This is a genomic window from Candidatus Zixiibacteriota bacterium, from assembly GCA_021159005.1.
Lineage (GTDB): Bacteria > Zixibacteria > MSB-5A5 > UBA10806 > 4484-95 > JAGGSN01.
In genome coordinates, this window is record JAGGSN010000078.1 from 1 (window position 1) to 57,671 (window position 57,671).

A 57,671-nucleotide genomic window follows, 5' to 3' on the forward strand; every position below is an offset into this window, starting at 1 on the left:
CTGCCTGCCGGCGCCCGCCTGTCTGCGGACACGGGGCACGGTATTTTTACTATCCGCCATTGGCTTAACAAATAGCCCCGTCCGCCGCCGCGGGGGAATGACGCAAATGGGTAATCATCAAATTAAAATCAATTACTAAAATCTTATCTCGAAATATTTAACAAAATAAAAGATGAAGCGCCGATGTTTATCGGAGCCGCCCAACATCCCGCTGCTCTATGGGTTATGAAATAAGCAAGTTTCGATTGTTGGGTATTATTTTAAGAACTCTATAAAAAAGGCCGGACAGCAGTAAAATCAATAAAATGGATGTTTTTATGAACCAAGTGCAAATAATGTGGTAAAAGCCATTGCAGGATTGAATTTCTTGACGAGAACAATTAATTGGTATATACTTCCCACAAGGAGAAAAATATTGCGACGACTGTTATTACTATTGATAATATACTGCCTTTCATCACCAATCCTTCTGGCTGACACAAATGACTATGTGTTAGGCGAAATTATCCTTAAAAAAAATAAGTGTGTCTATATCGATAAGGGCCAAAGCGATGGCGTCGAGATTGGGCATAAATTCGATATCTTGTATGTCGGTCAGAAATATGGCAGCGGCATTATTTCCTGGGTTAGTAATGACATCTGTTGCGCGCGCATCGATTCTATGTCCTTTATTCGCTATAGTTATGTCGATCCCCTCGAAGTGAAAATTTATCTTGTAAAGCCCTCAATACACAAAGGCGGCGTTTTGCATGTGCCGTTTTATCAGAAGCTTAATTTGCAGCCATCACAGATAATCACTCCGGATGAACAGGCGGCGGCTTGTCTAATCTATGATGGATTGGTCAGACTCGACAGCAAAGGGAAAATTGTGCCTGGCCTGGCTCATTCATGGGAGATTCATGGCAATACATATACGTTTTATTTAAACCCGGATGTAAAATTTCATTCGGGCAAGCCGCTGGATGCCATGGATGTTGCTTATTCGCTTATGCGTTTAGCCAAGGCGGATAAAGTTACGCCCGCATCATCATTTATTCTTGAGGTTGATGGCTACAAGCAGGTTCATTTCGGCAATAAGAATGAATTGCTGGGAGTATTTATTCCCAACAGGCACACTATTGCAATTACTACAAACGATGCCTTTGTGCAGTTTTTGAAATATCTTTCCGGACCGGCAGGCTATATTATTCCGAATATCGATAATCCTCAAAACTTGCCTTTGCCAATCGGTACCGGTCCCTACATGATTGCCAGCCTCAATGATAAAACCATAAAACTTGCCGCTAATAAAAACTATTTTGAATCGCCGCCGGTATTGGACAGCATCATTTTTTGTAGATATAAGAACCGCGAAGAGGCGGCTCTTGATTTCGAACTTGGCAAACTTGATATAATCTTTTTCGATTCGCAAGAAAACAGAGACCTTCTTACCAGCGGCGATTATTCAGCGCGCCGCTATTATACCAATTCATCAGTGATTCTTGGCTTTAATTGCAAACACAGCTATCAAAAAAACTTCGAACTATCGAAAGCTCTGCAATATTTGTTTGATAGAGAAAGCATAATCCGTGTCCTGCTTGGCAATTCCGCTCAGAAGCCGAATGGAATTATTCCGCCAACCTTGAATTTGGAGTCATCTAATCAAACAGAATATTATTTTTCGCCATCGGATGCAAAATTAATGATTGAGGCAATAGACAACCTGCCGAACAAGCTGAATCTCGTGTATGATAGTCTCGATCCGGTGTTAAGCTCTGTGGCAGATTATATCGCCGCTCAACTGCGGCATACAGGTTTAAAAATTGCGGTTCGGAAAGCAGACAGCAGAGACCTCGAACGGTCGGTTGCGCTCAGTACGATGGATATGTTTTTATTCAGATATTACCTGCCAGTATCAGACCCTGACGCCTTTTTCTATCCGCTTTTTAGCGAGCGGTTAAATGGTCAGACCAATTATTTCAACTATGAGAATGCTCAACTTCAAAGATACCTTGATGGCGTCCGTCAAATCGATGATGCGTACACAAGAGATGAAATTTATTTGGAATCCGAACAATTAATAATAAATCAGCCGCCGCTTATTATTTTATACAATCCAATTATGACAGCGGCATTCCGGCGGGATTTAGCCGGTTTCGAGCCGGATTTCAGAGGCTTTGTTAATATCCGCAACGCTCATTTCCAATCGGGTAAATAACTATGAGAAAAAAAATATTCCTGCTTTTGTTAATCGCCTCAGCGCTGCCTTTTGCAGCAGTGATTGTAATGCTGCATTTTATAGCCGCCGACCAACAGATAAACCTTGCCAGACAACGCCTGACATCGGTAATAAGCGGCGTAGTCGGGTTCTATGATAGAACCGGTACGGATATTTTATCTCAGGTGCAGTCTTTAACAGCCAGCGATGACCTTAAACGCACGCTATTGTTAACCGACGAGATAGGCATAATCGACCAGTCAGCCCTGATAAAATCAACGGTTAATAATATGCGTCTGTTAAACCTCGACTATTTAATCGTTGTTGACCCTCAGGGGAAAGCATTAGCGCAGGGACATGAGCCGACGATATTCGGCATATCGCTTCAGGATGACCAGATTATTTCCGAGGCGTTATCCGGCCAGCAGGTTCATTCGCTGGGCATTCGAGAAATAAAGGGCGAGCCTTATATGATGATGCTGGCCGCCTCAGCCGCCTGGTTTAAAAACAGGGTTATCGGCGTAGTTATAGGCGGCATTATTATCGATGACAGCTATTTGCAGGATATAAAATCGCTTTCAGGAGCAGAATTAATTTTGTACAGAAATGGAATCATCAGCGAGAGCACAATCTCAGGCGATTTTGATAGAATGCCCATAGATACCTCCAGCAGTAAAATCTCCTCTTTGAACTTGGGCAGTGTTCCCTATAAATGCGGCGTTTTCCCGCTTACTGATTTTTCAGATGAAAAGATAGCTGACTTAATGATTGCTATCGATACCTACGACCTGCAAGCAGCATTTGATAATGTTTCTCTTATATTTATTCTCTTTGCTGTCGGCGGATTAATTTTAGCCCTTGTAATAGCCTGGGGTTTTGCTCACAGGATATCCAAACCTATAGCTGAACTGGCGGCGATGACGAATGAACTCGCGACCGGCAACTTCGATGTTGATATTCATTCAAAACGAAAAGATGAAATAGGCGATTTGATTAAAAACTTTAACTCGATGGCTTCCGATTTAAAAGACTATCATAAGAAGCTGATTGATTCCGAAAGAATGACGGCTTTCACACAGATGGCGCAGAAAGTGGCTCATGAGATTAAAAATCCCCTGACTCCTATTCAAGTATCAATTCAGGATTTAAAAAGAGCTTATGATAGAAACGATAATGACTTCCCTCAGATTATTGAAAAATCATGCCATACGATTTTAGAAGAGGTATCATCACTGGCGCGTATCGTTAAAGAGTTTTCTGAATTTGCGCGTTTTCCAGCCCCGCAGTTAAGCCGTGAAAATTTAAACGATATTATGTCATCGTTGGCTACTTTATATACTAATGAAATCGAAATTAACAGGTTGACACTTGATTTCAGCGCTGAAAAATTGATGATGGATATTGATAGAGATCAGATTAAACGGGCTGTTCATAATGTGCTGAAAAATGCGCTTGAGGCAACGGCAGAAACCGGACAAGTCGAGTTAAAAACTTACATTGAAAATAGTTTTGCAGTAGTTATGGTAACCGATAACGGTTCAGGATTTTCGGCGCAGGCGAAGAAAAATCTTTTTTCACCGTATTTTACAACTAAAACCGATGGCAGCGGCTTGGGTTTGGTTATAACAAAGAAAATACTAAGCGAACATAACGGCTCAATAGAGATTGATGATGAAGTTGGGGTAGGAACCGTAATCAAATTGAAATTGCCGTTAAAACATGATTATGAAAATACTCTTAGTTGATGATGAAAAAAATATACTCGAGTCTGTCGGCGGCGCGCTGCGGCGATCCGGCTATGATGTTGATACGGCCTCTGGTTTTGTCGAGGGGTTAAGCCGCTGCGATAACACTATTGATGTTGCTATTCTGGATGTCTGGTTAAGCGATGGCGATGGAGTCGATTTATTAACAGCCTTGAAGAAAAAATTCCCTGATTTAGCGGCAGTAATGATTTCCGGTCATTCTACCATTGCTACCGCTGTTTCCGCAGTAAAACAGGGCGCTTACGATTTTCTTGAAAAACCGCTGTCTTTAGACAGGCTTGAGGTAATACTTCAAAATATCGAGGACTATATCTCGCTGAAAAAACAGCGCGATGATCTTCTTAATCAACTCGATAGCGAATACAGGCTGATTGGCGAATCAAAGTCGATTAATGAGCTGCGCAAAACGATAATAAAATATGCCCCGGAGGATGCTCCCGTGTTCATTTCCGGCGAAAGCGGCACGGGCAAAGAATTAGTCGCTCGTCTTCTTCATCAGCACTCTCCCCGAAAGAAGGGTCCGTTTATAGCGGTAAATTGCGCCGCCTTGCCTACCGAACTGGCTGAGGCAGAGCTTTTTGGCTATGAGAAAGGTGCTTTCACCGGAGCGGCGCGTGCCTACCCGGGTCATTTCCGTCGCGCAAACAAGGGCGTTATATTCCTTGATGAGATAGTCGATGCCTCCCCCTCGCTTCAAGCTAAGTTGTTGCGGGTCTTGGAGGATAAAAAAGTAACGCCGCTTGGCGGTAAACAGGAATACATTATTGACGCCCGAGTTGTAGCCGCCTCTAATAAAGGCATCAACGAGGAAATAAAAGCTGGCAAATTCAGGGAGGATTTGTCATACAGATTAAATGTTTTGCCTATTCAAGTCCCCTCGCTTCGGGAAAGAAGCGATGATATTAAAATATTAGCAGACCATTTCTGCGGGCAATATGCCATGAAGTCGAATAAAAAACGGCGCCGCATTTCAAAATCGGGAATCACTTATCTTGAAAGCTTAAACTATCCCGGCAATATCAGGGAGTTGAAAAATTACATCGAGCGGATATTGATAATGACCGAAAGTAGCCCCATTGAGGCTGAACAAATCGAAAAGGTTCTGCAAGCCTCATCACGACAGGGGTTTACTTTTGGGTCGAGCTTAAAAGAATCCGTTATAGAGTTTGAAAAAGCTTATATTATCGAAACAATAAACGGCGCTGGCGGAAATATAGCCAGAGCGGCAAGAACCCTGGGGTTGGAACGAAGTCATCTCTATAAAAAAATGAAAGCTCTTGGCATCGATAAGGATTTTAGCAAATAATACAGCCATTTCGCTATAAATGCTATCATCATTTCCGAAGATTTTAACCCAGACTTTGTAGAGAAGCATAAATGTATTAATAAATTATCTCGAATTCCTCTGATTACCAAGCGCCGCTTGGTAACCTGAGAATAACACCAATTCATAGCATGCCTTACATGATAATTGCTATTTTAGTAAAATCCCAACCTGCCTGCCGGCGGGCATGACTGCAAAATCTGGATTTAGGTGTTATCAGGTACTCGCACCCGACAGCATGACAATGAAAGATTATATTGTCGAGACAACCGATTTAACTTGACATGATTGATAATATTTATAATTTTTACCGGTTGTGATGGTTGACAATACCCCGACAGCAGAAATAAAGGCAGTTTTGGGGTTGGGCAACCCCGGTCGACAGTATGCTGATAACAGGCATAATCTTGGCTATATGATTGTTGACCGGCTTGTTTTTTTGAAAAAAGAAGAATTCATTAAGGGCGATGGTCCATTTCTTTTCTGCCGGATACCGCTTAAGTCAGGCGATTTGATTTTATGCAAGTCGACGACTTATATGAACAACACCGGCAGGGCGGCAGATAAAATATGCCGTTATTTCGGTTTATCAGGACAAAACCTACTGGTTGTTTCCGATGACTGCAATCTTCCGTTAGGGAAGATACGTTATCGCGCCAGCGGTTCTGATGGCGGCCATAATGGCTTAGCATCGATTATTGATTGGCTGCAAACCCCAAAATTCCCTCGTTTAAGGGTGGGTATAGGAGCTAATCCATCAAATAAGCCGCTTGAGGAATATGTTCTTGAGGATTTCACCCGAAATGAATTTGAAATCGTTGATAAGGTGATTCCGGTTGTTGTCAATTTTATAATAAAATTGGCAGCTGAGAATCTATTGAGTAATTCGGCGACAATTACTGTTGCCGAGGAATAAAACACTAATATTTCCCGTCTCCTTACTCCTATTAAGGAGTCAGAGAGTCCAGAAGGAGTTTAAATGAAGATTTACGAGCTTACCTTTATCCTTACTACAACCTTAGATGAGAATGCGGCCGATGCCGAGATAAAGGGGTTGACCGATCAGATTAAAGCTTTAGATGGTAATATCTTTGAAATTCAGCATCTCGGTGTTAAAAAAATGACTTTCGAGATTAGTAAACAACGTCAGGGTAATTACATTACAATCTATTACGAAGGCGTTCCGACCATCCCAAAACAACTCGAAAAAAGCATGAAGCACAATGAGAATATTCTGAGAAATATGACTATAGTCTTGAAACCATCAGAGTATAAACCGCCTGTAAAGGAAGAAGAGAAGTTAGAAGAAGTCCCTGAAGTTGCCGGAGAAAGCGGGGAAAGCGGAGAAAGCGAAGAAAGCAAAGAAAGCAAAGAAAGTGTATAGGATAACCATATTCTAATATGTGATTTCGCTTAACAAATTAAACTTGATTAAATATGATTATTCAGAACGTTAAATATAATGGAGGATTAACATAGTGGAAAGAAGAAGAAAACGTAAAGTTTGTCGATTTTGCGAAAACAACGTTAAAAGAATAGACTATCGCGATGATAGGATATTAAATAAATACATAACCGATCGCGGTAAAATCGTTCCCGGTCGGGTAACCGGCGTTTGTCCCAAGCATCAGCGTTGGCTTTCTACGGCTATTAAGCGCGGTCGGACGATGGGTTTGCTGCCGTACACATCGAAAGAGATTCGTTAAATGTGGAAGAGCGCGCTCAAATAAATAATAGCTGGCAGCAAGCCGATAGGACGAAGTTATCGCTGCTAATTCTGTCAATTATATGCGCCGGATTATTCTCCGGCATTGTAATGCTTAATGTGATTTTCTTTATTATCGCTTTGGCGGCATTAATTACTCTCACTGTTCGGTTTGGTTATAATTATGCAGCGTTGGCCGGCCTTATTTCAGGCATGGTCTGCTTCATTTTTTATGGTGAAATGTTAACGCTAATATTAGCGCTGATGGTTTTAATTCCGGGGTATCTTATGGGATATAAATCAAGAATATTCAGTCCTGCCTATTCAGTGATATTTTGGGGGATGCTGCCGTTTTTATTCCCCTTAATAATTCTGGTTCTATATTATCCCGAGCTTATATCGCAAGGGCCATTGATGATTACCGAGATGAAAGGGATGATTGATGAAAATGCCGCCGTTTTAGGGCTTGGCGGCTCGCAGCTCAAACTGATGTATTCATCGATTGAGACAACAGTAACGTGGGCATTTCGGCTTGCGCCCGGAATTTTATTTACCATGTCCATGAGTATTGTGGTATTTGCCTATCTTGGGGCAATGGAAACAAGCAAATATTTTGGCGCAATTCTACCAAGATTTAAGCCGCTTTATTTATGGAAGCCGAGCGAACTCTTGTTAATCCCGTTGGGCATTTCCTTGCTGTTTGTATTATTGGGCGGTCCTTGGTTTGGAGTAATCGGCGAAAACGCGCTCGTGTTCATGATTCATCTGTATGCATTTTTAGGAATATGCTTAATTGATTTTTATTTCAAAAGAATGAGGGTTCCGACGGCAGTAAGGTTAATAGTATATTTGCTGGTTATGGTTGGGATAGTGGTAGTAATACCGGCGCTGGCTATTTTGAGCGTTATAGACAGCCGTTTCGATTTTAGAAAAATTTCGCAAGTGGAGAATAAATCTTAATTTTAAATAAGGAGCAAGATAATGAAAATAATACTCAAAGATGATATTAAAGATATTGGCGAATGCGGCGAGGTTATTGAGGTTAAAGGCGGTTATGCCCGTAATTACCTTATTCCCCAAAACTTGGCTATTATGGCTACAACCGGAAACCTGAAATCAATTGAAGAAATTAAAAAACAAAAAGGGTTTCGTGATAGTAAAAAGAAAAAAGGCGCCGAGAAAATTAAAGACAAACTGGAAAAAATATCAATTACTGCTGATGTTAATGTTGGCGAAGGCGATAAAGTATTCGGTTCGGTTACTGTATCGACAATTTCCAGTCTGCTTAAAGTGCAGGGTTTCGAAATTGACAAGCGGTTGATTATTCTTGATGAGCCGATTAAAGCTTTAGGTGTCTATACAATACAAGTAAAGCTTGAAAAAGATGTCATTGCTAATGTAAAATTATGGGTGGTTAAAAAAGAGAATTGATAAATATTTAAAGAGTAAACGATAATACCTTGAAAATACTTGTGATTAATCATTATTTTTAAGAATAACATTAAGTACTCTTAAAAGAAATGGTGTCTTATGGAATTAATTGAAGCGAAAATTGGCGGATTAGCGCTTGATATAACTACTAATTCGCCTGTAATAACACTCAGCCCAACAGATTCGGGAAAAATTCTGCCGATATGGATTGGCCACTATGAGGCATGGGCTATCGGGATGGAGTTGTCCGGAGTGGTTTCCAAAAGACCATTGACGCATGATCTGCTGTATGAGGTTATTAAAAGCATGTCAGGAGAAATCAATAAAATCGCTATAACCGAATTAAAAGACCAAACATTCTACGCCAAAATTTTCATAAAATCCAATGGCGCTACAATTGAGATAGATGCTCGCCCCTCCGACTCGATTGCCTTAGCTCTTAAATCCAAATCGCCAATTTATGTTAACAAAGAACTGTTTCACCTTAAAGATGAAAAAATCACGGGTATCCCCAACCAAGAGTCGCTGCGTGAAAGATTGCGGCGAATAAACCCCGAAGATTTTGGAAAATATAAGCTATGATAATTATCTATCGGGAGAAATGACCGCAATTGTTAGTTAATGTTATTTTATAATAGGTAAAGAATCATTGTTGAGGGTATCATAATTGAGAAAAATAATACTAATATTTCTGGTCATTGTCTCTGTTGCCTATTCACAGATACAGCCGGAATCTCCCTATGAGGGATTGAAACAGGCTCTTTATACTTACAGCCTGGGAAGATATAATGAATCATACAAGCAGTTTAAGGATTTAGCAGAATTTTATATTCTCGATGGTCATCATACGATATTTACCTTTATGGCGGCAAAATCACTTTACAAAAACAGAGAATATGAAAAAGCCCGCCGTGAATTTCAGAGATTTATAAATGAATATCCATCCTCATCATATATTGGAGCCGCCTACCTATATCTTGGGCATATCGCCTATCGAGAAAATAATTTGCTTTCAAGCGCTATAAAATATCTTAAGGCTAATGATATAAACCATAAATCGAAAGCCGGCATTATCGCCGCCAACAATCTTAAGCCGATGCTTGAAAAGGAGCTTAGCATAAGCGATATCGAATCGCTGGTCGATAATTATCCGCAGGCAGAACTGGCTGATGAGATAGTCTTTTATCTCGGTAAAAGGCATTGCGATGAGGCAAGATATAAACGAGCTGTTAGGGTTTTCAAAAAGTATATAGATAATTATCCCAAAGGCAGCTATATTGATAAGGTCAATAAGCTTTATACCGAAGCCGTTGACAAAGCAAACGCCAAAATTACAGTAGGAGTATTAGCACCGTTAACAGGTTCTTATGCCGATTACGGTTTAAACCTTGTGGAAGGCGTAAAACTTGTATTTGATAATGCGCTTAGTATAGGCAATAAAAAAATAGAATTAATGGTTATTGACACTTATGGTTCGCCGGTTTATGCAACTAAAGCCGTTAAAACATTAATACAGGAAGAACCGGTGGCAATAATTGGTCCTTTGCGGTCGGAATCAGCGGTTGGCGCCGCTATTGTAGCTGGTTATAGCGGCATTCCGCTTATTACTCCTACTGCCTCCGAAAAGGGAATAACCGAACTCGGCAATAATATCTATCAGATTTCACCATCCGCAGAAATTATTGCTGCTGCTTTAGCTGAATATGCAATGAAGGATTTAGGCATCAAAAACTTTGGCATTATTGCACCCGGCGATTTTACCGGTCGTCAGGTTTCAAAAGCATTCTCGCAGAAAGTGTATCAACTCGGCGGGGAAGTTTTATCAAATACTTTTTATGAAATCGGCCAAACCGATTATTCCAATCAGATTAAGCCGCTGCGTGAAATATTATTGATGAAAACCGAAGAACAGCTTGCTATGGAAGAAATTGACTCAACCGAGTATTACGATCTCGATAAGGAAGAATGGCTTGAACAGGATGACTGGCGGGTATATCTTGGCGGGTTGTTCCTACCGGGTTATGCCGAAGAACTCTCATTGCTGGTTCCTCAAATAAGGTATCATGTTATCTCAACAAAATATTTTGGCCTCGATGGATGGGATTCAAAAGCACTTATGAATAAAATCGATCGCTACATCGAGGGCGCTGTTTTCGCCACTGATTACCATCCGGGTTCGGAGGGAAGCGCTTGGGATAAGTTTTATATAATGTATTATCAGAAATATAATCGGGAACCAGGCCGAGTTTCCGCTCTTGCTTATGATGCGGCTAATTTAATCAAACTTGCCATTCAGGGCGGAGCATATACTCCTGAAGGCGTTAATGATTTCCTAAGCTCGCTGAAAAATTATAATGGCGCCAGTTGCATCATCAATTTTAAATCATCGAACAACGCCAATAACGCAGTCAGCATCTATCAAATTATGGATGAGGATATTGTTCAGATTAAATGAATAGTAAAAAAGAAAATAAGTTAACTGAGATTATTAAAGAATTAGACTCGGCAGTAATTGGATTATCCGGCGGAGTTGACTCAACGCTGATAACTAAATTTTGCATCGATTGCCTTGGTCCCGAAAATGTTTGGGCGGCAACCGGCGATTCGAAATCGATACCGGCAGAAGAATTGGAATACTGCAGGAAAATAGCAGACGAGTTAAACCTGCCGGAAGGTCATTTTAAATTAATTGCAACGGATGAACTCGATAACCCGGACTATGCCGCTAATCCTGAAAACAGATGTTATTTCTGCAAGCAAGAACTATTCGGCAAGCTGGCTGAATATGCCAAAGAAGTCGGCGCGAAACATATAGTCGATGGTTCAAACGCCTCCGATTTGAATGATTATCGTCCTGGAAGGCGCGCTGGAAAAGAGCTTCAAGTGCGGTCGCCATTTGCCGAAGCCGGCATAAATAAAGATGATATTCGTACACTGGCAAAGAAACTTGGCTTGCCAAACTGGGATAAACCATCCATGCCATGCTTGTCATCAAGGATACCTTATAATTCGCCGGTAACGCCTGAAAAATTAGAGCAGATTGCCGCTGCCGAAAAGTATTTACGAGAACTCGGCTTCAAACAATTTCGGGTGCGCCATCACGGCCAAATCGCCCGGCTGGAGATTGATGATTTTAACTTGATATTAAAAAACGGCTTGAGGAATAAAATTAACAGCGAATTGAAAAAACTTGGCTTCGATTATATTGCGATTGACCTTGGGGGATTTCGTTCCGGTAATTTAAATATTAATATAAGATGAAAGGATTAAAATGGCTGATTCAGACAAACAAATTGCAATTACAGGTACTGTAAACAAAGAAAAAAGAGAACTGGCTCTAAATAAGAATATTCAGATTCCTGATGAGGCTATTCCTCCGGGATTAGCGGTTACGGCTACTGTTGAGGGTCATCATTTGCACCTATCTTTTAATGAGGACATAGCCTTAGTGGTAGTTTCCGGCGAGAAAAAACGGACAATTACTTTTAAGGAATTGACCCTGTCGAACAAATTTGCTTTAGAGGCATTGGTTATGCTTTTGGTGGAAAAGAAAGTTATCGATGCCAAAGAACTTGAAAAAACAATGGACAACGTGCGCAAATCTCATTTTCATGGCGCGCCGGAAGCTAAAAATGAATAAATAGCCTGCTGAGAGAAAATGGAAACGCTTACTTGGATATCGCATCCCGCTAAGAGAAGAAAAAAAGCAACGGTATTAACGCTTATATTTATGCATGCCGTGTTTGTGATGGTTTATGTTATAACCAGTTCTATAGCAATGGTCGTATTGGCTGGCTTGATATTTATAGGAACTTTATCAACCTATTTCTTCCCTACCAGATATGAGATATCCAAAGACAAAGTGAAAGTGAAATATCTATTAACAAAAATTGAGAAAGACTTGAAGGTTTTTCGTTCATTTTATTCTGATAAAAACGGAGTGCTGTTATCACCCTTTCTTTCACCATCGCGATTAGAGAATTTCCGTGGTTTATACGTGCGGTATCATAATAATAAAGAAGAAGTTGACTCATTTGTAAAAAAGATTTTTGAGGAAAGAGAAAATGAGTCATAAGCAATTTTTTGATGCGCCGGGTGGAAAAAAACCGGACGATAACACTAAACCCACTCCCGATGAGCAGGAATTATTAAACAATTTTGCTGAATGGATTGTCAAGAAAGGCTTGACCGTACCGGCAATCATGTTCTTTGAAATGTCTAAACCGCTAAACTGGATCGGTTCGCAGGCGATGTTAGTCGCTGAACCGGCCGCTTGGGCGTTAGCTCCCTTTTTGCAGGCTTTTTTCGGGTTGAGACATGAAGATTATTTAAAGTTTCAAAAATTGATGGAAAAACGCCACAGTATGGAAAGTTTTATCTTAACGATAGAAAATTATGATGCGGAAGCTAAAATAAAAGAAAAAGAGATAAAAAAGAAATACAAAGCTGAAAAGAAAGAATTAAAAGCTAAGAAGAAAGCAAAACGTAAGAAATTTTTCCGCAAGGTTCTCAATAAAAAAGATGCGGATGATTTTAATAATCTCTCAAACAATTAATTAATTGCAAAACGTAATTATTTTCAGTATACCATAATAATACTATGATAAATGTTTTTTTAAACCTGCTGATAATAGCAGTTTGCGGTGTTGGTTTATGGTGGAGTGCCAATCTTGTTGTTGATGGCTCCACAAATATTGCTCGCAAGCTGGGCATTTCCAATCTGGCTATAGGATTGACAGTTATCGCTTTTGGCACCTCGGCACCGGAATTCGCGGTTACTGCAATAGCGGCAATCAAAGGTCAGGGGGATATATCAGTTAGCAATGTTGTCGGCTCAAATTTCTTAAATCTCGGCCTTGTGCTGGGGTCAGTTGCTTTATTTCGCGCTATCCCAACGACACAGGTAAAAGCTCGCCGCGAGGGAGCAATATTAATAGGCGGGACATTGCTTTTTATAATGCTGATGGCCGATTTTAAAATGGCTCGCTGGGAGGGATTTTTATTTTTGGCCTTGTTGATTGCCTACATACTTTATATGTTTTTCAGTAGTTCGGCAAACCAGGAAAAGATACCGGAAGGTGAATTTAAATACTTGGATGTGATCAAACTTATCGGCGGTTTGGTCATTATTCTTGTCAGCAGCAATTATCTCGTTGAAGCCGCTGTTGTGCTTGCTCGTCAGATTGGCATATCCGAATGGATGATTGGCGAGACGATTGTCGCCTTGGGAACATCTCTTCCGGAACTGGCTACATCTTTGGCGGCTGTTATTCGCGGCAATTACGGCTTATCCATAGGCAATTTAATAGGCAGCAATCTATTCAATCTCTTTGGCGTACTTGGTCTGGCGGCGATTCTTCGTCCGATGACTATAGACCAAGATGCTTTCAGCCATCTAATCTGGCTGCTGGCTTTTATGGTCTTAGTAGTTATATTTATTAGAACGAACAGAAAAATCAGTCGTCTTAAGGGCGCAGTGTTGATATTGATTAATGCGGCGGTTTGGGTCAAAGGGTTTTTAGAACACTAATACTGCTGTAATTATCAACGAATTAAAATCACTACTGTCCGGAATTATGTGAACATATAGCGTTAAGAACACACCCCTGACCCCCTCTCAAGAGGGGAATAAAAAATGTTGGCGTACGAGGACGTACTCCAACCACTTTAATCTCTCTCAAGAGGGGAATAATATCTGCGTCAACACGATATATGATTATGCAATTTAAAAGTCCCCCGTAATTGGCGAGGGATTTAGGGTTCCATGTCAACCCTCATTTGCGGGATGTTATCAAAGCCCCCCCTCTTGAGAGAGAATTTAGGGGTGTGTTGACAGTTGTAAAAATAATAAAACAATTATCTTATATGTTTTTTTTCTGTGAGGTTATTTTTTACCAAAATGTGTAATGACATTGATTAATCACAATGCCTTAAATGATAATCACTGCTATTATAAAATTCCAACCTGCCTGCCGGCGGGCATGGCTGCAAAATCTAAGTTTATATAACACCTTATATTTTATGCAGAATTCCTGCCATTATTTAATAGCAAAAATACAAAACAATTCAATTGTTTTCAAAATGAAACCCTTAACCTTAATCAATATATTTTTTAGCCGAATAAATATATATTACAATTTAATCATCTTAAAAAAGAAATCCCACCACAGGAGGATTAATGCTATCATCAAACGTAGGAAGATTAACAACAACAAAGATATATGTAGGCACGCTTTTTATATCGATTCTTTCGTTTTTCACAACCTTTAAAGGCTTATGCATAATACTATCATGGGAATTAGCCTTGCTTGGTTCCTTGGGCATTCAAACAGCGATGTTGGGAATTGCTTGGAATCTGATAAAAATCAAGGAAGACCGCAAAAATTATGTCATAGCTTTCTCGGTGGCGGCGATTTTTTCCATTTTCTTTTCCTATGCAAACTTCGATACAAATCTGAAAGCCAACACCAGACCCCGTGAAGCCCGAAGCGCCTATTATGAAGCGGTCAGACCAGTATTATCAGAATATGCCTCAATTACTAAAAACGCCGCTATCAAAGCCCGCTATCAATGTAATCGCCTTAACAGCTTAATCAATATGGAAGAAGAAAAAGGTTGGTCAACAATCATTGATGAGGGCAGTCAGGATAAGTTTCTGCAGTCAATCATTGATGGCGCCAGGTTGACAGTTGAATCATGGAAACAATCAACCGGCACAGATTATCGTCAAGGGAAAGGCCGGGGTATAATAATCAATTATCTCGAAAGCAGGCAAAGTCAATCAGAAACCAATCTTAAATACATCGAGAGCTATATCTATTTACTTGATTCTCTTACATTAAGCCTGACAACACATATGACAGTAACCGATCAATATAATATCGTTAATAAGGCTTATGTAAATCTCCCCATAAGCGTTGTTAGCATTATAAATTATGACGAAGGGCTTCATGGAATTTCAACGCCGCCTTCAATCAGCGTTTATACCGAAAAGCCCGCTAATACTCAACAGGCTTTAATGCTGGTAATTAACGACTTGTTTCACATGGATAGACTGGCATTCTTATCGCTTATGCTGGCAATAGCCATCGACTTTATTGTTATTCTTATAGCCTTTGCAGGCAGTCACATAATGGCTAAATCTGATTTTATGCTTGAGAAAATCAAAGGAGATACCGCTAAACGTCTAAAAAGTATTAAACTTGAGGATACTGAAAAATTCAACAAGGTACTTGAGAGCAATCTCGAAATTTATAAAAAAGCCGCCCAGTATGGCAAAGATATATCAACGATTACCGATTATTACCAGAATTCGAGAAATAGCGGCAATTCCGGTTCAAGAAATAAATCTGTCTCTATTAAATATGCCGGTCCGGGCAGTAAGCCATTTATAGCAAAAGAAAAATCGAGATTGGAAAAATGGTTAAAATCATCCAAACAACATATAGAATAAATTCACAATGGATTGATTTGCTGATTAGCGTATTATCTGATTTTCAAATTATAATAAGGATATTTTACTTAAGATTTCCTCTGAGTTTTTGGGTAATTAATTATGAAATTTACTCTGACTAAATGTGTATTAAAACTGTGAAAAACCAGCATGAAATTTAAGCATTTTTTACTTCAAAGTATTAATTCATTCAAGTTCTTGTCGATAAAATATTTAGTATAGGTTATAATTATGAGCATAACAAAAATACAATTATTCAAACAAGTGCCGCTGTTTTCCGGAATTCCAAAGGAATTATTCAACCATCTGATAAAAGTAGTAAGCGAACGCACTCTTCCTGCCGGGGAAATATTGTTTTCTGAAGGCGATACAGGTAAAACATTTTATATCATTAAATCAGGTAAAATTGATATCCTAAAAAACGACTCCGCTTCAAATAATGAGATTAAGCTGGCAACTCGCGGTGAAGGTGATTTTTTTGGAGAGATGGCGCTTCTGGAAAGTTCCCCAAGGTTTGCTACAGCCAAAGCAATCAAAAAAACTGTTGTTTTGGAACTATCGCGAAAAAATTTCAGAAAAATAATTGCCGAATATCCATCAATTGCCTTAGAAATAATGAGCGAATTATCCTCACGGTTGCGTCAGGCCGACCTTCAATCGATTCGCGACCTTCAAAGGAAAAAAGAACAGCTTGAAAAGTCTAATAAAAAATTACTACAAACTACTCAGGAACTGAAAAAATCAAACGAAAGCATACAATCAGCCAACAAATTTCTGGAAACGATTATTTCCGCCTCGCAATTTTTTATAGTTGTTACCGACAATCAAGGTAAAATATTTATATTTAACGATGCCGCTAAAAAAGTTTTCAACATCATTTTTAGTGATATTGCCTGGTCAAATATCGATTCTGTTCTTAAGCCGGTTGGGAATAGCAATCTGCTTTCGGAAATCGAGAAAAATCTCGCCGAGGGAAAAACCTGGTCGGGCGATGTTTTAAATTTGACTCAAGATAATAAAAAACAATTTATTGAACTTGTTGGAGCCAGAGTATTCGATGAAAAAGGGGACACTTTCGCATCTCTTTATATGGGGCGGGATATTACCGAGGAAAAGAATGTTGAACGCCAGATGATATTCCTCGACCGGATGGCTAGCAGAGGCGAAATGGCTGGGGAAATAGCCCATGAGTTAAACAATTTCCTTGCGGTTGTAATGGGAAATCTTGAGCTGCTTCAAATGGAAATTCAAATGAGCAAAACCGATAAAGCTTTGAAAAAAATCAATTCCATGCAAGGCGGGCTCGATAAAATAAGAAAATTCGCGGATAGTTTGATGATGTATTCAAGTCCGGATTTGAAAAAAGAGGAATTCGATATTCATTCGTTTTTTGAAAATGAGCTATTCTTCATTAAAGCCCACAGTCGTTTTGATAATATCAAAATTGTCTTTGATTTTGCTAAAAGCATGCCTTTAATAACCGCTGATAAAAGCCAGATTCAACAGGTATTAATAAATCTGCTAAACAACGCCGCTGATGCCGCTGAAAATTTGCCTGATAGAAAAAGCAAGATTGTAGTTAAAACACTTTACCAGCCGAATGATAATTCAATAATTATTTCAGTTACCGATAACGGAGTAGGTTTTGTCGATGATAGCCTTGATAAAGTATTCAGGCAGCATTTTACAACTAAAGAAAGAGGACATGGATTTGGTCTTCTGGCGGTAAAGAGGGTCGTTAAGAACCATGCCGGCAAGGTCTGGGCTGAAAATAACCCCGAAGGCGGGGCTATATTTTATATTCAATTACCGATAAACTCCGAAGAAGTAAAATCAGCTATTCCATCTAATGTAAGCTAAGTTATGGATATACTGTTTTTCCTAATATTAGGACATTTCTGCGGCGATTACGCTTTTCAGTCTGACCGCATGGCTGAACGCAAAAAATCGTCTTTAATAATACTATCATATCATGTAATAGTATATACTATTTGTATCGGGGCATTTTTCGTGTTCTATTCGCTGTTATATTATCCGGGGTTGTTTTATCAAACTGCCACCTTATTATTTTTAGGAATATTATATATTGAGCACTGGGTACAGGATTTCATTAAGAACCGTAATGAAACCTGCTCGAAACAAAACTATTATATCGATCAGATGATACACATTGCTGTTTTATATTTTTATCGAATTTTTATATATTCTGGTTAATCAAGGTGAGCAATACCGAATTAAAATATCTAATCCCTTATTTGCCGGATATATTAATCAATACTGCTGATTGTGATATAAACAATACCGAAAATAGAATTATAAACGGAACATTGCTGTTTGCCGACCTCTCGGGTTTTACCGCTATGTCCGAGAAATTGGCCATTATGGGCAGACTGGGCGCCGAAAAATTGGCTGGCATAATGAATAACTGTTTTAATCCGCTTCTGGGATTGGTTTTTGCTACTGATGGTGATGTTGTCAAATTTGGAGGGGACGCTTTTCTTGCCCTTTTCACCGGTAAAGATAATGGTTTAAAAGCTTTCAATTGCGCCAATAATCTGATTAACTGGGTAAATGAGAACAGCAGAATTTCCACATCAGCAGGTGATTTCACGCTTGGCATTCATGCCGGTATAAGCAAGGGCGATATTTTCAATTTTACTATAGGCAGTAAACGGCGCGATCATCTCTTTTGCGGACAAATAGTCGAGAACGTTTATGCCGCCGCTGATGCCGCTGAACTTGGTCAACTGGCAATGACAAAAGAAGCCGCCCGGTTTTTTAATAACCTTGATTTCAATGAAACCGATGACGGGTTCTATATCTGCCAAAATTTAAGTAAAACCTGTAATTATAAACCGGCAATAAGATCTATCGCAGAAAAAACTGCCGCTAAACTATGTTTGGAAAAGTTTATCATAACAGGCCTTCAAGACCAGCTTCATTTCAATAACGGTATAATCGAGGGTGAACATCGGGTTCTAACAAACCTTTTTATCGGTGTAAATTCATTAAGGAAAAACCTTGAGGCCAATATCGATGAATCCATTTCGGTTATAGATGAATATTTTACCATACTTAACGATATTATTATAAAATATGGCGGCGCCTTTGCTCGGCTTGACTCCAGCGGAACTTCTGAAAAGATGCTGATATTTTTCGGCGCGCCGGTGTGTTCCGGCCGTGATGCTCAAAACTGCTTGAAAGCTGTTTTGGAGATAGAGTCAGCGATGCAGGACATAAATAAAAAATTCGCTTACCCAATTAAGCATCGCTACGGCATCAATACCGGCCTTTGTTTTGTCGGCGATGTTGGCGGACAATGGCGGCGAGAATATACGGCTATGGGAGATGCTATCAATCTGGCAGCGCGTTTGATGTCTAAAGCTGATTACGGGGAAGCTTTAGTAGGTGAAGAAACAATAAAAATATGCGGCAATGATTTTATTACCTGTGATGGCGGTCATGTTAAGGTAAAAGGCAAACAAAAACCGGTTAAAGTATATTTCCTTGAAAAAGAATTTATTAAGGAAAGCTCAACTGAGCTTATTATCGGCCGGGAAAAGGAACTAGAACAGGTTCGCTTATTTATCGAAAAAATTGCAAATGATAAAAGGGCATTCTTGTTAGTTTCGGGAGAACCGGGTGCCGGAAAATCGCTTTTATGCGGCAGGATTAAAAATATCTCTATCGAAAAAGGACTGCTAAACATTGAGAGCGCCTGCTTCAAGCATACGGAAAAAACGCCTTACGTCCCTTTAAAGGCATTGCTAAGCGGTCTTTTGAAGTTATCGTCAAAATCATCGCAAAAACAAAAACGAGCAGCTCTTCAACAACAGATTAGAAATATAGGCGAAAGCGAATGGGAACCATTAATAGCGCCTTTGTTGGATTATTTTCCAGCAGTGCCGCCAGAGATAAAGAATTTACCGGATGATATTAAGAAGCAAAAAATCAACGATATCCTGAGTCGTCTAATTTGTGAAATCAATAGTAAAAACCGGTCTCTGCTAATTATCGATGATATCCAGTGGATAGATGAGACATCGTTTAATATAATAAAAGCGTTAAAAGGATTAAATAATTCACCGGGGATTGTATTTATCAGCCGCCCCGGTAAAATTTATGATGAACTGACTAAATCGTCGGATGTGACGAACATTAATCTTGGCGGTTTGACATCCGAAAATTCCCGCAAGCTGTTTTTAACTATTCTGGAAGGTATATTGCCCTCTGAGGATATCATCCAACAAGTTATAGAAAAATCCGGCGGTAATCCTTTTTATTTGGAGGAGATGGCTCGAGCCTTTATAGAATTAGGTTCTGAAAGATTTAACGCCGCTGATAATATACCATCAGGTATAGAATCGGTTATCACCGCCAGAATCGATAATCTTGGGGAAATGGTAAAAAAAACCGTTCGCACTGCCAGCGTAATAGGCAGAGTATTCCCATATAATGCTTTAAAAAATATATTCCCTGATAGAAAAAGGGTTGGCAAATTGCGGGAATATATCGAAAATCTGGCGCATCTTGATTTAACTCCGCTTGAAAGACAACAACCGGTGTTGGAATATATTTTCAAACATATTTTAACTCAAGAAGTTGCCTATAACGGCTTGCCATTTTCATCTCGAAAAAGCCTTCATATTAAAACTGCCGAGTTTTATATTAGTAAAAAGCGGTTTTTGAAACGCAAGCCTGATGTTCCCGCTCATCATTACCTTTTAGCCGGCGAGGAGCTTAAGGCTTTACCTTATCTATTTATGGCAGGGCAAAAAGCGGTTTCCGAGTTTGCCAGCAGCGAAGCTTTCGGATTTTTTAATAGAGTTATTGAAATATCTGAAAAACATAACAACAAAGAATATCTCGCTAAAGCGTTACAGAACAGCGGCGAACTGGCAAAACACACAGGCAATTACAAACTGGCAGAGGAGAATTATTCGCGACTGAAAATGTGTATGGCGGGGAATATCACTATGACAGCGTTGGCGTTGCGTGAAATTTCACTGATTCACCGTCTGACAGCTGACTATGACAAAGCCGAAATAATTATCGATGAACTGGGAAAACTTCTGCCCGATGATATTCCCATTAAAATATTTAATCTCAATGGCAAGGCGGAAATCGCCCGCCGCCGGGGTAAACTTCAAGATTGTCGGGAATTATTACTAAAGGCTCTGAAGTTATGCAGGGAAAACGACCCTCCCCCGAATTTGGAGGCAGTTGTTTACAATAATCTGGGTATTTGCCACTGGAGTATGGGTAAAATAAAAGAAGCTGCCGTTTACTATAAATCAGCCTTAGCCCTATATCGTCGATTGAAAGATTTAAACGGACAGTCAAAGATTGTAAATAATCTAGGTATTATAAGCGATGAAATGGGCAAACTTCATCAGGCAGCCAATTCATATGAAAAAGCGGAGAAAATTTTCATACGTATCGGAGCTTCCCGCTCAGAGGCATTCGCCTGCGCTAATCTTGGTACAAATTTTTCAACCAGAGGCTATTTATTAAAGGCTGCTGATAAACTAAACCGGGCACACACAATATTCAAAAAAATCGGCGATCAACATAGTTTAGCATATACAATCGGCGACCTTGGGATAGTATATTTGCGTGAAGGGGATATCGGGAAAGCTAAAAATTATTTAGCAGATGCGCTTGAAATGGCGCTTCAATTGAAAGACGAAGAGTTTATCTTAGAATCAAAAGTCAGATTAGCGCGGTTAAGACTTAACGAAGCCAAATTAACTATTTCTGAAGTTGAGAAGTTAATTGATAAAGCCAAAGAAGTCGGTTCGGCGGAATTGGAAATCAAATCCCATATACTTAAAGGACTATTACAATTAAGCACAGGCAATTACGATATTATTAATGGTACTATTGAAATGCTAAATAATATGGAAGAAATAAGGAATTACCCCGAACTCGAATTGGAATTATCGAAATTGAAAATCCTATTTCATTATATATTTAATGACAAAACAATCGCTATTAAGTTATTAAACACGGCATTCAAGAAAGCAATATCGGGCGATTTAGCCATAATGGTGTCTGACTTGATAGTAGTTGGCAATGGCTGCGGTTTGATGTTGGAAATTCCATCGAATATATCAGGTAAGATTAGCCAATATTTTGAGAGACTGAAAAATAACATGGAATCTGCCAAACATGAACAACTTATGGTTTTCATCAAAAGAAAGACTGAATATTTAAAAAGTATGTTAGCCAATTGTCAAGATAAGCAAAATCAGTCAAAAGTATTGGATTTTACCAATAAATAGGGAATTTTCCCAATAATTCTTAGGCGTTTTATCCGCAATTAAATCATTGTCGTCTTTTCTATTATATTTAATAACAATAGGTTATAACATTCTGCAGAAAATCCCGTTTTTGGGATAATTATATGCTTATTGAATATTTCAAAATAGCTAAAGAAATAATTAACAAAAAGGAAGTAATAAACAAGGAGAAAAACATGAACAAGATGGTGAGAAGCTGTACTTTATTAAGTATTATAGCAGTATTAGTTGTTGGTTTAGTATTCTCCGGTTGTTCAAATGACACCCCTCTCGGTCCTGATTCTAATGTCGAACAGACGTCATTAAATAGAATGATTCTGCCGTTGGGAGGAAGCACTACAACGCAAAGTAAGGGCGGTGGTGTTGGTGATCTAACTGTAGTTACGGCAGTTGAAGTTGATAAAGTAATAAAAGCTTCAAGTGGCGGAAAAATAGATATTGTTGATAATTCTTATGAACATCTTTTTACTATTCAAGAGAATGCCATTCCGACCGATACGCTGATTACTATTGCAAAAACTCATGAAATGGTTAATGAAAATGAATCGGCTGTTTTTGAATTTGGTCCTGATGGTTTGGTATTTAGCAGTTCTTCTGTTCTCGAATTTGAAATGGCAGAATTAGACTCTTCTGCCGCTACTGCAAAACTGTACTATTATGACCCTTCTGATGAAACTTGGGATTTGCAGGATACTAAGTCGGTTGTTGATGGCAAGGTTGCTTTCGATATCGATCATTTTAGCAGATATGCAATAAGCGATTAATAAAAAAGGGTGGAATATATTAAGTAAAGCCTGCCATTGGCGGGCTTTTTTATTTGCGCCAAAATGCAGAGTTATTGATTGCCAAGCGGTACTTGGCAACCAATATGTAGAATTTTCGTGTGGCAGGAGCTCTTTCCTGCCATTTTACAATCATGGCTTTTCAAAAGCGTTATCGGGTATATCCGGATTGATATTAAATTTCGTTATCTCTATCCGGCCGATTTTCTGGCCATTAAGTTTTCTGTGTGTTACAAACGGGATTTTTATACCTTCAGTCTCTATGAAATTATCATAAGTTTCCTCAATAGTGCCATCGCCCAATGGCGACGAGCCCCAATAGGATTTCGAGACTATAATATTATTCTCGGCATTAAATCCTATCCTGCAAACTCTTTCATCGTTTTTATCAAGCAATACAACAAATTCAACGCGAGTATCACCGACAACATCCTTGCCGTCATATACGGCTTTGTAAGTGGGGTTATCCGACATCCGGCAAATACATATCGTATTTCTCGCTATATCTTGAATATCCTTTTTAATGTCCTCATCGGTTTTCGGCACAAGCTGGCCAGCTTGGTCGGCTTTCCAGCCTTTATTGCCGTTTCTGATATCAAACATCTCCCGACCCATCATATTAACAACCGTTCGATTTTTATCCGGGTAAACATCAAGGCTTTCGATTCCAATCGGGAATTCGCCCTGCGGGGTCATAATTGTAAAAGTTGCCTTTGTTGAAACAGAATTTATTTTCTTGAAATTTTTCAACCCACCATGAGCGGCAACTGCCATATCTATTAATTTTTTTCCTTTTGCCAGGTTTTCCGGGGTTATTGAAAGCTCGCCGGCGGTCTCGCCCGATGGGATTGTAATATCGATTTCATTAATCGAACCCATATTTAGCTCCGTTAAAGGCAAATCGAAATCTTTGGCATCTCCCAAAACCAATATCTTAATCGCATCCGGCCTAAGATTTTTCCGGGCGGCTTCAATTACATCATTATCGGTTACTTTTTCTACGCCCTCTTTTTGCTTGAATATTAAATCTTCCGGCAAGCTATAAAAATCGTAATTCATCAGCCTGCCAATAACCTCAGATTTGGAATCAAAATTAAATACAAATGAATTCAGATAGCCATCCTTGCCCAATTTCATCTCATTTTCGGTTGGCGGGTCTGTCTGCATACTTTTAATTTGCTCTAACATTAATTTTATCGCTTTAACAGTCGTTTGAGGTTTGGTGGAAGCATAAGCATAGAAAATGCCGGGATATTCTATATTGGCTGAATATCTGCCAAAAGCCACATAGGCTAAACCCTCTTTTGAACGAACATTGTCTGTCAAGCGGCTACCGAAACCTCCGCCAAGCACACTGTTCATTACTATCCGAGCCGGGTAGTCTTCATCTGCAACAAGTCCGCCGATATGTCCCATTAATATGTAAGTTTGAGGCAAATCCTGTTTGTAGATATAATTAACGGTGTTTTCAAATCTATAATCTACCTTAGGAGGAAGGGGAACTTCAATATTGCCTTTCTGCCAGTCGCCAAAATACTTTTTCACCTTTTTTATTACATCTTTTTTCTTAAAGTCGCCCCAAATCGCTATCTGGATATTTTCAGGGTGATAATATGTTTTATGGAAATTAAGTAAGTCATCACGAGTAATAGAGTTAATGCTTGCATATTCAGCATGACGGGCATAAGGTGATTCGGAGCCATAGATAAGCTTTATATATTCTCTAATGGCAATTGGAAACGGCTCATCGTTGCGGCGGGAGATTGCAGTTCTTGCTTGGACTTTAGCCAGTTCAATTTTGTCCTCATCGAATACCGGACGGCGCAGGATTTCTGCCAGAACCTGCAAGCCAAGGTCGGTGTATTCGCTTAATACTCTCACTGAGGCATTCCCGGACAATCGACCGATGGATGTTTCCACGCTGGCGCCGATTCCCTCAAGCATCTCGTCGATATCATCGCCAGTCCATTTTTTCGTGCCGCCGGTACGCATCACAGTACCGCATAATGAAGCCAGACCAACCTTATCGGCAGGTTCGAGATAAGAACCGCAGTTTACTCTAACAGAAGCCTCAAATGTCGGCAGACTTTTATCCTCAACTAAGTAAAGCCTGATGCCATTATCGAGGGTGGTTTTATCTACTTTGGGAATCTCAAGCTTATTCAATGGAGGAAATTCAAGATTGTCAACTTCCTGGGCGCTTAGATTTATCGAGCTAAATATCAAAACCAGCGCTATAAATACCGTTAATATCATTTTATTTTTAAGCATCATTTAAACCTCGCCTTAGTTTTCTATAGTATTCATAACACCAACCGTGCAATTATCACGGTTAAGGTACTGTTTAGCTACCCGTTGAATATCCTCAGCAGTGATAGCGTTTATTTTATCTAATTCATTGAAAAGTTCGCGCCAATCACCAGAGTATGTCTGATAAGCGGCTAATTGCGCAGCCAATCCCCCATTGCTATCGAGGTTAAAGATTAATTCGGCTTTAGCCCTGGCTTTTATTTTTTCAACTTCTGCCAAAGGTATTAATTCAGTTTTAAGCTTTTCGATTTCGGTCAATATCTGTTTCTCGCACTCTTCATTCGAGTGGTTTTGCGATGGTATAGCATAGACGAGAAATAAACAGGGATATTTGCTGGCAGGATAACCGGGATACACGCCAACCTGAACCGCAATTTTTTTCTCTTTAACTAAGTTTTTATGTAACATTGATGTTCTGCCCTGACCAAAGTAATCAGCCAATGCTTCAATAGCCAGCCAGTCAGGATGAGTTGACTCGGGGATATGCCAGCCAGCCACTAATAATGGCTGAGAGGGGTCTTCCATATAGACCCGCCGTTCGCTTTTCTGTTCGGGTTCCACAGTAGTTACCGGTTCCGGAGGAGATTGATAGGGAATCGAGCCCCAGTATTTTTCAGCCAGCTTTATTATATCCTTAGTTTTAACATCTCCGACAACGGCAATGACCATATTTGAGGGAACATAATGCTCCTTATAAAAAGCCATAGCGGCTTCGCGGGTGTAATTATTGATGTCGCTGGTATGTCCTATAATTGCAATGCCATAGGGATGGGCTTTAAATGCGGCGGCTTTCATTTCATCAATCAATCGTCCGAATGGACTGGATTCAAGCGTCATTCTGCGCTCTTCCATAATAACATCACGCTCTTTAAACATCTCCCGCAACACCGGTTCTTTGAACCGCTGTGATTCCATAGCCATCCACAGTTCAACTTTATTGGATGGATAGCTTGATGTATACATAGTGAAATCCATTGAAGTGCCGGCATTCAGACCAACACCTCCTTCGCGTTCTACAATTTGGCTGAATTCATTGGGAACTACCAGTTCATAGGAGGTTTCACGAGCGGTATCATACGCCTTGTTTAATATTGCCAGTCTTGTCGAGTCGGCATAACGGCCTTTTAGCCGTTCTTTGCGCAATTCCATAAATATTGAGTCTTCTGCTGCAATCAGTTTTAGTTCTTCCTCGATATTTTTACTGCCGATATATTTAGTTCCCTTAAAAGCCATATGTTCAAACATATGAGCCAGACCAGTATATCCCTTGGGATCATCCGAGCCGCCAACATTTGCCCAGGTTACAAACGAAACTACCGGCGCGTCATGACGTTCCATGATAATAATCTTCAGACCATTATCCAGATTGTATTCTGTAATTTTCTTTTTGACTTTGGAAAAATCGAAACTTGATGCAGTAGTCGTCATCGTCAGGATAACACAGATTGTAATCCATATAATCCGGTTAACTGTCTTGTTCATTCAGACCTCCTTAAGGTTTACTTATAAGAACAGCTGATAAATTAACATAAAAACCTATAAAAGTTAAGTGTTTTATAAAAATATGCAGGGATTTGATTATTAAGCCGTGCGATGCACATAAAATCTGATGTTGAGACTACAATCTTGCCAATTCAATTTGCGGACCAGCAGTTGCTTTTGATAAAAGCAATAATCCTAAAACAATCATTGAGAAAACCATAATTGCTTTATGGCGTTGATTAATAGACAGCATACTTATTTTCTCCTTCTCGCGATGGTTTAAAGCATACGTTTATTATACTTAATAAACTACGGAAATTTTCGTAGAAAGTTTTAATAAAAAATGGGGAATGCTAATAAAATCCTATTAGCTCCATAATCAATAAACTGTTATGGATATTAGGACTGTTTCATTCAATAATTTTTGATTGGTTTTAAAATCTACTCAAAATGCGCATAACCCTCATCAAATGAGGCATTAGAAAATGTGGATTCCTGTATCAAATGCTCTATAACTTCCACATTAGCCGGTGAAATACTCACAAGCTGAAAGCCGGAATCATAGAGATCGGGATTAGACGCTTTTTTGCACCATTTGCTTTTTGCGCCGAAAGAAATGGATTTCTTCCCTTCTATGCCAACAGGCAATACCATCCTTAGCTGAAATGTTCTATCCGTTTCAATAGGTTCATCGCTGATTAGCTTCATGCCATCGGTAGTAATATCTACTAAGCGTCCTTTAAGTTCATGAGTATCCTCATCGAATATTCGCGAGTAGTAAAATGTATGTCTTCTCGTGAACTGTCTTTTTTCTGTCATAATTGCCGCTCCTTCAACAATGTCTTTGATAAACTTGCTTAACGGTTAGCTTGTTAATTTTTGTAATGAACATTCATTTCTTTTCTTGCAATATCTGATTAAATTATCGGCTTTATGTCAATATAGCTTAACCCTTATCGAAATATTTGTTAAACGATGATATCCGCTTTAAGCTGCTGTATTATAAGCTTAGGTTTTTTTCACTACTGTCCGGGCTTTTGTCCGCCTTAAGCGGATGCAATAGTGATCATCATCGAATAAGAATCGACTTCTGAAATCTAATTCCTCCTGTCGGCGGACAGGCATGAGATATTATGCAAAGCAAAAAAATAGAACTTGTTTGCCTATAAAGATATTCTAACGACCTATTATTTTAGTGAAAGGCTTTCTGAGTTTCCGTTTTCACGAGAATGACATTACTGAGTTCCCGTTTTCACGAGAATGACAATACTGGATTCCCAGCTGTGGCGCTATGATATTTTTTTGCGGTTCTTCAATTTCATCCAACCACAAATTGACTTTCAGTTCTTAATCTGTTTTATTAGCGGAAAATTAAACTCGGTTTCTTAAAATAAAGGAGGCGATAATGCCTGATGATGTTTATAAACTATGGCCGGAATTGAAGTGGATTAAAGATGACGGCCTTCGCGTCAAAACCGCCGAAACATGGGAACTGGCACTGCAGGAAAGCAAGCTGAATGCTGATGACTTAAACGAAATACCTTTCACTTTACTGGTTAAAGATTGCCCGGTAACATTCATGGAACATAAGCGGGCAGTCGTTCACATTGCTTACACAGCGGCAAAATCAATGCAGAATTTCTTTGGCGATAACCTGCCAATCGATATCGATATTGTCATCTCCGGCGCTATTTTAGCTGATGTTGGCAAGCTTTTGGAATATGACAAAGTTGATGGTAAAGCCGTGGTAAGCGCTTATGGCAAATACGTGCGGCATCCCTTTTCAGGCGTTGGCCTGGCTATGAAATGCGGCGTACCGGATAAAGTCTGTCATATCATCGCCACGCATGCCGGCGAGGGCGATTTATTTAAGCGCACAACCGAGGCTTATATTGTGCATCATGCCGACTTTATGAGTTTCTTGCCCTTTAAGAATCTGTAGATACAATCATGCTTATTGATGCCCATGCACATCTCGACAGATACGAGAGTCAGCTCGAATCGGCTCTCAATGAAATAAACCGGCATAAGATATTTACTATCAGCAACTCAATGGATTTGCATTCATACAGCCGCAATCTTGAGATAGCGAGAAAATGTCGCTTTGTCCTACCCGCTTTTGGAATTCATCCCTGGCATGCCGACAGTTACTGTGAACGGCTTGACGAGCTTGAGAAGCCAACGAGTGAAAGCATAATAATTGGAGAAATCGGCCTGGATTATCATTTTATTGACGATGAAACCCGCTATCCGGCGCAATGGAAAGTGTTTGAATTTTTCCTCAAAAAAGCTAAGGAACGAAACAAGCTTATCAATGTTCGTACCAAGGAAGCTGAACAGGACGTATTAAACCTTTTAGATATATATGGAATAGAAAAGGCGATTATTCACTGGTATTCCGGGCCTTTAGATATTCTTGGGGACATGGTGGATAAGGGATATTATTTTACTATCGGCGTTGATGTTCTTTTTTCAGACCATATCAAGGAAATAGCCCGCATACTGCCATCAGAGCAATTGCTGACAGAGACAGATAATCCCGGTGGTTATAACTGGCTGGCAGGTAAGCCGGGTATGCCGGGGATACTCAATAACGTGATAAAGGAAGCTGCTGATATACGGGGAGCATCCGTTGATAATATAATTAATGTTGTGGAAAGAAATTTCAAACGCTTAATAGCTGATAACAATAAACTAAAAGAGGTTTTTGAAAAAGCCTGTAAATAGCCATAGGCGGTCAGAAACTTTATCTGACCGCACTATTTTTTTAATTCGGATTATTTACGAATCTTAACATGTGATTCTTCTGCCGGAGCTGTGGGAAGTAACTTCCGACAGCACAAAAATCCGTCTCAGGCGATGCCCTTATGCGCTGATGTTTTTTTATGTTGTGTCAGTTCGTAGTCCGCCTAAGGCGGATGAACTGACACATTTTGCTTGATAAGAAATCAGCAGGTTACTCTATTTTACTACGATCTGACTAAACAGTTGGATTTAACGTTAAAAGCATACCCCTGACCCCTCTCGAGAGGGGAATAATAAAAAGGCTGGTGCACGAGGACATGCACCAGCCACATATAACTCGCGCTCACGAGTTTATGGTATCAGCCCCAGCCAATCGCTGTACAGGAAATCGAGCCTGCCGATTAATAGCGACATACGCGACATTACCGTATATCCGAACGAGGCGCCGAAAGTAACCATAAGGAAATAGATGCCTATTTTGGCGGCGCCGCCGGTTATGCCTTTATGCTCTTTCGAGAAATAAAAATATGTCAATCCCGTAACTACGCCGATTAATATCAACAAGCTGTTGAAATTTGCCCAGCTAATAAAGCCGGGTTGGCCGATAACGATAAAGTTTTTCAGAGTATTCTCAATCTGCACCATTGCATTTGAGGCTAAGTATCGGGTAAGCTTTAGTCCGGCAGTGGTGCCGATAATGAATGCCAGCGGCCAGCGGGAAATCCAGCCGATACGAGGCACAAGCCTCAATACCATCATAATAGAGAGAATGCCCGCTACAACATACCATATTCTTTGGTCATATTGACCATGCGCAAAGATATTTTGAAGCGCGCCATCCTCGCCGCCAAAACCTAACAATTTTGTTACGCCGAGGTTATCAAAAAGCTTCGGTACAAGGTTTTGCCAGAAAAGCGAGATAAACCAGAAACCAGCTGAAACACCCAGAAAAATCGCCTCGGTGAGCTTATAGAAAGGGTTATCCTTATACAGAAATGATAAAATACCAAGCGTCAACAACGCGCCAATCCAGACTCCAATAACGGTCATAGTACCCCTCCTTTCTTTTCTTTACGGGTTGCGAAATAGGCAATATTAGCTACAATAATAAACAGCACAATTACGGTGTGCGCGAATGTCTGTCCAACCATGTATTTAACAGCCCGTCCTTTAAGATTTGTCAATATCTCGAACTCCGCGCCGCCTTTCATACCGCCTGCCAATCCCTGAAGCTGTCGGCCAAGATAGGGATACATCTGAGGCGCCTGAACCGCTGTATTGCCAGCGCCGACAGTAACACCAAAACGATCGGCCGCATACAGAACCCATTCCAGGGTTCCGGGATATCCTGCCGATAAGTTGAATACATAATCGATATTGGAGAAATTTTTCACACCGCGCATGATAGGAAATGTTCCTACAGCTTGACCGCGATAATCAAGCGGGAACATATCCGGTATTGAGGAGCCCATTCTCTGGATGACCATCTCATTCCCTGCCTGGAAACCAAGATTGATATAGTTCTCGCCATAAACAAATTTTTCTCCCTCCTTATCCTCCGCGATAACTCTAGCTCTTTCAGCCTGCACTGGTCCTTGCGGCCAGAGGCCAATCACTATAACTTTAAAATCGCGCTGCAAGGCATAGGTCAAGAACGTTTCCGCCATCGGCTGAAGTTCTGGCTCGGAGCTGGGGTCAAAATCGAGCGATATTAGCACTTTTGAGCCATCAGGCAATTTCTGCATAGATTCGACAAGCGACTCGACCGCCTCTGATATTGAAATATTCATTTCCATTGAAATAAACATGGGAATCGATAAAGCCACGAATATAAACAGAAAGATTATTCGACGATCGATATTCATTAATTTCACAAAGAAGTTTCTCATGCTTTCAGAAGCCATCTTAATCACCTCCCAGATATGAGCGTTCAATGCCAAGAATAAGACGCAATGATGTTGAGGCTATGCCCAGCGCAATGCCTATCATAATCGCTCTCTGACCAGCCATATTCAAGATATTCATAATCCATTCGGAAATTGATGACATATGCAGGAAATTAGGCAGCCAGCCGGTTAAATAATCGCCAAGAGGCACCTGGCCAAGCATTACAAAAAATGCCGCTAATAGCAGTATTGTCGCCTCTTTATTGCGCGCCCTAAATGCTCGGTAAGAAGCCGAACCCACATAGAAAGCCAAAAGGGCAAACATCATCGCTGTTAGGGGCGTATAAATGGAATCATAAATAAATCTGAAATCCGAACCTTCCTCCAAAAAACCCCGTCCGCTATATAATCCAACAATTATCGTAACAATAAAAGTGATTATGATTACAATGGCAAACTGCCAATCTTTCTGGTGTTTATATACTTTATCACCGGATACCTTTATGAGATTTAGAACTCCAAGCAGAATAGCAGCAGCCTCGATTACCGAAAACCAGTCGGCAAAAACCTCATTTAATGTGCCGAAAGGTTTATGGGGAATGAAATACTGAATAACCAGCACTGCGCCGACGATTCCTGCAATCATCAAGGGAACTTCACGTTTCATCGGCTAACCTCCTGTTACATTAAAAAGTGATGCAAAATTGCATATACCCAGAACCTGAATCACAAAACCGATAATCAGGGATAGTATAATCAACATTTTTCCAAAGTCTTGTCCCTTAAGAGAACCCAATTGCTTTGGCTCATGAGACAAGTAAGCGCTGGCGGCAAACAGCTCCTCCCCGATAAGAGTGTAATCGCAGGAAGCTACGAAGAATGGCAATTGGGAGGGCATAGCTGTTCCGGCAATCTGAATTGCGCCTATCGAATTTCCGGTTTCGGCTAAGATTAATGATTCGGCATAGAAAGCGCCCTGATAGAATATCGTGGCTGGTTTTTGGCGGACAATCAAACCATCGATACCGGCGGCATAGCCGAACTGGTCGTCGGTCAGGTAATACACCATATCATCCGAGTAGGTCTCGGGACGGCCGGCATTTATATAAGCCTCCTTAACTACCTCGCGCGCAGTAACCATAACCAGCGACCGCGAAACCGGCACATCTATACTTGCCTCATATTCAGCGGTCAGTTTCGCTACACGGCTAAGGATAGTCAAGCCGGCGATAGTCTGCACTTCGTTCATATCCTGAGTGCCGGGAATGAAGAATATCTTTCTCCCCATTTCGGTGGCTCTGCCAACAGCCTCATCGACAGCCTCCAAGCCGGCGATTTTTCTGATATACAGCTTCTTGCCGGCTTTAGCATGAGATATATAGTATAAGATTGCGCCTATTACTATAACCGTGAGGATGAACATATTAATCAAGTTGGTATTAAACCACTGCTGGCTGGAGACAACGCTGTCGGTTGCTGCCGTGCGAGCTAAAGCGCCCCCAGCTTTCGATTCTATTGTATAATAATAATCCGCGCCGTCAATAACCTTGTAATCGATATATGTCATCCATTCCAGTTCATTACCAACCTTAACGGGGACTTCATCGATTTTTTCGAATGGTCCATCCGGCGATGTGCCCCTTAGGATGTTATACCCTATGAATTCCGAAGTGCCGGCAAGGTCATCGACAGAGCGTTTCCACTTAACAGTAATCGATGAGCCGGCATCGTTGGGCGTATCTTTGGCAATCACCTCCTGAGGTGGAGCAACTGTCGGCGGCGGTATTGTATCGGGCTCCGGTATAGCCTCATCCTGAGCGAACGATACCGCCATTAACATTAGCGCTAAGAACACGCCGATAAGAAAAATTTGTTTCATCAACACCTCTCTTTGGTTTGATATTGAAGCATTAGTTAAGAATGATTATTAATACGCTTTCGTTGCTGTTTACATTTGTCCATAGGTGAACTTGTCTGTAATCTGCCTTAGGCGGACTGGCGCGCAAGGACGCACACCAGTCGCTAATCCAAACATATAACATAACTATAATTTTATCTCAATTGCATGATATGAGTCAAGCGAAATAGATACGAGAGCTGGTTTACAAAAGCTACAATTTTTATTATATGGCATCTTGACAATTAGAGCATTTTTAGTTATTATATGTAATACAAGAAGGCAACATGACTGATTACAAAAAAGAAATGATAGCTTTTATAGTTGTTTTTATTGTAATGGGTTTTCAGCCTATATTGGCGACTATTATCGAGGTGCCGGAAGACTATTCGACTATACAAGCAGGTATAGATGCCAGTTTGGATGGTGATACTGTGCTGGTAGAACCTTACACCTATTTTGAGAATATCAAATTCAATGGGCATAATCTTATGCTGGGGTCGTTGTTTTTAACTACGGGGGATACAAGCTATATTTCGCAGACGATTATTGATGGGAATTCGTCGGGTTCGGTTATAACATGCGATAGTAGTGAAAATATTACTGTTACTATTACTGGTTTCAAAATACAAAATGGCGTGGGCAACATTTCTGGCGGTGGAATATTTTGTTATTGTTCTGATCCTACAATTACCCATAATATTATAAGTGAAAATGGCGCTGTGTATGGAGGCGGGATTTGTTGTGTTTGTTCTAACCCTAAGATTTTCAACAATATAATAAGCGGAAATTCCTCTTTCTATGGTGGCGGAATATTTTGTTATGATTCCGACCCTTTGATTTAAATAATACTATAAATGGAAATTCTGGAGAAGGCGGCGGAATTCGCTGCGAATTCGCTTCTCCAACTCTTAAAAATAATACAATAAGTAATAATGGCATAAGCGCTATTTTATTGTTAGGTTCATCTTCGACAATATACAACAACATTATAATTAACAATTTTGCTACTAATGGTGGTGGAATCCATTGCATTGGTTCATCTTTATCAATTATCAATAGCACAATAAGCAGAAATAGTGCTTCTTGGGGAGGCGGTATTTTTAGCGATGCCAGTTCTCATATAATTGTTGCTAATACGATACTTTGGGAAGATACTGAGTATTGCGGACCGGAAGAGATTTACTCTAATTGCAGTACAACAGTAGCTATTTATAGCAACATCCAAGGCGGTTGGCCGGGTGAAGGCAACATGGATGCCGACCCGCTATTTGATGATCCCGACAATGGTAACTTTCGTCTTCTTGTCGGTTCACCATGTATAGACGCTGGTAACCCTAATTCTCCGTTTGACCCCGACAGCACCAGAGCGGATATAGGCGCATTCTATTTTGACCAATCAACAAGCATTGAAGAAACCTATCCGCTGCCTTTGCAATTCTCTTTATCCCAAAACTATCCCAATCCTTTTAACCCAACAACCACAATCTCATTCATGTTAACGCATCCGCAGCACGCAACACTCAAAATCTATGACCTGCTTGGCAGGGAAATTCATACGCTTATTGATGAGCATAGACAAGCAGGGCAATATACCGCTGTTTTTGATGCCTCCGATTTAGTTAGTGGTTTCTATTTCTACTGTCTGCAGGTGGACGATTATACCGAATCTAAGAGTATGATACTGTTGAAATAAAAAAAGGGCGGCTAAAGACCGCCCTTAAAATCACAATTTCAATTTCTATTTACTAACTCCAATCGGAATAACTTGCCCTGTAGCTGGCGGTGTTTCGCAATTAGGCCAACCAGCTGGGGGATCATCGGGAATAGGAGGAAAGGCAGGTACATAATTAACACAATACTTAATATCGGCAGTGCCTTTGAAGTAGCCAACCAACCGCGTAACATCACTTCCCATCACTATGCAGTCGCCGTTCGCATCCGCCGAACACCAGAAACCATCAATTAAACAAGGTTGACTTGCTGGCAAACCTTTAAAATAGTTTACCAGATAGGTAACATCCGCGCCAATGACTTGCGGCGGCCAAAGACCATTGGCCATGTTGATATCGCCTGGCAGGTATAAATAGCCAACAAAATACAATGCTCCCATATCGGCAGGTGTCCCGTCCGGGTCTAACGGCGATGAAGGATCGCCTGTATCCATACAAGGTGAACCGGAAGTGAGGCGGTAATCATTAAGAGATGGATCAATAAATAACGGATCCACAAGAATGTTTCCCGCTTCCGGAACAATATTGTTGTAAGGACCGCTTGCATTGCCGTAAAAACAATTATATAAAAGATGAAGATTACTGCCGCTGAGTACATTAAACCCATAATGTGAGTTGCCATAGAATATATTATTTCTAATATATGTATCAGTCGAGTAACCCTCGCAGAAAATACCGCCGGCAACCGAAGCTGCCGTGTTGCCGCAAATCGTATTGTTCTCGATTATCCCGCCTCTTGCATCTATCCGCATAGCGCCGCCAGCTAAGCCAGCATCGTTGTCGTAAACAACATTGCGCTTGAATATAAATGAGCAATTAAAAGCATGGAAACCTGCGCCGTTGTTGGAAACGGAATTATCGTAAATATAATTCGAATATATCAAAGCCTGATGGCTCTCATCACAATCTATCGCGCTCAAAGCGCCGCCATGAACTCCGTAGTTATTGCGCAGAATATTATTTCTTATTGTTGGAGCGGCATTATCTCTAAAAAGAATTCCTCCGCCGCACAAATTTGGTGAAGTACTGTAGTTGATGTTGCTTTCAACAATGCAGTTCTCAATCACCGGCGATGAGCCAATGCATGTTATTCCAGCTCTGTCGGATGAATTTCTCACAGTAAAACCGCATAAGATTGAGTTTTCATCTTCGCTATTGATAAAACTCACAATACTTAGACTGTTAACCGCTTTTTCGATAATCGTTGAGCCGGCTCCATTTTCACTGGCAACTAAAATAGCCTTGCCGAGAAAATCGATATGTTCCGGATATATCCCATCGGCTACTAATACCGTGTCGCCATTAATAGATATATCGATAGCTGCCTGTATCGTAGGAAAATCCCCTGGGACATGAATTGTTTCATAGTTTGGAATTAACATATTCAGTTCAATTATTTCATCTGTAAATACCCAAATATCAGCAATAGATGTGTCGTCGTAATCTATATGAGAAAAAGATATTTCATAAACTGCCGGAGTCGGTAAATCGGCTAAAATATATTCGCCATACTCATTAGTAATATCAGTATAAACTTCACCAACCACACTAACCTCAACTCCCTCTATAAGAATGCCATATTTATTTGTTGCTACACCAACAATATCGCCAAAACCCACGAGCGAGTTAAAATACAATGCTCCCATATCGGCAGGTGTCCCGTCCGGGTCTAACGGCGATGAAGGATCGCCTGTATCCATACAAGGTGAACCGGAAGTGAGGCGGTAATCATTAAGAGATGGATCAATAAATAACGGATCCACAAGAATGTTTCCCGCTTCCGGAACAATATTGTTGTAAGGACCGCTTGCATTGCCGTAAAAACAATTATATAAAAGATGAAGATTACTGCCGCTGAGTACATTAAACCCATAATGTGAGTTGCCATAGAATATATTATTTCTAATATATGTATCAGTCGAGTAACCCTCGCAGAAAATACCGCCGGCAACCGAAGCTGCCGTGTTGCCGCAAATCGTATTGTTCTCGATTATCCCGCCTCTTGCATCTATCCGCATAGCGCCGCCAGCTAAGCCAGCATCGTTGTCGTAAACAACATTGCGCTTGAATATAAATGAGCAATTAAAAGCATGGAAACCTGCGCCGTTGTTGGAAACGGAATTATCGTAAATATAATTCGAATATATCAAAGCCTGATGGCTCTCATCACAATCTATCGCGCTCAAAGCGCCGCCATGAACTCCGTAGTTATTGCGCAGAATATTATTTCTTATTGTTGGAGCGGCATTATCTCTAAAAAGAATTCCTCCGCCGCACAAATTTGGTGAAGTACTGTAGTTGATGTTGCTTTCAACAATGCAGTTCTCAATCACCGGCGATGAGCCAATGCATGTTATTCCAGCTCTGTCGGATGAATTTCTCACAGTAAAACCGCATAAGATTGAGTTTTCATCTTCGCTATTGATAAAACTCACAATACTTAGACTGTTAACCGCTTTTTCGATAATCGTTGAGCCGGCTCCATTTTCACTGGCAACTAAAATAGCCTTGCCGAGAAAATCGATATGTTCCGGATATATCCCATCGGCTACTAATACCGTGTCGCCGTTAATAGATATATCGATAGCTGCCTGTATTGATGCTGAATCAGCAGGAACGTGAATTGTAGCAGCTAATGAAGAAGCCGTTAACAACACAAAAATGGTCCATGTTAATGAAATTAATCCTTTCATAACAACCTCCTGCGTAAAGTAAAAATTTTAGATTTACGTTAAATAGAGCTGCGTACTTAATTTACTAAAGAAATATACATGGCCTACCAGAGAACGCAAGTGATTTTCAGGAGTTTTTAACTTATTTTGGGACAAGGTGAGGTTTTTTCCGTTTTGGATTGTTAATGGGGATTTAGATGATGCTATTGAAATAAAAATAAGGGCTGCCGAAACAGCCCTTTAATGCTTATACTAATTCACAGATTGGAAGGTTATTTCAATAAAACCATCCTCTTGGTCTCGGCATGTTTTCCCGCCTGTATCTTATAGAAATACACTCCGGATGATTTGTCATTGGCATGCCAGACAACCCGATATTGACCTGCCGGCTGTTGTTGATTAACCAATGTCTCGACCTTCTGGCCAAGCACATCATAAATATCTATAACAGCCACAGCCTCCTCAGGCAGGCTATAGCTTATTGTCGTTTCCATATTAAAGGGATTGGGATAATTCTGCATTAAGGCAAAACTTTCAGGTTTAACAACAGCATCATCAACAGAACTGCTGCCATTAAAATGAACCAGGCAAAAAGATTCAGCTACTGTATAGCCAGCATCGCCAGCCGTATCGCCGGCATTTGCCGGTCCCTGGAATCGGTCTAAACCGGGACCATAGGCCTCCACTGTATTACCCGGCAAGGAGGGATCATTTACCGATTTTGTAGCTAATTTCAATACCTGAGTCGGCTCATCAAGATTCAGCCAAGGGTTTGGCTGACCGCCAAGGTCTGCGAAACCGAGAAATGTTAAGCTGTTCCATCCCGGCTGAAATTCATCATTGAATGTATAAAAATTAGCCTCATCCCACTCAGTAAGAGGATAATATATCTCACAGGAATCTTTAAACATCGTATCGATATAAGATTTATTAAATCCTGTCGGCAGGCAAATATTGGCAACATAGGCATTGTCGGTTGTTTTAATATAAACATAAAGGTCGATTACGCTGTCGATATTCCCTTCTATTGGGGAATCATTAAGGTTGCCGTACCAAACATACATAGAATCATCCAGGCTTTGTGCCATAATTTGCGCAGGATTTACACAAATGAACACTGTCGATACCAGCCCGAAAGCCATAATAATTAATGTATTTTTTAATTTATTCATTTCATTTTATCCTTTGCTTCCCTTAAGGTTAAGGTATTTTATTTATTGTATTTATCATATTATACAATAAATTTTCAGAATGTCAATATATCTATACTAAGCAAAATTTGTGCCTTGCAATATAACAATATTTTAATACTAATATCTCCTTTTGTTGGTTACTGTATAATGCATCGTCTTGATATATTATAATTTTATTTCTGCCAATATCATAGGCGATTCTGATTGAAAAAGATCATTCCACTATACTATCAAATATTATATATGCCGGAGAATATTAAAAGTTCCTTAAAATTCTTGTCAGGGTTGTCATTGTGAGCACAGCCTGTTTTCGTCTATTTACATGCCGGCACACGAGTACATACACCAGCTACTTAAATTTCTTATCAGGATTAATCCTCAGCATTTTTCATAACCTTCTCCATCTTTATGCCAAGCATATAATATCTATCAGCCTCTTCAAAATATTCCAAAGATCGGCAAAATCGTTCTCTTGTTATAACAGCCCTATAAAAATAAGAAAACGCTGTTTTGGTTCTTCTGTCGATATACACAAAAGATGTTTCCCAGCTTGAGATATCAATTTTATCGATATCAAATTCTATGTAATCGATATTTTCCTCAAGTTTGTAAAACACGCCAACAGGAATTCTGATAAGATTTGGAACCACATCAGGGTCATTCAGGATATTTGTATAGATTGGCCTGTTAATTCTATTGGAATTTACAATTGATGAAATCATTTCCCGAAAGGCTTGAGTTAATGTCCGAGAATCATATTTTTTTCTCTCCTCAAATGGTTTAACCAGTTCGATAAAACGGTTGATCTGTTTTTCCGATTGCCCGACGATATTCGGATGATACCGTTTCAGAAAATCCAGATACCAGGAACGCCGCAGCAGCTCTTTATCAATAATAACCGCATCCGGCCGGATGTTTTGAGTATAGCGATAATAAAGCCAGGGCGAATAGAAATCCCAGTTTTCGATTATGGCTATGCCGTTTTCTGCCATTGATGCCAGCATATTTTCGACACCTGCCGCGGCAAAAGTTTTCCGGCTTTTATCCTGCTTGAAATAGTTATCTATAAGATTTGATAACGGCAGGACAATCAAGGCGAATATTATGAAGGCTTTGATAATTTTTTGATGGCTTTTTACCGTACTGATAATAGCTATTTTATTGATTAGATAAAACAATCCGGCACCGGTAAAAATCGCCATAACCGCAAAACCCAGCAAATAATACGATTCAATATCGATAATATCATAATTTGAACTGTAAAAAATATCAGCCAATACAATTATTATCAGGAATACAGATATTTTTAGCTGTTTTTTTATCAGATATATCATTCCTGTCACAGTTAGAAACAATCCGACAATTCCGAATTGAACATAAAGGAGCTTGAAAAAATAGCCGATTCCCTCAGCCATCTGTGCCGGCGACTTGAACATCCAGACCCGATACTGCCAACCACTGATATGGTTTATCAGCCCCTCAAAGCTGGCTGGATTGCTCCAGTTCAGAAAAGGCTCGAATGTGCTTCGTATCGGCAAGTAGATATAGGCGGAAAGCGCCATTAAAAGGAAAAATATTGCGAATAAGCAGCGCGATGTAAACAGCCCCTTGATGCCATCAGTGGTATAAATCATATAGATTATAGCCGGCAATAAAAATACCGTGCCCATATGCGAGCCGAAAGACAAACCCCAGATATAGAATCCGGCAATGAGATACCTGTTTTTCCGCTTATTTAGATAACCTATAAAAAATAGTATCGCTAATAAATCAGCCAGAAGCGTTGCGCAGTAAACCTCGTTAGCTGTTCCCTGAGACCACCAAACAGGAGTAAACGCCATAAAAAGCGAGATTGAAGCGGCTGTCGGCTTTTTTAATAATGAATTTGGCAAAACCTTCATTATTAACATATACAAAAGGCAAACTGAAATAGAAGTAATTATTAACGACAACAAATTGCAGCGAAGTATCACCTCACCCGGCAATAATATTACCGCTAATCTTCCCAGAAGAGTATAAAGCGGGTAGCCTGTCGGATGAGGAATGCCCAACAGCGCGCAGTTTACAGCCAGTTCGCCGGAATCAATAAACTCCACTGTAGGGCAAATGGTTTTCAGGTATATTAAACCGGAAAAAACTAATACACCGGCAAGCCAGATATTATTTATTGCGAATTTTTTGGCGTTTCGAATCAAGGTAATAATAGCTAATGCCTTGCCAGCCTGCCTGCCGCAGGCACGGCGTTTATTTAGAACGGCAGGTCGTCATCATCAGTAGAAACATCAGCCGGCGGTTCCGGCGGCGTACCCGATGGCGGCTGTGATGGCCCTGATTGGTCATCCCGCCCGCCTAAAAACTGAAAATTCCGAACAACAACCTCAGATATATATTTCTTGACGCCGTCTTTATCTTCATAACTGCGATTATCTATCCTGCCATCAATATATACTGGCCTGCCTTTTCTTAAGTATTCATTAGCTATTTCAGCCTGCCTACCCCAGCAAACTATATTATGCCAAGTTGTCTGTTCCTGAGATTGACCATCCTTATCCCGCCATTTACGAGTAGTAGCTAAAGAGAACTTTGCTACTGCCTGACCGGATGGCGTGTATCTGAGTTCGGGGTCTTTTCCCAGATTTCCAATTAATATCGCTTTGTTTACTGATGCCATTTTACCTCCATGAGCTAAGTTTTAGTTAAAATAAAAATTTAGCCGTATATTGTCAATTTAATTATGATTTTAATGCTCGGATTTTGCAGCCATGCCCGCCGGCAGGCAGGTTGGGATTTTAGCAACAACCCTAAGCTTTATAAACATCAGCGCGTAGGGGCGTATTGCATACGTCCTCTTGTTACCAAGCAGCTCTTGGTAAAAAGAGGAGGATATTATTTCACTCTTGAAAGGGGTCGGGGGTGTGTTTGTAGCGCTAAATGTTCAATATAATTTAGCTCTGACTATTTTAGATAAGTTTTCCATGAAAATATTTCAGCAGGATTATAACAATTTCTCGATTGCGGTAATAAAGCTGTTGATTTTGGTTTTTAATTTTTGACGGCTGGCATTATTTTCAATCACATAATCAGATAGACTAATCTTTTGCCTCTGTGGAATCTGCGAAGCTATCCGTTTTTTTGCCTTATCTATACTTAGACCAAAACTGCAAATTCGGTTCAGCCGGATATTTCTTAAAGCGTTAATTGTTAATATAATATCAAACCAGTCGGCGATTCTCCATTCGAAAATCAGGGCGGCATCGATTACAATCATCTTATGGCGTTTATTGCCGCTGTATCTTAACAGTTCGGCTTTAAGCTGTTTTAGCAATACCGGATGGATTAGCCTGTTAAATGCCAGCATCATTTCAGTATCGCTAAATACAATTGCGCCGATTTTACGTCGGTCAAATTCGCTCTTATTGTCTAATACATCCCTGCCAAGCAGTTTTATAACCTTATTCCTGACAGATTTATTATGGCGAAGGATATCATGTCCTATCGCATCCGCGCTGATAATTTTTGCGCCTTTTTCTGACAACATCTTTGCCGCCTCAGATTTGCCTACACCAGGTCCGCCAGTTAAGCCGATTAACACGGGTCTCTTTAAACGAATTATTCCAGCCGTCATTAATGCGCCTCCAGCCAGTTTTCGCCCTCGCCAATATCGACAACGAGCGGAACTTTTAATTTCAGGGCGTTTTCCATCTGTTCTTTTACCATTCCCCGAAGGTAATCTTTTTCTTCCAAATATTGTTCATATACAAGCTCATCATGCACCTGAAGAATCATTCGCGATTTTTTATTCTTCAGCTTATCATTAATCTTGATCATAGCCGCTTTGATTAAATCAGCCGCTGTTCCCTGAATAGGCGTATTGATAGCGGTTCTTTCGGCAAATTGACGCGCCTGCCGCGACCGCGCGTTTATATCCGGCAGATAGCGGCGGCGGTTAAGCAGGGTTTCCACATAACCGTGTTCTTTTGCGAAAGTTATCATATCATCCATATATTTCTTGACGCCGGGGTAGCGATTAAAATAAGCGTCTATATAATCTTTTGATTCCTTAACAGAAAGCCCGGCTTGCTGAGATAACCCATAGGCAGAAACGCCGTAAATAATCGAGAAATTGGCGGTTTTAGCGGCGCGCCGATGGTCGGCTGTTACATCCTTTATATCAATACCGAACACCTCGGCGGCAGTCCTTTTATGAATATCTTCGCCTCGATTAAATGCCTCGATTAGAGCCTCATCGCCGGCATAATGAGCCATAAGCCTCAACTCGACCTGAGAATAATCCGCCGATAAAATATTGTATCCAGCCCGAGCTGTAAAGGCTTTGCGTATTTCTCTGCCCTCTTCTGTTCTTATAGGGATATTTTGCAGGTTTGGGTCGGATGAGGATAACCGTCCGGTTGCGGCTACTGTCTGATTAAAACTCGTATGGACTCTGCCGGTTTTCGGATTAATTAGCCTTGGGATAGCATCGATATAAGTGGATTTTAATTTCATAAACTGACGGTATTCCAAAATCAAACGCGGCAGAGAGTGAATCAAAGAGAGGTCATTAAGAACGTCAACATCGGTGGATTTTTCGCCCTTAGGTGTTTTTCTCGATGAGGGCAGCATCAGCTTATCAAACAAAATTACCCGCAATTGGGCTGGCGAATTGATATTGAATTCCTGCCCCGCCTCTTGATATATTTCATTCTCAATTGCCGCCATCTTAGGAACATAGGAGTCTGAAAGCTTCTTCAAGAAATAAATGTCAACAGCAACTCCTGCTTTTTCCATATCGCCGAGAACCGAAAGCAAAGGCATCTCAAGTTCGAAAAAGAGCGTCTCAAGCTTAAGTTCCTTTATCTTGGGATATAGATGGTTTTTCAACCTCAATGTAAAATCAGCATCCTCGGCGGCATAAAAGGAGGCTTTATCAACCGGCACAACTGAGAATGGCAATTGCTTTGAACCGGTTCCCATAAGCTCGGTAATCGGCTGCATCTTATAATTGAAATGCTCAGCTATTAATGAATCAAGCTTATGCGACCTTTTTCCGGGATTAATCAGATAAGAAGCAATCATCGTGTCGAAATATATCTTCTGCAAGTTGAGACTGCAATTATCAAATACCTGACGGTCGTATTTCATATTATGGCCAATCAACTTCACCTGTGAATCAAAAAATTTTCTGAACCGGTCAAGGGCCTCATCAAAAGGCAGGTTTGCGTTTTTATCATCATGCCTTAAGGGCATATAAAAAGCCTCGCCTTCTTTGATTGCAAGAGATATGCCGACTAATTCCGAATTTAAAGCGTTTATTGAGGTTGTTTCGGTATCGATAGCGGCTTCGCCATTTTTCTCTGCGGCAGAAAGTATCTCATCGAGACGGTCAATCGATTTAACGGTTTCATAATCTGCTTTTACATCGATAAGCAAATCCTTCTGAACAGCATTATCAAGCGGCATTGCATATTTATTATATAATGCGGATAGTTCAAACCGCTTGAAAAGCTCAGCCAGTTTCTGCTTGTTGGATTTTTCTAATAACAGAACGCTATCATCAAGCTCTATATCAATATCACAATCGATAGTTACAAGCTTGTATGACAGGCGAGCTAAATCGGCATGCTCTTTAAGCAAGTTTGATATTCTTTTGCCGCTAACTTTATCGGCTGATTGCAACACATTTTCGAGATTGTCGAATTGTTCAAGCAGTTTCAGGGCTGTTTTCTGTCCTATTCCCGGCACGCCTGGCACATTGTCGGAGCTGTCGCCCATCAGTGCCAGCATATCAATGATTCTTTCTGGCGGCACTCCCATTTTCGTTTTTACCTGATTGCGGTCAAACCATTCGAACGTTTTTGGGTGAAGCAATTTTATTTTATCATCCACGAGTTGGTAAAAATCCTTATCGCCGGTAAACATGCCGACCTCAAAGCCTCTTTGAGCGGCTTTTTTCGAGAGAGCACCAATTATATCATCCGCCTCATAGCCCTCCATTTCAATCACGGGAATATTGAATCCCTCCAAAGCTTCCTTTATCCAGGGGAATGAATCAGCTAAGCCGTCAGGCATTTTAGCTCGCGTGGACTTGTACTCTTTGTACATTTTATGACGGAAAGTCGGCGCCGGCGTATCGAATACGCAGGCTATATGGGTAGGCGAAACTTGGTCGATTAGCTTAATAAGCGAGTTAATAAAGCCAAACAAAGCGCTGGTATTTTCACCATGCGAATTTATCAGCGGATTCCTGATAAAAGCGAAATAGCTTCGATAGGCAATCGCCGAGCCATCTATTAATATTAATAATTTCGACATTATAAATAAAGCTGATGCTTTTTAATATATTTCTCAATTTCAACAGGAACAAGGTACGAAATTGATTTCCCCTCTTTAACCAGCCGGCGAATCATGGTAGACGAAACATCAATCTGAGGCATATCGAAAAGAGCAATCCTGCTGCTGTAAATACCCTCAGGATGACTATCAGGCCTTTTCGCCGCAACTACTTCAACGGTAGAAAATATCTCCTCGGGGTCTTTCCATGTTTCCATATCAGAGATATTATCGCCGCCGATTATCAGATACAGTTTCGCTTCAGGATATAAGGATTTTAGCTCAGTTAAAGTGTCGCATGTATATGACAATCCAGGACGTTTAATCTCAATATCTGATATTTCGAATCGATTATCTTTCTCGATAGCTAATTGCATCATCCGGAAACGTGATTCGACAGAAATGATATCTCTATTTTGTTTATGCGGCTGTTTGGCAGCGGGGATAAATAGTATTTTTTCAAGCTGATAATGTTCTAATGCCGATTGAGCCAGTATCAAATGACCGATATGCGGCGGGTTGAAAGTGCCGCCCAATACCCCAAGTTTAGTCATTTTAGTTTTCGCTGCTTTTATTTTTTTCTGTTATCTGCTCAATTTTCTTTTTAGCTTTCGAGGCAAATTCATGATCCGAAAAACCGATGAGGAAATTATCAAATGTTGTCAGCGCTTCCTCATAGCGCCCTAATTTCATCTGGGCTTCTCCGGTATAATAAAACGCCTGTATCGCCCAGTCGGTGGCGGAATAATTGTCTCGTACATACTTAAAATAGGTTAAAGCCGATTCATAGTTGCCCATCTTTAAATAAAGTATGCCGGCTTTAAATTTCTTTTTTGCCAGTTTGTTCTCAAGCTCTTTGATTTTGGCTGCTGCCAGCTCTCGATAAGGACTGCCGGGATAATTGACTATTAAATACCTGAACTCATCTAATGCCAGATACGTTTCCTGCTGATCAAGTTGATATTTCGGCGACATTTTATAATGACACATTCCCACCTGAAACTGAGCATCATCTGTAAATTCCGATTGCGGATATGCCGAAAGCAAACGTTTAAACTCGCCGGCGGCTATTCCATACTCTTTCTGATTGAAATAACACATCCCCAAATAATATTGGGCAGTGTCAATTGCAGAATTCCCCGGATAAGTATATATTAAGTTTTCAAAAGCTACTTGAGCTTTAAATGATTTGTTTTTATCGTACAACTGTTTTGCATATTTAAATTGTTCTGAAGCGGATGTTATCGGCTGTGGTTTATTTCCACAACCTGCTGCTATCAATAAAAGTAATACAAAACCTGTAATGTATCTCACAACTTAATCCTCCTACCTATTAATAAAGAACAAGTAAATCAATCCGCCGATTGCCGCAGTAACTGCCAGTGGTTCTAAATATCTTTCCGCGCCTCCAATTGAAGCAGTCGGCGACAGCTCTTTATACCTAACGCTGGCGATATAGTTCTTATACTGAGGCAATACTTCATCAGAACCGGAAAACTCTTTGAAATCAACATAGCTGTAATCAGGTCCCGATATATCAATTATAATTTGGCCTGAAAGCTCGCGGCGAATATAAGGTTTGTTGAAAAAGCCTCTTGATTTGCCCTTAATATATTTGAAATCAAAGGCGCTTAAGGTTGTTATAAGCCTGTAATATTGCCCCTCTACTTTATTTGTGTCGCTTATAATAAACCATCCGGAGCTAACCAGCGCTGATTTTACAGCCCTAACAACAAGCATATTCAATCCGCTTGTCGGCACTATCTCAATCTGTGAGGGGACAAGCTTTAAGCTGTCGAATAGCTCAACGGCAGATTCGGCAATAGCTTTAGCTGCAAATTGCTCGTTAGTTGACGGCAGTTCCGCCATAGCACTCGACACAATAAACAAAACAAGCATTCCTGCAAGCAAATTGATTATGCCATATTTGCCAGTGTATGGGGTATATTGCCGCTTGCTGTTTATCAACTTTATATTCCCTTAATAATGTTTGCGCTATCAATATCCATAATTTCAGCTTCAACGAATTGCCCCGGCGTTATATCATGCCTTGCCGGGATGTTATAAAACCCATCGATTTCCGGCGCCTGACGGCAAGACCTTGCCTCATAAAATCCTGAGTTCTCAGCTGATTGTGATTCTATCAACAGTTTTTGCTTTTTTCCTATCTGTATTATAGCTCTATCCTCCGAAATCTCCTCGGCGATATTATAAAGCATCTCAAGTTTTTCCTCAGCCATTTGCGGGTCGAATTTTTCCTCAAGCGATATTGCCGCCGTATTTTCCTCGGGACTGTAGCAAAAAATACCGAGATAGTCAAACTTTATCTCCTCAATGAAATCAACCAGCTCCTTGAAATCATCATCGGTCTCGCCCGGAAATCCGACCATTAATGTTGTACGTAAAGATATATTTTTATCGACATTTCGCAATTGTTTTATTATATGTTTGATTTTTTCTGTTCCGCAATGACGATTCATCAAACTGAGAATCTTGTCGGAGATATGCTGAATCGGAAGGTCGATATAACGGCAAACCTTTTCAATCTCGAATAGCCTGCTTATAAGATTATCATCGAGATGAGCCGGATGAGCATACATAATTCTTATCCATTCGATGCCGTCAATATCTGAAACCATCCGGCACAAATCAGCCAAATCCAAACCACCTTTAAGGTCTTTACCATAGAGTGTCGTATCCTGAGCAACAAATATTATTTCCTTGATGCCCTTGTTTGCCAGCAATTCAACCTCATCAATGATTAACTTGTGAGGGATACTTCTATATGACCCTCTGATAAGCGGGATGGTACAGTAGCTGCAGCGATTATTACAGCCATCCGAGATTTTCACATAGGCATAGGGAGTATTCTCAACAACCCTGTTAAAAATCAGGTTATTACAGCATACATTCCTTTTGCCAGTAACGAATTTCAGCAGTTTATCAACCTGATTTAAACCAAATGCCGCATCGATACTCGGGCTAACGCGTTTAATATCATAAATAGAGGGGTAACAGCCGACTGCAATGAGCTTGACGCCATTTTTTTTATATGGCACCAATTCATTAATTTCGCCTAATGTTTCCTGACGGGCTTGCTCTATGAAAGCGCAAGTGTTGACAATCAGATAATCGGCTAAATCGGGATATGGATTTTCGGTAAATCCCAAGCTGTTTAAAGCGCCGCGAATATAGTTGCCATCAACCTGATTTTTAGGGCAGCCGAGATTTAAAAAATAATAGCTATTACCTGTCCTCATCCAACTCGATTTCTATTTTAGATTGAATATTTACCGGAATATCATTGCCTATCCCCTCCGGAAAACCAAAAGCGGACAGGCTTAAAAAAGCATCAATGTCGAAATCCCCCGAGTTCTTAATTATCCGTTTGTTGGCATTATCAGTATAGAATTCACCACCGCCATTAAGGCTAATAAGTTTATCGGTTGATAAACCATCAATGGTAAAACTGAAATGATAATAATTATCGTATTCGCCAATCCCTTTACTATTATACAGATACTCAAATTGAGATTGAATCTCTGTGAGTTTATTCTTTTGCATCTCGAATTTAAAACTTAGCGAATCATCCCAATTATATCCTTCATTTATGGCATCATCCGGGTAGGTTGGAAAAAACAGCTTGGTTGTCAGTGCGCCCTGCTGTGCCGCAGTAGTATCTTTCCCGAAAAAATCTACTATTTCACCTCTTGGGGTAATGATAAAAACATACTCGGAACCAGGTTTTGCCGCTCCCCAATTTGAACCATCATCGACAAACACGCTGTCGCCAGCAATCATGACTGCGGAAATTTTCCTGAAAACAGCTTTTATCTTGGCGTTTTTATCAGGCATAACAGATTCAGTTATAAGCTCGATTTTTATAATAATGTTATGGGTTATATTATCTATATTAAAAAGCTGAGCGAGACTCTTGTGTTCCGTGAATTCAATCCGGCTATCAATCTTTATTGTGTAATTAGAAGTATCATTTTCGGTAAAATTATAACGAAACTTTTCATCTGCATCGCTGATTTGAAAAAGAAACAAGACTGCCAATAAGATAATAATTATATATTTGATATTATTTGCTTTCATGGTTACACCTATTCGTTAAGATCGATAATTTCAATATTTTCAGGCGTGTTAGTTAGAAAATTATCCGCCGGAATCTGCCGTGTAAATGATTCATCTAAAATTTCATAAATAACAAGGTTTTCATTTAGATCAGGATATTCAACCCGCTTAACTTCACCGTTTTCATTAAAACTAATCGACAAGCTGTCAGGTTCAATAGATTGATCTACTCGTTTTAAATCAAGCCTGCCATTGTCAATAGCGACAACCTGATAAAAGGTCTGAGCGCTGTCAATAAAGTCAAACGGATTGAATACGCGTCCGCCGATATTTTTTTGAATCTGCTTATGCTTTGGCCGATATGTCCATAAGGTATCCTCGATAGCATATACTTCCTGATTGGCGGTTTTGATAAACAGGCTATGAGGTTTATTAAAATAGAATTTCACTAATGTTGTTTCCGGCTCATCAAAAATAGGCGAGATTGTAACTTGGCGAATTTCCCAATATATGGATTGCCTGTTATAGTAATGCTTTTGCAGTGCATCAGGAAATTCTGCAGTATATAGCATTACAGCAGGTAAAAATATCATAGCCGTTATGCTTAAAACCATAAGGGCAGCTCTTCTTTTCAGGTGGTACTTGCGGGTATGATTAATTGTGTTGTCTTTCATAGTTTTCCCAGTTGGTTCATCGTGTTTTAAACCCCCATTAGCTTATTTTGTTCTATTCAAACCCTATTCATTTTGGTTTTCAATCGCTGCTTGGCAACCAGAGGGCATATGCAATACGCCCCTACACGCTGTTTGCTGTCAAATCTCAAGTCTTTGTGCGGCGGCATCCTCCATAGTTCGGATGCCACCCGCGAAAACTGCTGCAATTGGAATGTTATTTTAAGAATCACTCTATTCAAACTCTATTAGGCAACATGATTATCATAATCATCGAAATTATCTTTCAGGAATTGCTCATCCACCAAAACCTCTCGTGCCTTAGAGCCATCATACGGACCGACAATACCCGCTTCTTCAAGCTGGTCAATTAACCGCGCTGCGCGCTGATAGCCAATTCCCAGCTTTCTCTGCAGAAGCGATACCGAACCCTGCTTATGCTTAATTACCGTTGCTATCGCTTCCTTGAATACTGCATCGGCAATAGGGTCATACTGGCTGATTTTACTGCTGTTCATCTCAAAGTTTTTAATTCGAGTGGGTTCATATTCCTGGTCGCTAATCGACTTGCAGATAGCTTTGGTTTCGGCGCCTGAGATAAAAGCTCCGTGCACGCGTTTAGGTTCGGGATAGGCAGGATTCATATAGAGCAAGTCGCCGTTGCCCAAAAGTTTTTCGGCGCCGTTTATATCGAGGATTGTCCGCGAGTCGACTTTCGTAGCTACTTGAAAGGCTATACGCGTGCTGAAATTGGCTTTAATCAAACCGGTAATAACATCAACCGATGGGCGCTGAGTAGCTAAAATCAGATGAATTCCCACGGCTCGCGCCATCTGCGCCAGACGAGTAATAAGCATCTCAATTCGCGCCGAACCGATCATCATTAAATCAGCCAGTTCATCGACTATTATTAGTACATAAGGAAGCGGTTCATCTGATGTTATATTGTAATCCTTAATATTGCGCACGCCGATTTTAGCCAGCTTGCGATAGCGTTCTTCCATTTCGACAACCGCCTCGGCTAACACTTTTTCGGCATATTTCATCTCTGTTACAACCGGCTTTTCAAGGTGTTGAAGGTCGTTATATATCGATAATTCAAGCATCTTTGGATCAATAAGGATAAATCGCAGTTTGTCGGGTGAAATCTGGTACAGAAGGCTGGTTATAATGCAGTTTAAGCATACAGACTTGCCCGACCCGGTTGCGCCGGCAATCAAAAGATGCGGCATTGTTGACAAGTCTACTACAAAGGCTTTACCGGCTGTAGTCTTACCCAAAGCCAAAGGCAGCACATAATCTGAATTCCGGAACTCATTAGAGGTTATAATATCCTTAAGGTAAACAGTCTGGCCAATCCTATTGGGGATTTCAACGCCAATCGCCGATTTGCCGGGGATTGGGGCAATAATGCGAATGCGCTTGGCTTTCATTGCCAATGCCAAATCATCAGCGAGATTTACAACCTGCGCTATTTTAACACCCGGCGCGGGTTTAAATTCAAATCTCGTTATTATAGGCCCAGGATAAATCTCGACCTCATCTTTTGCCAGCTCTACTTTGAAAGTGCTGAGAGTGTTTTTTAATATCTCTGCTGTCTGATGCAATTCCTGTTCACTGACCACAGGCTCTTCGTCCGGTGATTCGTGAAGTAAATCCACCTCCGGGAATCTATACCCATTCTTGGATGATAATACTTTTTCATTTGGCGTTCCGGTATGATTATCTTGAGCTGTTTCATTTACAGCGTTATGTCCTTCGAGATTGCTCTCAGCTTCAGATTCAATAGGCAAAGCAAGCTGTTTTCCGGCAACAGTTTTCTTCTTCGGTTTTTTGATTCTTATAATTCTTTTTATCAATCCCGGCGATTGCGCATCATGGGATACGGATACATCTACTTTTTTGTCTGAACGCTTAAATGATTTTATCAGCTTAGGCAATCTGGCAAGCTGTTCTTTTATTGAGATGACTGCTCTTACTAAAAGCTTATTATGCCTGCTCAAGCTTGACGGCAAAATCAAGATAATACAGCCAAGAATCAATGATATTATTATCGTATATGAAAAAACCGTACCGGTAAGATAAATTAAAGCCTTAGCCGAAAAGCAGCCAATTGCGCCGCCCAGACCGGGTTCGCTTGTTATAAAAGGCTGATTAGCAGAGCTTAAGGAAAATAACGCGCCAACAAGATACAAAAAAAACGATATAAAACCAATCTTGCGAAAAATCGGCATAAGGTCTCTGGAAAATATATATGCATAGCCAACAGCCCAAATTCCAAGCGGAAGACAAAATGCGATATAGCCAAATACCATCAGTAAGAAATAAGCAATGAATACGCCCAGAATACCGCCTTTATTTTGGATTGGCGAGGTTAACAGGTCGTTTAGTTCGCCATTAGAAAATGCTTTTATAAGCAGTGTCGTATCATTGGCTTGGTTGTGAGTAACTAAGCTTATAGCGATTAGCAAACCGCATAACAATAATAATAGACCCAGAATACGGTTCCGTTTCACTAAATCAATCTTTTTCTTTTTTGCCATAGAGTAATATACTAATATGCTTTTACTGATGTGTCAATTTTTATTTCCCAGTCTCCTCGATGGCAGAGCAGAAATAACCAATGCCAAAAATATTAAAAATCCGCCGATGGCTTTTGATGTTTCATAATATTCCCTGCCAAGAGTCCAGGCAAATATTACGGCGAATACCGGCTCGAATGCCAGTATCAGCGACACTGTAATTGGCGCGGTAAATCTTTGCGCCGCAAGCTGAATAACAAACGCCGACAGGGTCGGAAAAAGGGCAAGGAATAGAATCACCCAAATAACATTAATATCAGCTACAGTAAACGGCAGTTTAAAAATAAGTCCGGTCAGTAAACTGGCTAAGCCTACAAATAAAAACTGCTGAAAATTCAGAATATAAGGATCAAGACCGTTTTTAACATATCTATCAGCAAATAAGATATGAATAGCATAAGCCATCGCAGATAACAAAGTGATTATATCACCGGTATTAACATTTTTAAGACCGCCTGTTAATACCAATAAACCGGTTAGCGATACTATCGTGGCGATTATTCCTGTCAGGGCAGGCTTTTTCTTGAAAAACAGTATCGAAAATAGCGGTACAAAAGCGACAAAAAAACCGGTTATCAAGCCGGAGTTGGCGGCGGTGGTAATTTTTAGACCGAGTGTCTGGGCGATATACAACACCCAGATGAAAAAACCCAGAATCAAACCTTCCTTTAGATGTTTAAACAGCGTTTTTTTTTGATATATAAGAACTCCGGCTAAGATAATAGCGGCAATAATAAACCGATAAGCAACAAGAACAACCGGATTAATACTAATAAGGCTTTGCTTGACAAGGAAAAATGTTGAGCCCCATACAGCGGCTGTATAGAATAAGCCGATATTAGCCAATGGTGATTTGTATCTTGCCCTTTTTATCATGGTATTTATTAATATTGCTTTGACGCAAATTATTCAATGAAAATATTGCCGGGGTTTCCCCGACAGATGTCATTCCTTTTGCTGTCGGAAGTTACTTCCGACAGCAATGCCATTGCAATAGTTTTATTAAACCACATTATTTATAAAAAATGTTAACCCGCATTATTCATAAACTCTTTAGGGCAATGCAACAGTATGCCAATATGTCATTGCTCCGCCTATGGCGGACGCCAAACGGACAACATCCTGAGGGGCGCCTGCACACGCAAGTCTCAGCGTCAGGATGTTGTCCCTTCCATCCTGACGCATGAATTAGTCAGTTTGTAGATCAAAACCCTCCTTGTGGTTTTGACTATCGATGTATCGAATCCGGTAGGTCAATTCATCTCAAGCGGACTTGAGGCTTGACCGAATGCAACCGATGCTTCAGTTTGTTGACAAAACAGCTTCTTAATCTTTGAAAAACTCCAGTTCCGGTATTCGACCTTCCTCAACATCCATGCCAACTCCGTAATTATTGGCGCCATAGTGTTCATCATCCTTGGCAGGGGAAAACCAGATTGAATTATTAAGGCATTTTTTACTGATTACTTTCTTTTTGTTGTCTTCTATCCAATCGAAATACTTGTCCTCGCCGCCTATATCTAAAAGCAGACCGAATGATTTCGCATAGGCGTCAAAAGGCGAGAACTGGTTAGGGTGGTCATAGCTGTCCCTATAGGCGGCGGCGCCGAAACCCTGCTGGTCTTGCTGAAGCTGATAATAATCATCGCCGCCGATATCGAACAGCATGGCATTGGAACGAATCTGAGCGCAGCCCAAGGAAATTATTTTAGCGATATAGCGGTCATTGCCGCCGGTATCAAATAGCAGAGCGTTAGTATAATCCCAGCCAAAAGCTATTCCGGCACCGGCGGTTTCCCATAATTCGTGTGTATCGTTGCCGCTTTCATCAAGTATAGCTCCGATACAATAATGTGCTCCGGAGGCTTGAGTAAAATATACGGACTTGTACAGATCATCCCCCGCGCCCTCATATACCAATCCCATCCCAAACCAGTAGCCGCAGCCGAGAGTCCAGTTGCCGGAATAGTATTCATCATTGCCCTTTATATCAATCAATGCTCCCAGTCCGCCAGCCCAGCTATGACCATCGGAACCATCCCCGCGGCGCCCCATACCGGCACCCTGCGCGGCATTGACATTTATTTTATGCTTGGAGTGATAATCGCCGCGGTCAACTACATCCGCAGAAGGTTCGGCGGTATATTTGTCATCCCCTCTGTAGTCAGCAATAACACCGATGCCGCCGACACCGCCGAATCCCTGGCCATCACCATAGATATACCAATTGTCATCCCCTTCGATATCAAGCGCAAAACCAAGCCCAAAATAGCCGCAGCCCTGTCCGCTTGTTTCGAGTTTGTAGTCGTCATTGCCGTCAATATCGAGAAGCAAACCCAGTCCAAACATACCGCAGCCCTGAGACATTCTTTTTGATATATAATTATCCTTGCCGCCGCCATCGATTAATATCCCCGCGCCAAGGATAGCTGCGCCCTGTGAAAGCATATCAGGGTCGTTATTTACATAGGTGTCTTTGCCGGACATATCAACAGCTATGCTTATGGGAACATCCAGCGACGGAGTAGCGCCTATTATGCCGCTATGGTGATCATTGCCGCCCAAATCGATTAATATAGCGGCGTCCCGATAATCAGTTTCATCATCATCAGTGCCCAAAATTATTACTTTGCCATAAGGGCAATCATACTCGAAATTGATTTTCGAGAGCTTGTCATCTGTTATACTCAGATACTTTTTGAGATCTTGGTAGCATGTCTGAGCGGCTTGAACGGCTTTCATACAGCTATAATAAAGTGAATGCTCATCCAATCTTGAGGCGATATCATCTATTTGAGGATAATAAACCTGCCCGTCGCCGATAGTCTCAGCTAAATCCTTTATTGCAAAAAGTGATGCCATGTCTTCATAGTCGAGATTGCGAACCGCAATCTGCCGCCATTTGTAGGCATCATACAGGTTAAGCATCAACGCCGCGATTATCTTTTGAAGCTCAATAGGCAAAGGCTCAAGTTTTTCTGCCAATTCTTTGCTAATATCAGGTCCGCCATATTTATCGCCAAACGAAATGAAGTTGGCCTGTTTGCATTCCGAGTAATGTATCCGGGTAAATGCCTCCAGCATCGGCGCCATAGAGTCCGGTTTTGGGTCGAGGTTTACACTGTAGTTTCTGAATCCGGTAATTTTCCTATCGACTCCCAGCATATAGACAATCCGGTGAAGGCTGGTGCCCGCAGTGTCGAAATACTCCGGCTCCATATAGAACGCGATAGTATTGCCCATTGTTTTGGCATAATCATAAGTGCGCATAGGTTCGGCAAACAGGTCCTCGAAAAATGGCAGTATGTGCGGGATTAGTTTTGGATTAGGAAAACGGTTCCAATAGCCCTTAGGCTGATAGCCAAGGTCGGAACGGTTAAATCCCACTTCCTCAAGAGCCTGCCCCAGACGGTCTGCACTTGATGAATCTTGTATTTCCTGAGCAATACAAGTTGATGCAATTGAAATTAACAATGCCACTATAATCATTCTTTTTGTCATAAATTCCTCCTTAACAGTTTTATATTTTAATTATGAATACATTACTCGTGGTTGGTGGACGTCCCCGTCTACCAACAAACTGGCGCACGAGAACGTACGCCAGCCACAATAACAGTTTTATATTTTAATTTGATTTAAAAGTCAAAAGAGAATATATTTTAATTATGAATGAAATATTAAAAACTATGGCATCGCACAAATCTGTGCGAAAGTATAAACAGCAGGCTATACCGGACAACCTGCTTGATTCCATTCTTCAAGCCGCCCGTCAAGCGTCAACATCATCAAACCTGCAGGCTTATTCGATTATCATCGTAAAAGACTCCGCCAAAAAAGAAAAGCTGGCGGAACTCTGCGGCAATCAACCCTGGGTTAAAAGCTGTCCGGTGTTTTTGGTTATATGTCCCGACTTGTTAAGACTTCAGAAAGTTTGCGACAGGCAGGGCTGCGAGTTTCAGGACAGCTATATCGAGATGTTTATCACAGCCACTGTCGATGCCGCTTTAGCCGCCCAGAATATCCTTACCGGCGCCGAGTCATGCGGACTTGGCGGCGTGATGATAGGCGGAATACGCAATAACCCGGCAGAGGTATCCGAGCTTCTTGGTTTGCCTGAAAAAGTGTATCCTTTGATGGGGATTTGTCTCGGTTATCCTGACCATAGCCCGATGATTAAGCCGCGGTTTGGCCGGGATATTATTGTTCATGCCGAGCAATATGACGACAGCAATCTGCAAACGCAGCTCGATGAATACGATGAGGTTATTCGCCTGACTGGCCTATATGATGGACCGCGTCGAAAAGTATCATCACCGACCGGCAAAGAGATTCCCGATGATGAATACTCATGGTGCGAACATACCGCCCGAAGGCTGGCTTCGACAGCACCGGAGGCATTGCGGTCTCATATGCGGGAGTTTTTGCTAAGCAAAAAGTTTGGGCTGGAATAGTAAAGTAGTAATTTATTGCTATTGTTATGTTGGCGCGCGAGGATGTACGCCAGCCGCTTAATAACGCGTAGGAGCGTCCACCTCGACGGATGCCCCTACGAATTACGTATTTGAAAAATTACTATTATCAATCTTTTTATTAACAGCCTGTTTTTCTATTTCAGTAAAACCAACCGCTTTGTTTGGGTAAATTCATCGCTTTGCAAGCTGTAAAAATATACTCCCGATGGTTTATCCGAGGCGTTCCAGACTATCGCATGTTTGCCGGTCGTAAACCTGCCCTCAGATAGAATGTCAACTAAGCGGCCGGTGATATCATATACAGACAATTTGATATAGGAATCATTAGCAAGCGTAAATAATATTTTCGTCTGAGCATTAAACGGATTTGGATAGCAATTAATGGAGCTGATTTTCAAAGGCAATGGCATTTTATCAATATTTGTGCTGCCGAACCGAAAGCTTGCTCTCGACTCATCGGTTGGCGATGAATAACTGCCATCATTTTTGCGGGCGAATAAGGTGTAATAGACCGTAGTGTTTAGCGGGATAAACATTTCCTTAAATTGCCGGTCTGTTCCCAAATAAAGAACTTCGCCGTCATTATAGTTTACAGGAAAGCGATCGGTTCTTTTTACAAGCACCGACAATTCAAAGTCATCATCCCAAAGAGGATTTGTCC

At 40.6% G+C, this 57,671-nt stretch carries 48 protein-coding genes (1 of these 48 running past the window's edge); 25 read left to right on the plus strand and 23 right to left on the minus strand.

What is annotated here, in order from left to right:
* Window positions 1-415: 415 nt before the first annotated feature.
* From J7K40_05025 to J7K40_05120, 20 genes are all read left to right on the plus strand, one after another.
* Entirely contained in the window at window positions 416-2,197 is a 1,782-nt protein-coding gene (locus tag J7K40_05025) for an ABC transporter substrate-binding protein (GenBank protein ID MCD6161759.1), read from the plus strand.
* Between the two features lie 2 nt (window positions 2,198-2,199).
* Entirely contained in the window at window positions 2,200-3,942 is a 1,743-nt protein-coding gene (locus J7K40_05030; GenBank protein ID MCD6161760.1) for a HAMP domain-containing protein, read from the plus strand.
* Window positions 3,923-5,269: a sigma-54-dependent Fis family transcriptional regulator gene (locus tag J7K40_05035; protein MCD6161761.1), complete on the plus strand. Its 1,347-nt coding sequence runs from the start codon at window positions 3,923-3,925 to the stop codon at window positions 5,267-5,269. Before J7K40_05030 ends, J7K40_05035 begins: the two co-directional genes overlap by 20 nt.
* 334 nt (window positions 5,270-5,603) lie before the next feature.
* A complete protein-coding gene (locus J7K40_05040; GenBank protein ID MCD6161762.1) occupies window positions 5,604-6,203 on the plus strand; it encodes an aminoacyl-tRNA hydrolase in 600 nt (199 codons plus the stop codon).
* Window positions 6,204-6,266: 63 nt separating this feature from the next.
* Complete coding sequence (gene rpsF / locus J7K40_05045; GenBank protein ID MCD6161763.1) at window positions 6,267-6,671, plus strand: 30S ribosomal protein S6; 405 nt, start codon at window positions 6,267-6,269, stop codon at window positions 6,669-6,671.
* A gap of 85 nt (window positions 6,672-6,756) precedes the next feature.
* On the plus strand, window positions 6,757-6,993 hold the full coding sequence (locus tag J7K40_05050; GenBank protein ID MCD6161764.1) for a 30S ribosomal protein S18: 237 nt from the start codon (window positions 6,757-6,759) through the stop codon (window positions 6,991-6,993).
* 2 nt (window positions 6,994-6,995) lie between these two features.
* Window positions 6,996-7,952 (plus strand): DUF2232 domain-containing protein, encoded by a 957-nt coding sequence (locus J7K40_05055; GenBank protein ID MCD6161765.1) that lies wholly within the window; start codon window positions 6,996-6,998, stop codon window positions 7,950-7,952.
* Between the two features lie 21 nt (window positions 7,953-7,973).
* On the plus strand, window positions 7,974-8,423 hold the full coding sequence (gene rplI, locus J7K40_05060; GenBank protein MCD6161766.1) for a 50S ribosomal protein L9: 450 nt from the start codon (window positions 7,974-7,976) through the stop codon (window positions 8,421-8,423).
* 99 nt (window positions 8,424-8,522) lie between these two features.
* Window positions 8,523-9,005 (plus strand): bifunctional nuclease family protein, encoded by a 483-nt coding sequence (locus tag J7K40_05065; protein MCD6161767.1) that lies wholly within the window; start codon window positions 8,523-8,525, stop codon window positions 9,003-9,005.
* Between the two features lie 85 nt (window positions 9,006-9,090).
* A complete protein-coding gene (locus tag J7K40_05070) occupies window positions 9,091-10,878 on the plus strand; it encodes a penicillin-binding protein activator (protein ID MCD6161768.1) in 1,788 nt (595 codons plus the stop codon).
* Entirely contained in the window at window positions 10,875-11,684 is an 810-nt protein-coding gene (gene larE, locus J7K40_05075) for an ATP-dependent sacrificial sulfur transferase LarE (GenBank protein MCD6161769.1), read from the plus strand. The genes J7K40_05070 and larE overlap by 4 nt, the downstream gene beginning before the upstream one ends.
* A 10-nt stretch (window positions 11,685-11,694) precedes the next feature.
* On the plus strand, window positions 11,695-12,063 hold the full coding sequence (locus J7K40_05080; protein MCD6161770.1) for a hypothetical protein: 369 nt from the start codon (window positions 11,695-11,697) through the stop codon (window positions 12,061-12,063).
* Between the two features lie 18 nt (window positions 12,064-12,081).
* The gene (locus J7K40_05085; protein ID MCD6161771.1) at window positions 12,082-12,498 is read left to right on the plus strand and encodes a hypothetical protein; all 417 of its coding nucleotides are present in this window, start codon (window positions 12,082-12,084) and stop codon (window positions 12,496-12,498) included.
* Window positions 12,488-12,979: a hypothetical protein gene (locus J7K40_05090; GenBank protein MCD6161772.1), complete on the plus strand. Its 492-nt coding sequence runs from the start codon at window positions 12,488-12,490 to the stop codon at window positions 12,977-12,979. The genes J7K40_05085 and J7K40_05090 overlap by 11 nt, the downstream gene beginning before the upstream one ends.
* 44 nt (window positions 12,980-13,023) lie before the next feature.
* Window positions 13,024-13,953 carry a calcium/sodium antiporter gene (locus J7K40_05095; GenBank protein ID MCD6161773.1) on the plus strand — a complete coding sequence of 310 codons (930 nt, stop codon included), beginning with the start codon at window positions 13,024-13,026 and terminating at the stop codon, window positions 13,951-13,953.
* A 648-nt stretch (window positions 13,954-14,601) separates the two neighbouring features.
* On the plus strand, window positions 14,602-15,876 hold the full coding sequence (locus J7K40_05100; GenBank protein ID MCD6161774.1) for a hypothetical protein: 1,275 nt from the start codon (window positions 14,602-14,604) through the stop codon (window positions 15,874-15,876).
* Window positions 15,877-16,107: 231 nt separating this feature from the next.
* The gene (locus tag J7K40_05105) at window positions 16,108-17,736 is read left to right on the plus strand and encodes a cyclic nucleotide-binding domain-containing protein (GenBank protein ID MCD6161775.1); all 1,629 of its coding nucleotides are present in this window, start codon (window positions 16,108-16,110) and stop codon (window positions 17,734-17,736) included.
* A 3-nt stretch (window positions 17,737-17,739) separates the two neighbouring features.
* Window positions 17,740-18,090, plus strand: a complete 351-nt coding sequence (locus J7K40_05110) for a DUF3307 domain-containing protein (GenBank protein ID MCD6161776.1) — start codon at window positions 17,740-17,742, stop codon at window positions 18,088-18,090.
* A 5-nt stretch (window positions 18,091-18,095) separates the two neighbouring features.
* Window positions 18,096-22,160, plus strand: coding sequence for a tetratricopeptide repeat protein (locus tag J7K40_05115; GenBank protein MCD6161777.1), 4,065 nt, complete (start codon window positions 18,096-18,098; stop codon window positions 22,158-22,160).
* Window positions 22,161-22,354: 194 nt separating this feature from the next.
* On the plus strand, window positions 22,355-22,942 hold the full coding sequence (locus tag J7K40_05120) for a hypothetical protein (protein MCD6161778.1): 588 nt from the start codon (window positions 22,355-22,357) through the stop codon (window positions 22,940-22,942).
* Between the two features lie 150 nt (window positions 22,943-23,092).
* On the opposite strand, the gene J7K40_05125 is transcribed toward J7K40_05120, so the two are convergent.
* The 3 genes from J7K40_05125 to J7K40_05135 all read right to left on the minus strand — a co-directional run bounded on the left by J7K40_05125 (window position 23,093) and on the right by J7K40_05135 (window position 27,571).
* A complete protein-coding gene (locus tag J7K40_05125; GenBank protein ID MCD6161779.1) occupies window positions 23,093-25,234 on the minus strand; it encodes an insulinase family protein in 2,142 nt (713 codons plus the stop codon).
* Between the two features lie 12 nt (window positions 25,235-25,246).
* Window positions 25,247-26,752 carry an insulinase family protein gene (locus J7K40_05130; protein ID MCD6161780.1) on the minus strand — a complete coding sequence of 502 codons (1,506 nt, stop codon included), beginning with the start codon at window positions 26,750-26,752 and terminating at the stop codon, window positions 25,247-25,249.
* Between the two features lie 441 nt (window positions 26,753-27,193).
* Window positions 27,194-27,571, minus strand: a complete 378-nt coding sequence (locus J7K40_05135) for a PilZ domain-containing protein (GenBank protein MCD6161781.1) — start codon at window positions 27,569-27,571, stop codon at window positions 27,194-27,196.
* Window positions 27,572-28,157: 586 nt separating this feature from the next.
* On the opposite strand from J7K40_05135, the gene J7K40_05140 reads away from it, so the two are divergent.
* Window positions 28,158-28,694 (plus strand): HDIG domain-containing protein, encoded by a 537-nt coding sequence (locus J7K40_05140; protein ID MCD6161782.1) that lies wholly within the window; start codon window positions 28,158-28,160, stop codon window positions 28,692-28,694.
* A gap of 8 nt (window positions 28,695-28,702) precedes the next feature.
* Window positions 28,703-29,479 carry a TatD family hydrolase gene (locus J7K40_05145; GenBank protein MCD6161783.1) on the plus strand — a complete coding sequence of 259 codons (777 nt, stop codon included), beginning with the start codon at window positions 28,703-28,705 and terminating at the stop codon, window positions 29,477-29,479.
* Window positions 29,480-29,848: 369 nt separating this feature from the next.
* On the opposite strand, the gene J7K40_05150 is transcribed toward J7K40_05145, so the two are convergent.
* From J7K40_05150 to J7K40_05165, 4 genes are read right to left on the minus strand one after another with little or no spacing between them, the layout of a single operon-like run.
* The gene (locus J7K40_05150; protein ID MCD6161784.1) at window positions 29,849-30,547 is read right to left on the minus strand and encodes a hypothetical protein; all 699 of its coding nucleotides are present in this window, start codon (window positions 30,545-30,547) and stop codon (window positions 29,849-29,851) included.
* The gene (locus J7K40_05155; protein MCD6161785.1) at window positions 30,544-31,401 is read right to left on the minus strand and encodes a hypothetical protein; all 858 of its coding nucleotides are present in this window, start codon (window positions 31,399-31,401) and stop codon (window positions 30,544-30,546) included. Before J7K40_05155 ends, J7K40_05150 begins: the two co-directional genes overlap by 4 nt.
* 1 nt (window position 31,402) lies before the next feature.
* A complete protein-coding gene (locus tag J7K40_05160; protein ID MCD6161786.1) occupies window positions 31,403-32,050 on the minus strand; it encodes a hypothetical protein in 648 nt (215 codons plus the stop codon).
* Between the two features lie 3 nt (window positions 32,051-32,053).
* On the minus strand, window positions 32,054-33,262 hold the full coding sequence (locus tag J7K40_05165) for a hypothetical protein (GenBank protein MCD6161787.1): 1,209 nt from the start codon (window positions 33,260-33,262) through the stop codon (window positions 32,054-32,056).
* A 305-nt stretch (window positions 33,263-33,567) separates the two neighbouring features.
* On the opposite strand from J7K40_05165, the gene J7K40_05170 reads away from it, so the two are divergent.
* The gene (locus J7K40_05170) at window positions 33,568-34,125 is read left to right on the plus strand and encodes a hypothetical protein (GenBank protein MCD6161788.1); all 558 of its coding nucleotides are present in this window, start codon (window positions 33,568-33,570) and stop codon (window positions 34,123-34,125) included.
* 110 nt (window positions 34,126-34,235) lie between these two features.
* Window positions 34,236-34,976: a T9SS type A sorting domain-containing protein gene (locus J7K40_05175; GenBank protein ID MCD6161789.1), complete on the plus strand. Its 741-nt coding sequence runs from the start codon at window positions 34,236-34,238 to the stop codon at window positions 34,974-34,976.
* Window positions 34,977-35,021: 45 nt separating this feature from the next.
* Here J7K40_05175 and J7K40_05180 read toward each other — a convergent pair whose 3' ends face one another.
* The 15 genes from J7K40_05180 to J7K40_05250 all read right to left on the minus strand — a co-directional run bounded on the left by J7K40_05180 (window position 35,022) and on the right by J7K40_05250 (window position 56,039).
* Window positions 35,022-37,706: a right-handed parallel beta-helix repeat-containing protein gene (locus J7K40_05180; GenBank protein MCD6161790.1), complete on the minus strand. Its 2,685-nt coding sequence runs from the start codon at window positions 37,704-37,706 to the stop codon at window positions 35,022-35,024.
* 251 nt (window positions 37,707-37,957) lie between these two features.
* Complete coding sequence (locus J7K40_05185; protein ID MCD6161791.1) at window positions 37,958-38,857, minus strand: T9SS type A sorting domain-containing protein; 900 nt, start codon at window positions 38,855-38,857, stop codon at window positions 37,958-37,960.
* Between the two features lie 392 nt (window positions 38,858-39,249).
* Window positions 39,250-41,073 carry a DUF2723 domain-containing protein gene (locus J7K40_05190; GenBank protein ID MCD6161792.1) on the minus strand — a complete coding sequence of 608 codons (1,824 nt, stop codon included), beginning with the start codon at window positions 41,071-41,073 and terminating at the stop codon, window positions 39,250-39,252.
* A gap of 53 nt (window positions 41,074-41,126) precedes the next feature.
* Window positions 41,127-41,549 carry a single-stranded DNA-binding protein gene (locus J7K40_05195; protein MCD6161793.1) on the minus strand — a complete coding sequence of 141 codons (423 nt, stop codon included), beginning with the start codon at window positions 41,547-41,549 and terminating at the stop codon, window positions 41,127-41,129.
* Window positions 41,550-41,873: 324 nt separating this feature from the next.
* The gene (locus J7K40_05200; GenBank protein MCD6161794.1) at window positions 41,874-42,503 is read right to left on the minus strand and encodes a dephospho-CoA kinase; all 630 of its coding nucleotides are present in this window, start codon (window positions 42,501-42,503) and stop codon (window positions 41,874-41,876) included.
* Window positions 42,503-45,190, minus strand: a complete 2,688-nt coding sequence (gene polA / locus J7K40_05205) for a DNA polymerase I (GenBank protein MCD6161795.1) — start codon at window positions 45,188-45,190, stop codon at window positions 42,503-42,505. Before polA ends, J7K40_05200 begins: the two co-directional genes overlap by 1 nt.
* A complete protein-coding gene (gene nadD, locus J7K40_05210) occupies window positions 45,190-45,762 on the minus strand; it encodes a nicotinate-nucleotide adenylyltransferase (protein ID MCD6161796.1) in 573 nt (190 codons plus the stop codon). The genes polA and nadD overlap by 1 nt, the downstream gene beginning before the upstream one ends.
* A 1-nt stretch (window position 45,763) precedes the next feature.
* Window positions 45,764-46,522, minus strand: coding sequence for an outer membrane protein assembly factor BamD (gene bamD / locus J7K40_05215; protein MCD6161797.1), 759 nt, complete (start codon window positions 46,520-46,522; stop codon window positions 45,764-45,766).
* 12 nt (window positions 46,523-46,534) lie between these two features.
* Complete coding sequence (locus J7K40_05220) at window positions 46,535-47,107, minus strand: hypothetical protein (GenBank protein MCD6161798.1); 573 nt, start codon at window positions 47,105-47,107, stop codon at window positions 46,535-46,537.
* Window positions 47,108-47,178: 71 nt separating this feature from the next.
* Window positions 47,179-48,468: a 30S ribosomal protein S12 methylthiotransferase RimO gene (rimO, locus tag J7K40_05225; protein ID MCD6161799.1), complete on the minus strand. Its 1,290-nt coding sequence runs from the start codon at window positions 48,466-48,468 to the stop codon at window positions 47,179-47,181.
* Window positions 48,455-49,306, minus strand: a complete 852-nt coding sequence (locus J7K40_05230; protein MCD6161800.1) for a hypothetical protein — start codon at window positions 49,304-49,306, stop codon at window positions 48,455-48,457. The genes rimO and J7K40_05230 overlap by 14 nt, the downstream gene beginning before the upstream one ends.
* A gap of 8 nt (window positions 49,307-49,314) precedes the next feature.
* The gene (locus J7K40_05235; GenBank protein ID MCD6161801.1) at window positions 49,315-49,959 is read right to left on the minus strand and encodes a hypothetical protein; all 645 of its coding nucleotides are present in this window, start codon (window positions 49,957-49,959) and stop codon (window positions 49,315-49,317) included.
* Between the two features lie 245 nt (window positions 49,960-50,204).
* Window positions 50,205-52,499 carry a DNA translocase FtsK 4TM domain-containing protein gene (locus tag J7K40_05240; GenBank protein MCD6161802.1) on the minus strand — a complete coding sequence of 765 codons (2,295 nt, stop codon included), beginning with the start codon at window positions 52,497-52,499 and terminating at the stop codon, window positions 50,205-50,207.
* Window positions 52,500-52,532: 33 nt separating this feature from the next.
* Window positions 52,533-53,414: a DMT family transporter gene (locus J7K40_05245; GenBank protein ID MCD6161803.1), complete on the minus strand. Its 882-nt coding sequence runs from the start codon at window positions 53,412-53,414 to the stop codon at window positions 52,533-52,535.
* Window positions 53,415-53,864: 450 nt separating this feature from the next.
* Window positions 53,865-56,039, minus strand: a complete 2,175-nt coding sequence (locus tag J7K40_05250) for a hypothetical protein (protein ID MCD6161804.1) — start codon at window positions 56,037-56,039, stop codon at window positions 53,865-53,867.
* Window positions 56,040-56,203: 164 nt separating this feature from the next.
* On the opposite strand from J7K40_05250, the gene J7K40_05255 reads away from it, so the two are divergent.
* A complete protein-coding gene (locus tag J7K40_05255) occupies window positions 56,204-56,989 on the plus strand; it encodes an NADPH-dependent oxidoreductase (GenBank protein ID MCD6161805.1) in 786 nt (261 codons plus the stop codon).
* 155 nt (window positions 56,990-57,144) lie between these two features.
* Here J7K40_05255 and J7K40_05260 read toward each other — a convergent pair whose 3' ends face one another.
* Window positions 57,145-57,671: the 3' end of a lamin tail domain-containing protein gene (locus J7K40_05260; GenBank protein ID MCD6161806.1), read on the minus strand. Its footprint extends 994 nt past the window's final position; 527 of the gene's 1,521 nt are visible here — the last part of the coding sequence; its start codon lies off the right edge, out of view — the gene reads right to left on this strand; the stop codon is at window positions 57,145-57,147.

What these genes read in the sequence shown, in the direction of transcription:
- J7K40_05030 (MCD6161760.1), top strand. Translation starts at nt 2,200, where the DNA reads ATGAGAAAAAAAATATTCCTGCTTTTGTTAATCGCCTCAGCGCTGCCT.
- J7K40_05035 (MCD6161761.1), top strand. Translation starts at nt 3,923, where the DNA reads ATGAAAATACTCTTAGTTGATGATGAAAAAAATATACTCGAGTCTGTC.
- rpsF (MCD6161763.1), top strand. Translation starts at nt 6,267, where the DNA reads ATGAAGATTTACGAGCTTACCTTTATCCTTACTACAACCTTAGATGAG.
- rplI (MCD6161766.1), top strand. Translation starts at nt 7,974, where the DNA reads ATGAAAATAATACTCAAAGATGATATTAAAGATATTGGCGAATGCGGC.
- J7K40_05065 (MCD6161767.1), top strand. Translation starts at nt 8,523, where the DNA reads ATGGAATTAATTGAAGCGAAAATTGGCGGATTAGCGCTTGATATAACT.
- larE (MCD6161769.1), top strand. Translation starts at nt 10,875, where the DNA reads ATGAATAGTAAAAAAGAAAATAAGTTAACTGAGATTATTAAAGAATTA.
- J7K40_05080 (MCD6161770.1), top strand. Translation starts at nt 11,695, where the DNA reads ATGGCTGATTCAGACAAACAAATTGCAATTACAGGTACTGTAAACAAA.
- J7K40_05085 (MCD6161771.1), top strand. Translation starts at nt 12,082, where the DNA reads ATGGAAACGCTTACTTGGATATCGCATCCCGCTAAGAGAAGAAAAAAA.
- J7K40_05090 (MCD6161772.1), top strand. Translation starts at nt 12,488, where the DNA reads ATGAGTCATAAGCAATTTTTTGATGCGCCGGGTGGAAAAAAACCGGAC.
- J7K40_05095 (MCD6161773.1), top strand. Translation starts at nt 13,024, where the DNA reads ATGATAAATGTTTTTTTAAACCTGCTGATAATAGCAGTTTGCGGTGTT.
- J7K40_05100 (MCD6161774.1), top strand. Translation starts at nt 14,602, where the DNA reads ATGCTATCATCAAACGTAGGAAGATTAACAACAACAAAGATATATGTA.
- J7K40_05105 (MCD6161775.1), top strand. Translation starts at nt 16,108, where the DNA reads ATGAGCATAACAAAAATACAATTATTCAAACAAGTGCCGCTGTTTTCC.
- J7K40_05110 (MCD6161776.1), top strand. Translation starts at nt 17,740, where the DNA reads ATGGATATACTGTTTTTCCTAATATTAGGACATTTCTGCGGCGATTAC.
- J7K40_05120 (MCD6161778.1), top strand. Translation starts at nt 22,355, where the DNA reads ATGAACAAGATGGTGAGAAGCTGTACTTTATTAAGTATTATAGCAGTA.
- J7K40_05125 (MCD6161779.1), bottom strand. Translation starts at nt 25,234, where the DNA reads ATGATGCTTAAAAATAAAATGATATTAACGGTATTTATAGCGCTGGTT.
- J7K40_05130 (MCD6161780.1), bottom strand. Translation starts at nt 26,752, where the DNA reads ATGAACAAGACAGTTAACCGGATTATATGGATTACAATCTGTGTTATC.
- J7K40_05135 (MCD6161781.1), bottom strand. Translation starts at nt 27,571, where the DNA reads ATGACAGAAAAAAGACAGTTCACGAGAAGACATACATTTTACTACTCG.
- J7K40_05140 (MCD6161782.1), top strand. Translation starts at nt 28,158, where the DNA reads ATGCCTGATGATGTTTATAAACTATGGCCGGAATTGAAGTGGATTAAA.
- J7K40_05145 (MCD6161783.1), top strand. Translation starts at nt 28,703, where the DNA reads ATGCTTATTGATGCCCATGCACATCTCGACAGATACGAGAGTCAGCTC.
- J7K40_05150 (MCD6161784.1), bottom strand. Translation starts at nt 30,547, where the DNA reads ATGACCGTTATTGGAGTCTGGATTGGCGCGTTGTTGACGCTTGGTATT.
- J7K40_05155 (MCD6161785.1), bottom strand. Translation starts at nt 31,401, where the DNA reads ATGGCTTCTGAAAGCATGAGAAACTTCTTTGTGAAATTAATGAATATC.
- J7K40_05160 (MCD6161786.1), bottom strand. Translation starts at nt 32,050, where the DNA reads ATGAAACGTGAAGTTCCCTTGATGATTGCAGGAATCGTCGGCGCAGTG.
- J7K40_05165 (MCD6161787.1), bottom strand. Translation starts at nt 33,262, where the DNA reads ATGAAACAAATTTTTCTTATCGGCGTGTTCTTAGCGCTAATGTTAATG.
- J7K40_05170 (MCD6161788.1), top strand. Translation starts at nt 33,568, where the DNA reads ATGACTGATTACAAAAAAGAAATGATAGCTTTTATAGTTGTTTTTATT.
- J7K40_05180 (MCD6161790.1), bottom strand. Translation starts at nt 37,706, where the DNA reads ATGAAAGGATTAATTTCATTAACATGGACCATTTTTGTGTTGTTAACG.
- J7K40_05185 (MCD6161791.1), bottom strand. Translation starts at nt 38,857, where the DNA reads ATGAATAAATTAAAAAATACATTAATTATTATGGCTTTCGGGCTGGTA.
- J7K40_05195 (MCD6161793.1), bottom strand. Translation starts at nt 41,549, where the DNA reads ATGGCATCAGTAAACAAAGCGATATTAATTGGAAATCTGGGAAAAGAC.
- J7K40_05200 (MCD6161794.1), bottom strand. Translation starts at nt 42,503, where the DNA reads ATGACGGCTGGAATAATTCGTTTAAAGAGACCCGTGTTAATCGGCTTA.
- polA (MCD6161795.1), bottom strand. Translation starts at nt 45,190, where the DNA reads ATGTCGAAATTATTAATATTAATAGATGGCTCGGCGATTGCCTATCGA.
- nadD (MCD6161796.1), bottom strand. Translation starts at nt 45,762, where the DNA reads ATGACTAAACTTGGGGTATTGGGCGGCACTTTCAACCCGCCGCATATC.
- J7K40_05220 (MCD6161798.1), bottom strand. Translation starts at nt 47,107, where the DNA reads ATGCTTGTTTTGTTTATTGTGTCGAGTGCTATGGCGGAACTGCCGTCA.
- rimO (MCD6161799.1), bottom strand. Translation starts at nt 48,468, where the DNA reads ATGAGGACAGGTAATAGCTATTATTTTTTAAATCTCGGCTGCCCTAAA.
- J7K40_05230 (MCD6161800.1), bottom strand. Translation starts at nt 49,306, where the DNA reads ATGAAAGCAAATAATATCAAATATATAATTATTATCTTATTGGCAGTC.
- J7K40_05235 (MCD6161801.1), bottom strand. Translation starts at nt 49,959, where the DNA reads ATGAAAGACAACACAATTAATCATACCCGCAAGTACCACCTGAAAAGA.
- J7K40_05240 (MCD6161802.1), bottom strand. Translation starts at nt 52,499, where the DNA reads ATGGCAAAAAAGAAAAAGATTGATTTAGTGAAACGGAACCGTATTCTG.
- J7K40_05245 (MCD6161803.1), bottom strand. Translation starts at nt 53,414, where the DNA reads ATGATAAAAAGGGCAAGATACAAATCACCATTGGCTAATATCGGCTTA.
- J7K40_05250 (MCD6161804.1), bottom strand. Translation starts at nt 56,039, where the DNA reads ATGACAAAAAGAATGATTATAGTGGCATTGTTAATTTCAATTGCATCA.
- J7K40_05255 (MCD6161805.1), top strand. Translation starts at nt 56,204, where the DNA reads ATGAATGAAATATTAAAAACTATGGCATCGCACAAATCTGTGCGAAAG.